Source organism: Prevotella veroralis DSM 19559 = JCM 6290 (assembly GCF_000377625.1).
In the GTDB taxonomy this organism is placed as follows: Bacteria; Bacteroidota; Bacteroidia; order Bacteroidales; family Bacteroidaceae; genus Prevotella; species Prevotella veroralis.
The window spans coordinates 57,672-115,342 of the sequence record NZ_KB898332.1 but is presented as its reverse complement, the minus strand read 5'-3'; the positions used below and the strand labels follow the sequence as shown (position 1 = coordinate 115,342).

The window sequence follows — 57,671 nt, the reverse complement described above, 5'->3', positions numbered from 1 at the left end:
CTAGTCTACCATAGTTTCTTGCGGAATCGGGTACGTTATGTTTGCTCATTAGTTGATATTATGAATACTTGGCAATTTAGTCCAGTGATGGTTTGGAGTGTTTGTTTGTCATTGCCTGAAACCACGGCAAGGGATTTGTGTGCGACAATCATTGAGCGATTAGAGGATTATCTTCACCATGAGTTGGGGTCTAGAAACTCTAAGCTGACTTTCAATCCACATGCAAAGTATTTTTATTTACACATTAGTTTGATAATGTCCACTGGTAATGCAAGGTCTTATCTCCCTAAGGTGCAGGCTTTCATGGAACACATGGTAGATGAATATGAACTATCGAAAGTCAGGCAATTTATCCATGGAGAGAGTCATGGTGTAAACTATTACTTGCGTTATGAGACGGGGAATGTCACAGATTCGTTCTGTATAGATAAGGGTGTCGTTTGTGATTTGGAAGACTATGATTTCCTCTTATTGTACTCTGATAATGAAGAAGATAACAAGCAACAAGAAGCAACAGAAGTACTGATTAGTGAGCAAGAATATGAAGAAAAGAAGCAAACTGGCATATAGTTTTTCGATACCTTTTGCTTATCTAATTAATAAGGTATGTGCATGTCTTCAGCAAGAGAGCCTTAGCACCAGTGGAGCGGAGGCTTTGCTCATAGGGAGGAAAGCCTTTCGTGAAAGTAAAGGGAGGCTTAGCTCTTGTTCAAACGTTTTGAGTTTTGCGGTCACACTGTCATTTTCTTTGTCATTCTAAATGCTCTTCCCTCACAATATAGGCTATATTTTAAGATTTACAGCAACCTTTTCCCAACGTTTATAGTATAGATATACAGCAGAAAATAGTATCTTTGTCGCAGATAATTCATATCGTTTTATGGAAAAAAGTATCGTTGACAAAAACCTTCCTCTATGGCTAAGAGTCCTATCTTGGGCATTCCTTTTGCCCGTTCTGTTGGCTCCGTTAGTATTCTATGGGTCTATCTTCTTATTTGACAATCCGCCAAGTGAATTGGAGGCTCTCGGTATCTTCTTCCTCATTAATTCCTATTCTTTGTGGCTCATAGGCGTTGTTAAGTTGAGTGGTGCTCTGTATCGACGTTATCATAAAGCGTATATCTCGATTCTTCCTCACGTCCTTTTTACATTGATTATCAGTTTATTAATAACCTGGATAAGTCTTCGTCCTGTTGATCCTTCTACATTGGATGAGTATGATTATAGGATATTCCGCAATACACCAGTAGCCGAACTTGCCACTGCGGTGCAGGCTAATGATACGATGGAGATCAATCGTATCTTATCCACTCAACCAACACTTGTGAATTATCAGGACACTATCTATGGTCAAAGTCTGTTGATGTTTGCTTGCATGGATGGTCATTTAGCTACTGTAAGAACCTTATTGCTCCATGGTGCCAACCCTAACCTCTATGAATGGGGTGAAGGAAAAACGGCATTGATAAGCCTTTGCAATAAGGAGAATCCCACAGAAGAGCAACTCAAGATAGCAGAGGAATTACTGCGTCATGGGGCTATGGTGAAGCCAATGCGTGTTCGGTTGAAAGAGTCTCAACGGATATTTTCTTCCAATGCAGGCGACACGATCAGTGTAGAACCATTGAGTGAGGCTGCTTCATGGAGCACACTTCCTATTGTAAAACTATTGTTGCAACATGGTGCAGATGTAAATTATCAAGGTCAATACACGATAGATGACATTGCTTACAACAACCCTCCAGCTGTTGCTCTAGCGATGATAAGCGAGCATTATCCCATCGTTGTCTGTCTTTTGGAACATGGTGCTAACCCGCATTTAACGTTCTATCAAAATAAAGAAACACTGCTATCTCTGGTCGAGAAGAAGCTGAAAGAATCCGATCTTCCCCCTTACGATAAAGCTCAGATAGAGCAGATTAAGCGTGTGATTACAGCATACGACCGGGAACATAAACACCATTATTAATGTTATGTAACCACTTGATTTGTCTTATCTATATAATACGAATGACGTTATTTATCTATAAACTCTTGGCAAATCGACCTTTTCTTCTTACCTTTACACCAAATTTGAACAACGAAGAATATGAGTTACAACTTATTAAAAGGTAAACGAGGTATTATTTTTGGAGCCCTCAATGACAAGTCAATTGCATGGAAAGTAGCTGAGAGAGCAGTAGAAGAAGGTGCAATAATAACCCTTTCTAACACTCCTGTCGCTGTGAGAATGGGTACGGTGAGTGCCCTTTCTGAGAAGTTAAATTGCGAGGTTATTCCTGCAGATGCTACTAATGTAGAAGACTTGGAGAACGTGTTTAAGCGTTCAATGGAGATACTTGGCGGTAAGATTGACTTCGTACTCCATTCAATCGGTATGTCTCCTAACGTTCGTAAGCACCGCACTTATGATGATTTGGATTATAAGCTGCTTGATACAACACTTGACATTTCAGCTGTATCATTCCATAAGATGATTCAAAGTGCTAAGAAGCTCGAGGCTATCAGCGAGTATGGTTCAATCGTTGCATTGAGTTATGTAGCTGCTCAGCGTACGTTCTATGGTTACAACGACATGGCTGATGCAAAGGCTTTACTTGAGAGTATAGCTCGTAGCTTCGGCTATATCTATGGTCGTGAGCACCATGTTCGTATCAATACCATATCGCAGTCACCAACCATGACAACCGCTGGTTCTGGTGTAAAGGGTATGGATAAACTCTTCGACTTTGCCGATCGCATGTCTCCATTGGGCAATGCTAGTGCGGATGAATGTGCCGACTATTGTATTGTAATGTTCTCTGATCTCACCCGTAAGGTTACGATGCAGAACCTCTATCACGATGGTGGTTTCTCTAACGTTGGTATGAGTCTCCGTGCCATGGCAACCTACGAGAAGGGTCTTGATGAGTACAAGGACGAGAACGGCAACATTATCTACGGATAAATAGAAAGCCATAAGATAGGGTTACTTATCACCTTATAATATAGTAAAAGCTCCAGCAAGTTTCGACTTACTGGAGCTTTTGTTGTAACTGATGAGATTGTATTCCCTAATGCAGTCACGTATTATCTAAAACATTGTTGTTAGATATTCCCTTCTCTTGCCGAGGCTGATATTATTACTTCTTCCTACCAAAGTCCGCTGGAATCTCGCCCCATTGCTTTGTTTCCCATTTGATAATAGGAGTGGTGACGTTGTGTGTCATGAGCCATTGTTCTGCCCGTGCAATGATTTGATACAGCTGTTCTGTTGCGGAATTACGGGTTAATGTCGTCTTACACTTCTTCTTCTTAACCCACAGAATGGCGTTATACGAATCACTATAGATGACCTTATCCCTGATTCCCTGTTTCTCCATCAAGGCTAAAGCATGCACAATAGCGAGGAACTCACCAATGTTATTCGTACCTTGTACTGGTCCGAAATGGAAGACTTGAGCCCCTGTTTGTAAGTCAACACACTGATATTCCATTGGTCCTGGATTACCAGAGCAAGCTGCATCAACAGCCCAAGCCGAACCCCGAACGCCCATTGGTAGTGGAAGTACAGTGTCATTGCGATACGAAGGAGGGTTGTGTAAAGTGTTCATCTGCTTATAAACAATTCAATATCACTTTTCTGAAGACTCCTTTTCATCTAAGTTTAGATCCTTGAGAACCTCTTTGATAATATTTTTACTTGCTTCTTGACTTGCTTCGAATAGGTCTTTTGTAAGCAGAGGTGTCGTTGCTGCCACCTTTTTCCCTAATGGAGTTTCAAAGAAGTCAGCGAACGCTTTCAGCTCTTCTAACGTATAATACTTTTTGTAAACAGGCACATATAGCTCATTTATATTATCGAAGAAAACGGTTCTGAACTTCTCTTCTATTTGTTTCATAATCTCATCTGGGACGTAATAACACATCTTCTTTAGGCTTTCCATTAGTAGTGGATAGCTTGTTTCAAGTGCTTTCCGACCGCCAGATACCATTACGAGCCTTTCTACAGCTGCCCGATATTCCTTGTCTGATATTGTTAATGAGTCGTTATTCTGTGCAGAACTATATGTTGGAATCAGTAACAAGCAGAATAACAAGGAAGCGAAAAAATATCTCATATCGTGTATGAATAAAACATTAAAGGTTTTCTAAAGGTAGTGGGAACACTCAGTCCTAACCATTGTTACCTTTTATTATAATATATGTCCAGACTTCGTGTTCCTTTGTTGTGGGGCTTCTACATCCTTTCTGGTACTTCTATGCCGAGCAATGCCATGCCATTCTTAATCACCTTAGCCACGTTCTTAGCCAGTACGAGGCGGGTGATCTTCTCAGCTTCGGTATCTGCATTGAGGATGCTATAGTCGTGATAGAACTGATTGAACTCCTTGGTCAGTTCGTAGCAGTAGTTAGCAATACCACTTGGACTATAGTCTATACCAGCCTGTGCAACAGCTGCACCGAAGTCGTTGAGCTTCTGAATGAGCGCAATCTCTTTCTCGTTCAATGGTGCGTCATCGGTGAGTGATGCTGGAAGAGCAATGCTCTGTGCCTCTGCCTTACGAAGAATACTACGGATACGAGCGTAGGTGTATTGAATGAATGGACCTGTATTACCATTGAAGTCAATAGACTCTTCTGGATTGAAGAGCATATTCTTGCGGGCATCCACCTTTAATATAAAGTACTTCAGCGCACCCATACCAACGATACGTGCTATCTCATTCTTCTCATCCTCGGTAATTCCTTCGAGTTTATTCACCTTATCCTCGCTGAGTGTCTTTGCGTTCTCAATCATCGACGCTACCAAGTCGTCGGCATCAACAACAGTACCCTCACGACTCTTCATCTTACCATTTGGCAATTCAACCATACCATACGAGAAGTGTACGAGATCCTTACCCCACTTGAAGCCCAGACGATCCAAGAGGATTGAAAGCACCTGGAAGTGATAGTTCTGTTCGTTACCAACAACATAAATCATCTTATCAATAGGGAAGTCGTTGAAGCGCATCTCGGCAGTACCAATATCTTGTGTCATGTAAACAGAGGTGCCATCCTTACGCAAAAGGAGCTTCTGGTCTAAGCCTTCATCTGTGAGGTCAGCCCATACAGAATTATCTTCTTTACGAATGAAGAGCCCTTTGGCGAGTCCTTCCTCCACCTTCTTCTTACCGACGAGATAGGTATTTGACTCATAATAGATCTTATCGAATTCAACGCCCAAAGCCTTGTAGGTCTCATCGAATCCAGCGTAAACCCAACTGTTCATCTTCTCCCATAAGGCACGAACCTCTGGGTCGTTATGCTCCCACTTAACGAGCATCTCGTGTGCTTCTTGTATCAATGGAGCCTCTTGTTCGGCTTTTGCTTTCGCATCATCGGGTGTCATTCCCTCCTTCTCATACTGCTCTTGCAGTTGCTTGCACTCCTCTTTGAAGTGCTTATCGAATAGTACATAGAAGTCACCTATCAAATGATCCCCCTTCTTGCCAGCCTTTTCAGGGGTGATACCATTGCCCCACTTCAGCCAAGCAAGCATTGACTTACAAATGTGGATACCGCGGTCATTGACGATATTCGTCTTTACAACCTTATTGCCATTGGCTTCCATGATTTGAGCCAACGACCATCCGAGGAGGTTGTTACGCACGTGTCCAAGGTGGAGAGGCTTGTTTGTGTTAGGTGAAGAGTACTCAATCATAACAAGCGGGCTGTTTTCTGTCACTGACTTCTCGCCAAACTTCTCATTCGCATTAATGTCGTTCAATAAACCAACCCATGCCGCTTGTGCAATAACGAGGTTAAGAAAACCCTTCACAACGTTGAAGTCGGCGATAGCCTTACAATTCTTCTTCAAGTACTCACCTATTTCCTGTGCCGTATCTTCAGGCTTCTTGTGTGAAGTCTTCAGTAGAGGGAAGGTGACAAGTGTAAGGTTTCCTTCAAAGTCACTACGTGTCTTCTGTAGTTGAATCATCTTTTCTGGCACCTCAACACCATATAACTCCTTGACAGCTGCTCGTGCCGCAGCGGTAATTTGTGCTTCTATCTTCATCTTTATATACGTTTTTATTCTGTTTGCAAAGTTACGGAAAATCAGTCGAATAATCGTTCTTTAGTATATAATTCATGGGTTTTATCCACGATTCACAGACTCGAATCCTTTATAAGAATCGGTTTTGTTTCATGGTTCATAACAATTAATACCCAATTTCCCGCCCATTATTCAATATATTGTTGTACTTTTGTGGACGATAATTAACTTCTAAATAATTAACATTATGTCTAAAGATTTAAAGAAATGGGGGTATGTCCTCCTCGCCAGTGTCTTCACATTAGCAATGTGTTTCAGCTTTGTTTCTTGCAGTAGTGATGACGATGACGACAACAAAATCAGTCCAGTACTTTACAGCGAGTTTAATGGTGAAGCCTCTATCAATTGTCCGCTTAGCCTAACGGGAGAGTTTGTTGGGATATCCATTCCATTGAGTCAGCTGGGAAAGCAGGTTGATTTGACCCAATCAGGAGACTGGACAGTAGGTGGATCTGTCGTAAAAGGACTCTATACCTACGATGATCATTTCTTCCAGCAGGGCAGCTATGTCTATCTTCGTCGCATTGATGAGCACCACGTCGAGATGCGTTTTAAGTTCGTATGGAAGAACGGATCGAAGAGTGGAGAGTACAAGGGCAAGGTGACAACACGCAAGGATGCGTTAGACTGGGCTCGTCGTAATCAGAATAATTAATCTGTATTTCAAGTAAAGTTTCGCTAAGATGAGTCCTTATCTCATCTTAGTGAAACCTTACATAACCGTCTTTTTCTTTTATGTAATCAATCAGTTCGGCAAAGAGTTGGTTCTGTCTTAACGTAGACTCATTGCCTGTTAAGATGAGTTGTTTGCGTGCCCTTGTGATAGCAACATTCAACTTTCTGTCTATTGGTTGCCCCTCTTCATAGAACGTGTTAGCCGTTAGGAAATCGAGTTGATAACGACTCTGAATCGTGAAGGAATAGAGAATTACATCACGTTGACTACCTTGATAGCGTTCCACAGTGTCTATGCTAATACCCTCCAGAGCAGGAATCTCCAGCCGCTCTATCTCTTTTCTAATCATAGCAATCTGATTCCTGTATGGAACGATGACTCCCACCGACTTCTGTGGGTCGAAGTTCTTACTCATTTGTCGGAACAATCTGCGCAATAGGTCAGCGATGATTCGTGCCTCGTCAGTGTTTACCTTTTCTGAAATGTTCAGTTGCTTGCAAGGCATAGAAGGAATGAAAATCATGCGATGTGCCTTTAGCGTATTGTCTAAAGCATCTTCGCTCTCCTCGTTATAAGATAGTTCCGTTTCCAACTGATGTGCTAACGGCACACATTCCAGCTGTTCCTTTGCATAGAACTTACGATTAGCAAAGTCGGCAATATCGGGGTGCATGCGTCCTTGCTTGTGTAGTGTCCCTATGAAATCGGTTCTTCCTGCTGCCCTTTCGTTGAGGATGAGGCGTTCAAATAGGGAGTTGGCGCACGATGAAAGATGGATGTTCTCAAGTACAGACGATGTTTCCTCCACATTCGCCTCCCCCTGCTGTTGCACCACGGCTGGCAGTTGTTTATGGTCGCCTACCAGTATAAACCGATCTATCGCACGCCCTTCCTCCTGTCGGGCAGTCAGTATTCCCACGATATTTGGCTCTAGTATTTGGCTCGCTTCATCAATGATGACGAGGTCAAAGTGCTTGATGTTAAAGAGAGCCGAACGACTATTCATCGTCGAGGTTGTGGCTACGATGATTTGCGCCTCTGATAGGGTGGACTTAATACTATTGAGAGTTGTATTCTCATCGAGCACCTCTTGCAAGAGATGGTCACTATATTTCGAATCGCAACTATACTCATTACCAATGCGGATGTAATCTAGCTCGTGCTCAGAAAGCATATTGCATATCTCGTCAACAGCACGATTCGTGTAAGCAAGGAGGAGGATAGAGCTTTGACCATTGACCTTTGACCATTGAACTTTGGGCTTTTCAGCCAGTTGCTCACGCACAAGATATTGCAGAGCCTGCGAAGTCTTACCCGTTCCAGGAGGACCAATCAAGAGGAAGTAGTCCTGTGCCTGCTTTGCTTTCAAGATGATTTCATCGTAATCGGGGTGGTAACTACGCGACAAAACAAGGGATTTGTCAGCACGTGGCGCACGCTGTCCAAGGAGTAATTGCCGCCGTTCCACATCAGAGGTGATGAAGGTATAGAGGCTACGAATAGCCGATGTGCCCCCAATATCGCTCCCTGCATGCTCTAAGGCAAAGCACTCTCCAGCTATAAGATTCGGGTTCTGTTGCCCGTCGTTGAGGTGCACTACGATAGACGAAGTATGTATCTCTTGTAAAGAGCCTTTGAAGAGAATGCTCTTACGCACGTCCGGTTCCTCATTCTTCTTATACGCATAGAGATAAACCATGTCCCCCCTGCGGAAGTTCGGGAGGAAGTCTATGCCCTGTTGCTGTACGTTGAGCGTAATAGTATCATATCCGTTGAACGAGCTACTACAGCTCTTATCCGTTATCGTAAGTCCCGTGTAGATATTTCCCGTATCCTTCTTCTCCGCCAGAGGCATATTCCAAAGGTCGGCATTACTATTCCCCACACCCTCTTGTGCGCCCACCTTCGATACCAGTTGCTCCTTAATAACGAAAGTCATCATACGTGTGAAGTAAGCACGCTCCAGTTCGCTTAGCTGATGAAGGGGTGCGAGCACCTCCGTAAGTTGTGGCAAAAGGTATCGTTGATAGAACGCATCATTCTGCTTCTCAACATTCAGCACCTGCGGAGTCAGTAGTGGCAATAAACGATGAAAGCCATTCTCCGCTATCCAATACTCCGTTGCCACGGCTTGATTACGGAACTTCATCGCCTCACGAATGAGCTTTTGTAGCGGTTCAACCTCAAGTAACCCGTTCGGGAGAGGGTATTTCGAATACATCAATTCTATGTGTGCATCCTTCGGATTCAGCTGGAAGTTGTATTGCAATATACCATAGTAAAGCAAGAGTTGCACGTAATGCTTCTCCACATGGAGCGAGCCATGCGGGTTCTTATACTGCCTTTCAATAAAGATATTCTTACCAGATTTCTGCTCAACTAACAGCTTTAAGTCGGTTGTCATGAGGTCTATTCGTCCCTGCAAACCTAATCGTTCGCATACGAATGACGGCTCCAAGATGGCTTTCTCACGCTCGAACGACTGGAATAACTCGTTGACTATCTCCTGAATATTCGTAACCTGTTGTTCAGCGGCTTGCTTAAACTCTACTGCATTGAAGTCGGGACAGGTGGCAAAGTCCAACGCCTTCTCTCGAAAGTTCGAACGGAAGGTGTCCTTAATGGTATAGTCTGTGGGATGATTGATGATATCGTCGAGTGCAGAACCCGCAAAGTTACCCAGTACGATATGCTTGTTATTAGGTCGCTCGCCCATCCGCTTTACCGTAAAGAGCAGTGGGTGGTGCCCATAACTCTCAAAGCAATTAGCGATGGAGGATATGTCTACGAGATAATCAGGCTCTACGACTATCAGACGTGGAACCACCTTCTTGCGTGTGACAGTGCAATCAAGCAAGTTGAGTTGCATTCCCTCACGCAGAAGAGAGCGCAGATAACTAAAGTCCACATACTCGGCTGTGTTCATATAGTCCACCGTCAATAACTCCTCACTGCTGTCTTGATTGATTACGGCAACCTGTATCGTCTGCTCATCCCATTCCCTAACAATGCAACGGATGTATCGGTAGTTCGCAATCTGTATGTTCTCCGTGATGCGCCCGTGCGTTGGCAGCTTGCCCACAAGCGTATCGGGGATGGCTTCCTGGAATACGGCAGAGACGAAGAGGGCGAGTGCTCGACAATCATAAGCGATGTCGTCGGGCAGAATAGGTGCTGCGGAATTGCTGTGCCGACGCATTTTGTGAATCGCCACAACGTCCTTCGGCGCAATGTGATGCAGTTTGCAAAGAGCTTCCACCTGCGATGAGAGGTTTCCAAAACCATGTTTCGTCTCTTTCAATCCCTCGTAACACGCTATGATAAGCGTCTCATGCATAATGCGTGCTTGGGCTTCTGACGGAGCCGTGAGAATATCAGCAATACGTGTGAAGAGTTCGTGTGCCATCGTTGATAAGCCTTTCTTGTTTCTCTGATTGTTGTTGTTGATGATGTTGCGGAATATGGTTTCCCCTTTTCCTGTGTGTGAGTTGGATTGTTTTACCATACGCTTCGCAATCGTTTCTATTACGTTTCCCAATCGAATATCGTGCTTCCCGTGTTAGTTTCATCGTGATGAAACCAGTGTCTCATCGTGATGAAACTTGTGTCTCTTCACGATGAAACGAGTGTCTCATCATGATGAGACAACAATAATGCACGTTAGAAACGAATGAGAAGTACGTTCCAAACGAACGAGAAGTACGTTCTAAACGAATCGCAAGCATATTAGAAATGAATCGGAAACACGTTGGTAGTGCGCCTAAATCATTGTCCGCCCAATCGTTCAAAGTAAGTGATAACGTCTTCCCACGTCTTAAATTCGTCACTACCAAAGCGGAGTGCCGTACCGAGGAAGTCGTCATGGGCTGTGCTACTAATAAGGTAATCGCCGTATAGGAGCTGCGGTTGGTTGGTGAAAATAGCGTGATTCCATGCCGGCGCACTGAAGGTTTCCGCTATCCAAGCCTGTTGTTCGCTGATAGCAGAGGGCTGATTGGTGGGCGCAGGACAAACGAAATAGACGTTGTAATTGTCGAGTAATAGTTCATAAGCCTTGTGTAAGCTCGACTTCGGTTTGCCGTATGCGTCCGCAAGCGTATCCTTGTCGATGAGAACCGTGCGCCGTTCGCGCCCCTCCTGTCGGTCGTCAATCCATCGGATAACGGGCATGAGATAATGGAAGATAGCCTTCTCAATGAGCCGATGTTCGCCGTGGAAGTGGATAGCCTGTGGGTAATGCTGGCTGAAGAGATTGAATGTGTGTACGATAGGATCAGCGTCGCCGAATAGTCCGAAGACACGTTCTTGCTCCTTGGCGTCAACCTGCTTGAAGCAATTCTCCGTCATATCCTTGTACTCCTTGACGAGAGCTTTGGTCACGATGACCTCTTGTATTCCGTCTTGACGTACGTTCTGGAATACTTGCTTGCCCATCATATTGCTCTCGGTGATGGTTGCGCTCATCTGAAAAGCAGGGTTCACGCAAATGCGGTCGGTGCCATATAGCATCTCGGTGTACATTCCGCCCATGGAAGTACCTATGATTAAGTCGGGTTGCTCGGCTTCAACAAGATTCCTAAGGAGCGCCATTGCCTCTTCTGGATGTATGGGTAAGTCGGGTGCAATGACGGTTGCTTGGGGCATATAGTCCCTTAGTATTTGTGCTGTGTGTGTGGAACCGGCTGACATGAAGCCGTGTACATAGATGATTTTCTTCCCTACCATGAGGTCGGGGAAGGTCTTTTTATATTGATTTTCCATTGTTCTTTATTAGGAGTTAGGGGCGTGATACTTAGGAGTGTCATCCCTCTTTGCCTTGTGGAAAGGCGGGGACGGGGGCTAAACGATGGGCAGACTGATACCATTTATCTTCTGGTAGATGTCTAAGGCATAGATGTCTGTCATGCCACTGATGTAGTCTAAGACAGCCATAATGCGTGTTTCAAGATCCGAGCTTTGGATGTCATACTGACTGGAGAAGCTCCGGATGAGTTGTTGACTGTGGAAGTGGTTAGGCTCCACAGCCGCTCCAATGAGTGCCTCCATCAGTGTTTCCATTATCTTATAGCCTGATAACTCTACGTCAAGGACGGTTTTACTGCGATAGATACGGTCTACTGACACCTGTGAGCAGTGCTTGTAAGCCTGTCGGGGGAGCTCTGATATGTGTTCGATGAGCGAGCCCTTGAAGGTGCCTGATAGTATCTCCGCCTCGTGTTCGACAAATGCTTTGACACATTCAGCCTCTAATAAACCAACGGCACGTGCCCGGAAATAAACCACTTGCTCGTTCCTATCGGTCACACCTTCCTCCTTGATGTTCTTACGAATCGCCGCCCTCGTGGCTTCGTCGAAGAACCCTAATAGCAAGTCGGTGGTCTCCTCAAAGGATAAGAGCTTGAGCTTGTGTGAATCCTCGATGTCCATAATCTCGTAACAGATATCATCCGCAGCCTCCATGAGGTAGACTAATGGGTGGCGCACGTACTTGATACCCTCTGCAGAACATTCCTTCTGCATGATACCGAGTTCCTCCGCTATCTTCTTGTAAGTGTCTTGTTCGGTTTGGAAGAAGCCGAACTTCCCATGTTTGCCTGCGTAAGACGAGCTGAAAGGATACTTCACAATACTTGCCAAGGTGGTGTATGTCATTACAAAGCCGCCCTCCCTTCGCCCGAGGAAACGATGCGTCAATAGGCGGAAAGCATTGGCATTACCCTCAAAGTGGGTGATGTCATTCCAGAAACGAGAGCTCACATGCTCCTGCAACGCCTTGCCTTTGCCCTCAGTGAAGAACGACTGAATAGCTTTCTCACCACTATGTCCGAACGGCGGATTGCCCATGTCATGCGCATAACAAGCCGTTTGGACAATCGTTCCAATCTCTTCAAAGAGCGTACCACGCAACTCTGGATGTAGTTCCGTTAGTCTATGCGCCACGTCATCACCGAGCGATTTGCCTAAGGATGCCACCTCAAGCGAGTGAGTGAGACGATTGTGCACAAAGACACTACCTGGGAGTGGGAACACTTGGGTCTTGTTTTGCAGTCGACGGAAAGGTGCGGAATAAATCAGGCGGTCGCTATCACGCTTAAATTCAGAGCGGTCGTCGTGCCTTAACGCATGTCTTCTTTCTTGTCCAAGACGCTTGTTGGATATGAGTTGTAGCCAGTTCATGAGGCTTGCTTGTGGTTGGTTTGAAGCTAATGACATGTTCCTAAGGGTGTTGAATATTGAATGTTTGCAATAGAGCGATAGATGTTCTACAATGCATCTATCCGCTTGTTATGCCTTGAAAAGGCATTCGCAAAAGTAATTAAAATTGGCTAAAAACCATCTTTTTACGTACTAAAAATGTATGAATGTGGCATTAATTGCTTAATTTTGTACCTTATTATATAGCGATGATAAAGATTAAAGTAATCAATAAAGGGCATCAGCAGCTCCCTGCTTATGCTACTTCTCAGAGCGCGGGGATGGATCTCCGTGCTAATATTGAAGCCCCAATAGTGTTGCATCCAATGGAGCGCAGGCTCATTCCAACAGGCTTGCATATTGCTTTGCCAGTTGGTTATGAAGTGCAGGTACGCCCTCGCAGTGGTTTAGCCTTGAAGCATGGACTGACTGTTTTGAACACTCCTGGTACCATAGATGCTGATTATCGGGGTGAGATAATGGTCTTGTTAGTGAACTTCTCAACTGATGACTTCACCATTAACGATGGTGAGCGGATTGCCCAAATGGTAATTGCTCGTCACGAGCAGGGGGAGTTCGTGGAAGTGGAAGAGCTTGACGAGACAGAGAGAGGAGAAGGCGGCTATGGTCATACGGGGGTAAAGTAAGGTAAAGGAAAGGATAGATCTCATGTTTGATAACTTCAGATATATAACCACTAACATGCGTAATACACTTCTTGCATTGGCTTTGCTGGGTGGCTCGGTGGCTACACAAGCAGCAGAGAAGGATAGTCTTACCATTGCAGACTACTTCTATCTCGAAGGACTTCGACAGCAGGAAATGGGAAATCTAACGGCTGCTTACGATCTTCTTAGGCATGCACACGACTTGAATCCACGCTCGGCAGCGGTTTACTATCAGTTGGCTGGCTACTATGTCAATATGAAGAACGATGCTTTAGCACGTACTTACTTTGAGAAGGCAGCGTCACTGGATCCAGAGAATGCCACTTATCAAGAGAAGCTCGGACAGTTATATATCACGCAGAAAGACTATCCGAATGCCATAAAAGCATACGAGCTTTTGTACTCCTCCAATAAGACTCGCGTTGATGTCTTGCAACTTCTCCTTCAGTTATACGGCTCTCAAAACGACTACAAGAAGATGATTAACGTCCTTGATCGTATAGAAGTTCTTGAGGGGAGTAGCGAGCAGATCTCATTGAGTAAGATGCAGATTTACGAGCAGATGGGCGATAAGAAGAAGGAGTATGAGTCGCTAAAGTCGCTCGTTGATGAGCACCCGCTTGAGCTTGACTATCGTGTGATGTTCGGTAATTGGCTACTGCAGAATGGTAAGAAGAACGATGCTTTAAAGGAGTATAAGAGTGTTTTGAAAGAGGAACCCAATAACGCACTTGCAAAGCTATCCATGCTTGATTACTATCGTTCCATTAAAGATCAAGCAACCGTAGATGAGCTTACCAACGAATTACTTCAGTCTCCGAAGACAGAGAAAGAGACGAAGATGACACTCCTAAGAAACATCATTTCGAGTGACCAACAAGCGAATATCTCTGATAGTGCAAAGGTCATGAATCTATTCTCCCTGGCACTTTCTACGAAACAGGAGGATGCCGACTTGATTATGATGAAGGCTGCTTATATGGCAATGAAGAACATGCCTAAAGCAGAGATCAATCATGTTTACGAACAAGCCATTGATGTGGAACCCGATAACTCACGTGCTCGATTGGCATTGATACAGAATATCTGGGCAACAGAAGACTATGATAAGGTAATAGAGATATGCCGCCCTGCCATTGAATATAACCCTGATGAGATGGCTTTCTATTACTTCAAAGGCATGGCAGAGTTCCAAAAGCACGACATTGATGCGGCACTTGAAACATTTAAGAAAGGCGTAGGACAAATAAAAGAAGATAGTGATCCAGAGATTGTGTCAGACTTCTATGCAATTCTTGGAGATATCCTTCATGAGAAAGGAAAGACGTCTGAAGCCTTCGCAGCATACGACAGTTGTTTAAAGTGGAAAGCGGATAACTATGGTGCTCTGAATAACTATGCTTACTATCTAAGTGTGGCGAATAAAGACCTTCCACGGGCTGAACAGATGAGCTACAAGACGATAAAAGCAGAGCCCAATAACGCTACTTACCTTGATACCTACGCTTGGATTCTTTTCCAGCAGCAACGTTATGAGGAGGCAAAGATATACATTGACCAGGTACTGCGCAATGACAAAGACCCGAGTGGGGTTGTACTTGAGCATGTGGGAGACATCTATATGAAAACTGGCGATACACAGAAAGCATTGGAGTATTGGCAGAAAGCAATAGAGAAAGGCAATGATAGCAAAGTATTGAAGGATAAGTTACAACAAAAGAAATACATAGCAGGATGAAAAGAACTAAGATATTACTTGCAAGCATGGCAACGTTAGTGTTGGCATCGTGCGGTACACATAAAGCCATAGTAAGGCAACAACCAGTCTTAAAGACAACTCCCAGCGAGACTCCTCGTGCGTCAGTTGATTCCACGAAGTATAAGTTAGCCTTTGTGCAGAATATTGCTGACTTGGCTCTCTACCAAAAGAACGTGGTGTCAAACCTCTCTTTTACCATTAATAATGGGCGTAAGGACATCACAGTTCCTGGTATCTTGCACATGAGAAAGGATGAGGTTATACGTTTACAACTGCTTATTCCGCTCCTTCGCAGTGAAGTGGGACGCATTGAGTTTACGAAAGATTACGTTCTTTTCATCGACCGCATCCATAAGCAATACGTAAAGGCAAGCTACGATGAAGTGGGCTTCTTGCGCGATAATGGCATTAACTTCTATACCCTCCAAGCTTTGTTTTGGAACCAGTTATTCATTCCTCGTCAGCAAAGAGTTGCCGAGGCTGATATGTCGAAGTTCTCTGTTGATTCCAAAAGATGGGAAGTTGATGGTAGTGCACACATTCGTTTGAAGGATGGGAAGATGTCTTATGACTGGGTAATACCCGCTGAATACCGTTACATCTACAACACTCTTATAACGTATAAGAGCTCAACTCATGGAACATCAGAACTCTCTTGGCTTTATAGAGACTTCAAACCCTTTGGCTCGAAGATGTTCCCTGCTACACATTCAGTCACTATCAAGACACCAGCTATTGGTTCACGACCAGCCAGGGAACTATCGGCTACATTTGAACTCAACGACTTTAGCGATGCAAGTGATTGGGAGGCTTTTACCCAACCATCAGATAAGTACACTAAAGTAAGCGTGGAAGAGATACTCGGCAAACTAATGAACTTTTAAATGAAACGTCTTTATCTTTTATTCTTATTATCGACAATAGGTATGTTGACAAGCTATGCGCAACATACTAAAAAGCATAAGGTGCAGCAGAAAACGGCTGTAACTCAACCTGTACAAGCCAAGCCTTCTGTTGGTAAAGAGCAGAAGCAAGCATCGACAAAAGGGCATCAACAATCCGTAAAAGTACAACAGGCTCCTATAAAAGGACAACGTCCTATGCCTGTAAAAGGGCATCAACCAACTCCAGCAAAGGGGCAACAGGCTGCTCAAGTACCTGCGAAACAACCTTTACACGGCAAGGTGAATCCTCGTAACGGGCGTAACGTAAAGCACAAAGCGAAGTCTCCTGGATATGTAACCACCGAAGAGATCAAAGGTTTGCAACAGCAGAATCAGAAGTTGCAAAAGGAGATTAAGGAGCATGAAGAGGAGATGAAGGTCAAGCAAAAGGATGTTGATACACGATTGGAGAAGATCGTTCGCCTCGATACAGAGATTGGTCAGCATCAAAGAACGATTGATACTATCGCCACAGACATCAAAGGCTTGGACAGTAACATCGGTATATTGAAAGGTCAGTTGGCGTCTTTAGAGGCGCAACTAGGCGAGCGTCGCACTCGTTTCATCCGTTCCATGCGTTACATGGCACGCCATCGTAGCATTCAAGATAAGCTTATGTTCATCTTCTCTGCCAATAGTTTGACGCAAATGTATCGTCGTTTGCGTTTCGTTCGGGAGTATGCAGCTTATCAGAGGGCGCAAGGTGAGTTGATAAAAGCTAAACAACAGCAAATTGATCAGAAGCATTCTCAGTTAAAGGAGGTACGTGTTGACAAGTCGACCTTACTCTATAAGGATAAGAAGATACATGCTCAAATGGAGCAGAAGCGTGTTGAACAGCAGACGGTTGTAGCCTCTCTTCAACAAGACCAAAAGGTTCTTGAAGGTGTGATAGCACAACGCCGCCAACAACAGCAGGCGTTGAACGCACAGATAGACCGCCTTATTCAGATTGAAATACAGAAGGCTCGAGCTCGTGCCATAGCAGAGGCTAAGGCGCAAGCGGCCGCTCGTGCAGCTGAAGCTAAGAAGCGGGCGGAGGAGATAGCACGCAGGAAAGCGGCGGCAGAAGCGGCTGCGCGTGAGAATGCAAAGCGTATTGCGGAAGCCAAGGCACGTGAAGCTGCAGCGAAGGCAGCGGCTAAGGCTGCTGCAGAAGCGGCTGAGAAAGCACGTCAAGCGGCTGCAGCAAAGGCCGCAGCAGTGCGTGCTGCTGCCGAAAAGGCACGTCAGGAAGCCTTGCAAAAGGAGCGGGCTGCTGCCCGAGAGCGTGCTTTGCGCAAGATTGAAGAGCGTGAGGCTGCCGCTCGTGAAGCACAGGCAAAGGCTGAGGCAAAGGCTGCTGCCGATAAAGCACGTGCTGATCAGGCAGCTCGTGAGGCTGAATCAAATCGTGCAGCTGCCGAACGTAAGGCTGCAGCCGACCATGAGCGAGCAGAGAGAGAGGCTGCAGCAGCAAGGGCGTCAGCTAATAATAACAATGAGATGTTAAGCTCTGCCGACCGTGCCATGACCGGTAACTTCGCCAATAACCGCGGTCGTTTGCCAATGCCGCTATCGGGTCACATTGTTAGTCACTTCGGTCAATACAATGTAGCGGGGATGTCGAATGTGCGCCTGCATAACGATGGTATCAACATTAAAGGTGCTCCCGGAAGTGCCGTCCGCAGTGTCTTTATGGGCGAGGTGAGCGGTGTCTTCATGGCAGGAGGAATGAGTGTCGTGATGATCAGACATGGTATTTACATTTCGGTATATGCCAATTTAGGTTCTGTCAGCGTTAGTCGAGGACAGAAAGTAGGTACTGGTCAGACGATCGGAACGGTTGGCTCAAGTGGTATCCTCCAATTCCAATTGCGCAAAGAGACGGCTAAGTTGAATCCAGAGCAGTGGTTAAGATAATATAAGGTAATGTATTCCTAAGCCCTTTCAAGGGAGGGGATGTGCCTAACGGAACGAGGTTGTGTGCCATGTTAGGTGCGAGTGTCGGGAGTGATGAGGCAGTGCCTTGTTAGCAGGAATACATGGAGTGTATAGAAGGAAACGCCCTCTTCCATTTGACGAGGGCGTTTCCTTGATATGAAGAGAGCCTTTCTTCACATGAAGGAAAGGCTCTCTTTGTTTTTATCTATTGCCTATCTTTATTGAATATAGTGGTACAAAGTAGGGACAGACGCCCTCGTCTGTCCGCTATGAAAGAAGGATATTTCGGACAGACGAGGGCGTCTGTCCCTACTTTGTAGCACCCATTTGGATAGAAAGAATCATCTAAACTAACTTCCGTTAGGCACTCCTCCCCTTGGGGGAGGCTGGGAGGGGTTTCCAGACGAGGGCGTCTGTCCCTACTTTGTAGCATCCATTTGGATAGAAAGAATCATCTAAACTAACTTCCATTAGGCACTCCTCCCCTTGGGGGAGGCTGGGAGGGGTTTCCAGACGAGGGCGTCTGTCCCTACTTTGTGGTACTACGCCAGACAGAATAAATAACTCGTTTAGCTATTAACTTGTTAACTCGTCAACTTTATCTCATCATCCTTTTGATTTAGAGAGAGGCTCTAAGTGTATAAGAGATATGTTCTTGTTCAGAACTTAATTGTTCTATTCTCAACCTTAATCGTTCGAATACTGCGAGCGAAGGAAATATAATTTATTATCCAATTATTTCCTTCTTTGCAGATAAATGTTTATCTTTGCGAATATAAAAAAATACCAATAGCAATGCAAACAAACTGTCATCTCTCCGTTCTTATACATGAGCAAGCCAAGAAATACGGCTCTAAACCAGTATTGACATTCCGTAACTTCGGTAGTCTGGAGTGGAGAACCATTTCATGGAATCAGTTCTCTATGCGTGTAAAGCAGGTTTCTAATGCCTTACTAAACTTAGGAATGAATCCGCAGGAAACCATCGGTGTGTTTGCACAGAACTGTGTTCAGTATCTGTACACGGACTTTGGTGCTTATGGCGTGAGGGTAATTAGTATTCCTTTCTACGCTACCAGCTCTGAGCAACAGATACAATATATGATTCAAGATGCTGCCGTTAAGTATCTTTTCGTTGGTGAACAGGAGCAGTACGACAAGGCACATCGAATCGCAACGCTATGTCCTTCGCTTGAAAAGATAATCATCTTCGACCCAAGTGTACGCATTAGTTCGCATGACCCAAATAGTATCTACTTTGAAGACTTCCTTAGATTAGGGGAAGGGTTACCGCGTCAGTCGGAAGTAGAAGACCGTTGGAAGCAATCTAACTATGAGGATATTTGCAACATACTATACACCAGTGGCACCACAGGAGAGAGCAAGGGCGTTCTCTTGACATATAAGATGTATCATGCAGCTTTGGTCGCTAATAATAAATGTGTACCTGTTACTGAGAAAGACCGAGTAATCAATTTCCTCCCATTGACGCATGTCTTTGAACGAGGATGGGCTTATCTGTGTTTGTCGGAAGGTGCACAACTGATAGTGAATACCTATCCGAAGGAGATACAAGACAGTATGCGAGAGACTCATCCAACGTGTATGTCGGCCGTACCACGCTTCTGGGAGAAGGTATATGTTGCTGTTAAAGCCCGCATGGAAAGCTCAAGTGCAATGCAGCGTAAGCTCTTTTATCATGCACTGAACGTTGGTAAGAAGCGTAATATCACTTATCTGGCTCGTGGAAAGCGTGTTCCTCTTGCATTAGAGATGGAATATAAAGTGCTAAACAGAACTGTTCTCAGTTTGGTGCGTAAGCAGTTAGGATTGGAGAATCCTAATATCTTCCCAACAGCAGGTGCATACGTGTCGCCAGAGGTGGAGGAGTTTGTGCACAGCATTGGTATTGATATGATAGTAGGATATGGACTGACAGAGAGCCTTGCTACGGTAAGTTGCGATCATAAGGGCGAACCTTTCACGGTTGGTTCGGTAGGTCGTCCTATCGAAGGTATACAGATTAAGATTAGTGATGAGGGTGAGGTAATGCTCAAAGGAGACACGATTACACCCGGATACTTCCGTCGTGAGGCTCTAAATGCCGAAGCCTTCGATGCTGATGGGTTCTTCCATACAGGTGACTCGGGCTATCTGAAGGATGGAGAGTTGTTCTTGAAGGAGAGAATAAAGGATCTTTTCAAGACATCTAATGGTAAGTATGTAGCACCACAGATGATAGAGTCAATGCTTTTAGTTGATAAGTTTATCGAACAAGTGGCTGTTATTGCAGACCAACGGAAGTTTGTTTCAGCTCTTATTGTCCCCGAGTTTACGGTCTTAGAGGAGTGGGCTAAGCGACAGAATATCACCTTTGAGAGTCGTGAGGAGTTGTGTGCAAATAAGCAAGTGAATGAGATGATGCACGAGCGTATCGATACTTTGCAACAGAGACTGGCTTCTTATGAACAGATAAAACACTTCACCTTATTGGCACATCACTTCTCTATGGAGAGTGGCGAATTGACCAACACATTGAAACTAAGACGTGCGGTTGTGAATAAAAACTATCAGGCTGTGATAGATAAGATGTATGAAGAGTAAGGCGGATAGCCTATATTTGTGAGTTAGAAGAAGACAGTTGAGGGAATAAAAGTATAACGATGATAACAGCAGATCAGCTTAAAGACATAACAGAACGTACTGACGCACTACATAGATACTTAGGTATTGACGAAAAGCGAATCGAATTCGAAGAGGAGCAACTACGCACACAAGCACCCGACTTTTGGGATGATCCGAAGCGTGCGCAGGAGCAGATGAAGAAAGTAAAGGACATTGAGAAGTGGATAAAAGGCTATGATGAGGCTCGCAGTCTGACTGATGAAGTGCAGTTGGCATTCGATTTCTATAAGGATAGTCTCGTAACTGAAGAGGAAGTTGATACCGCTTATAACAAGGCATTAAAAGCGATCGAAGACCTCGAACTAAAGAATATGCTCCGTCAAGAGGAAGACCCGATGGAGTGCGTAATGAAGATTAACTCCGGTGCAGGAGGTACCGAGAGCCAGGACTGGGCATCAATGCTCATGCGTATGTATATGCGTTGGGGAGAGGCTCACGGGTACAAGGTTACTATCTCAGATATACAAGAAGGAGATGAAGCCGGTATAAAGAGTGTGACCATGAAGTTCGAAGGTGGAGAGTATGCCTATGGGTATTTAAAGAGCGAGAATGGCGTCCATCGCCTCGTTCGCGTTAGTCCATTTAATGCACAGGGAAAGCGTATGACGAGCTTTGCCAGTGTATTTGTTACGCCACTGGTAGACGATACTATAGAGGTATATGTCGATCCCGCACGTGTTAGTTGGGACACTTTTAGATCGAGTGGAGCCGGTGGGCAGAATGTCAATAAAGTTGAGTCTGGTGTCCGCCTACGCTATCAGTACGAGGATCCTGATACAGGAGAACAAGAAGAGATCCTTATCGAGAACACAGAGACAAGAGACCAACCTAAGAACCGCGCAAAGGCTATGCAGCTCTTAAAGTCGCAACTCTATGACCGCGCAATGAAGAAGCGTATGGAGGAGCAAGCCAAGATTGAGGCTGGAAAGAAGAAGATAGAGTGGGGCAGTCAGATACGTAGTTACGTCTTTGATGATCGACGAGTAAAGGACCATCGAACCAACTATCAAACCTCTGATGTGGATGGTGTTATGGATGGAAAGATCGATGATTTCATTAAAGCCTACTTGATGGAGTTTCCCGTTGAAGAGCAATGATGAGTGAAAGAGTTATCCTATATAATATGAACCTTTGACCGCTTGCTGTTCGATAAACCGAATAGGTCATGTCGACAAAAGTAGGTCTTTTAAAATTGAATACCTATGAGTGAAAGAAGTAAAGTGAACCGTAAGGCTCGTGAAGCGAAGCAAGAAAAGCAAGCAAAGCGTGTTGTCTTTTGGATTGGTGCAGTCTTGATTCTTCTTACGTTAGCGTATGTAATTGTCGTAACAGTTAATAGTTGATGAGCGGACTGGAGATAGAAAGAAAGTTCTTAGTGCATAAGCGGATGGATTGGAAGTCCCTTGCAAGCAGTTGTAGTCATATACAACAAGGCTATTTTGCGGCTGTCAATACTGTTCGTGTGCGTATTCGAGACAATAAGGGATACCTTACTATAAAGGGACCATCGCGTGATGGAGGCTTATCTCGTTATGAATTTGAGAAAGAAATAAGCTATCAAGAGGCTCAACAACTTATGGCTCTATGCGAACCAGGCGTTATTGATAAGCATAGATACCTTATTGAATATGCTGGACACACGTTCGAAGTGGACGAGTTCCATGGAGATAACGAAGGACTTGTTATGGCGGAGGTGGAATTGAAGCGTGAGGATGAAGCCTTTGAGAAGCCTGACTTCATAGGAAAAGAGGTTACGGGCGATCGTAGATTCTATAATTCTCACATGCGGAGAGCCCCTTTTATCCTTTGGCGTAATACTTTGCCAGAAGAATACCGATAAGCAATGCGAGGGTAGAACCGATCCCATCAGCGACAAAATCAAGCCATTCTCCACTGCGTCTACCGCCTGTGCAGGTGGCTTGCAACACTTCTATAATGCCTCCCATGGCTATTGGAAAGAGCCAGATCCAGTAAATAAGGCTGCTGAGTTTGGCTTTTTTCATTGCTCGGAGCTGTTCCGTCAATATGAGCAGACCTAATACTAGATACAAGGCAGCGTGTGTCCACTTGTCGATTAACGTCACATGGCTTAATGGACTATCGGGGATTGGTATGAAGCAAAGAATCCAGATAATCACAATAAACGCACAACTGAATCGGTAATGAGTTAGTAAATTCTTCATAAAAAGCATATTTTACTTCTAGATTGATACAAAGATAGAGAATTATTAGTAATTTTGTACAATCTAAAAGGGAATATTTTATGTCACAACAAAATAGAGTTAAGTTTGCAAGTAAGTTAGGAATGATCCTTGCAACAGCAGGAGGTGCAGTTGGGTTAGGCAATGTCTGGCGTTTTCCCTATATGACAGGGCAGAATGGTGGAGCCGCTTTTATCCTTATATATTTGGCTTGTATCCTTCTATTAGGGCTTCCTTGTATGATTAGTGAGTTCATCATTGGGCGTCATGCGGCATCTAATACGGCTCGTGCCTATAGTAAGTTGGCAAATGGAACAGCGTGGAAATGGGTTGGATTCTTAGGTGTTCTTACGGGCTTTCTAATAACAGGTTATTATGCAGTAGTGGCTGGTTGGTGCTTACAATACAGTGCGGCATCAGCAATGAATAGCCTTCATGGAACGCCAGAGTTCTTTAAGTCTTACTTTGCAGACTTCTCCACAAGTGGATGGAAGCCTATCTTGTGGGTCATAGTCATCCTTTTTATAACGCATTATGTGATTATTCACGGTGTAAGAAATGGTATTGAGCGGGCTTCAAAGATTATGATGCCAGTTCTATTTATTCTTTTGTTGGTGATAGTAGTGGCTGCTTGCTTGCTACCAGGAGCCTGGAAAGGTGTTGACTTCCTGTTGCGTCCGGACTTTACAAAGGTTACGAAGGATGTATTTCTTGGTGCGCTTGGGCAGTCGTTCTACTCTTTAAGTATTGCCATGGGCTGTATTTGCACCTATGCTTCCTATTATAGTAGGCAGACAAAGCTGTTAAATTCGGCAGTACAGATAGCTTCTATAGATACATTAGTGGCTATTTTAGCAGGTTTAATCATCTTTCCTGCGGCCTTCTCTGTGGGTGTCAATCCAGGTAGTGGTTCTTCGCTCGTCTTTATCACCTTACCCAATGTTTTTGAACAGGCGTTCACTGGATTGCCAATAATAGGATATTTCGTTTCATTCTCCTTTTATATCCTACTCTCATTAGCAGCTCTTACATCGCTGATATCGCTCCATGAAGTGAGTACCGCATTCTTTCAAGAGGAGTTACACATATCCCGTTCGCGCGCAGCAATGATCGTTACAGGCTGTTGCATATTGATTGGAGTTCTCTGTTCGATGTCTTTAGGACAATGGAAGTTCCTTAATATTGCTGGTCGTGACCTCTTTGATGTGTTCGACTTTGTGACTGGACAAATCTTCTTACCCGTTGGAGGCTTGTTAACTTGCCTGTTCTTGGGTTGGTATGTACCGAAGAAGGTTGTAAAAGATGAGTTCACGAACTGGGGCACAATACGTGGAACTTTCTTTGGAGTGTATTACTTCTTAGTGCGTTATGTATGTCCTTTAGCTATATTGATGATCTTCTTACACCAATTTAATGTGGTGTAAGAAGACATTAATAGACAACCTTTACCTTGATTGAAAACCTATAATAAATACGTTATGAGCCTTAAATCATTCTTTTATTTACAACGGTCTGACCGGAAAGTCATTCTTAGTTTGGTCATATTAATTATGCTCTGCCTTATCACATCCGTCTTTATTGGTGAGCAAGTGACTGAAACTTCAGCTGTAGACGGAGATAGTGTGGTGCGGAAAGGATATTCTGCTCGTTCGCAACAAGGCATTCCTTATGAGGTAGTGACAGAATCGGGAAAGAGACTTTTTGCCTTTGATCCAAATACAGCAACAGCCGAGGAATTGCTGCAACTGGGATTATCTGAGTTTCAGGTACGTAATATCTTGAAATATAGAAGTAAGGGCGGTGTATATCGAGCACCGATGGACTTTGCCCGTCTCTATGGTCTTACACGCAAGCAGTATCGTGAGTTAGAACCTTATATAAGAATAGGTGACGATTATCAACCTGCTTCAACGCTTGCTTCTGTACAATCTTATATTGCGCAAAAGGAGGCAGATAAGCAAGCGGCACATGAGGCTTACGAACAATATAAGGCAACGAATACGTACAAGCCGTATGTCCATTCTACTCGAGATACGGTTCTTTACCCTTTGAAAATAAAGTTGGGCGAGCATATAAACCTAGTCTCTGCAGATACAAATCAGTTGAAGAAAGTGCCAGGGATAGGCTCTGGGTGGGCAAAGGCAATCGTTAATTATGGCAAGCGATTAGGTGGTTATGTTGCTACAGGGCAACTACTTGAGATTGAGGGATTCCCCGAAGAGGCGTTACCCTACTTCTCTGTGGTCAATCCTAAGCCTGAAAAGCTAAACTTGAACACGCTTTCTTTGGGCAAGCTACGCAGTCATCCGTATATAAACTTCTATCAAGCACGGGCAATCTGTGACTATCGTCGATTAAAAGGAAAGCTCACCAGTCTGTCACAACTCCAACTCTTAAAGGACTTCAATGCCGAAGCTATTGATCATCTTCGTCCTTATGTGGAGTTTTAATAATGGATAAATCCATGCGGAGCCAAGCCTTGTAATCCTCCTTCTAACCTCCCGCAACCTCTCCACACTTCCCCATAAACCCCTAGCAAACAGTACATTTCACTCCCCTCTCCATTCGGAGAGGGGTTGGGGGTGAGGCTGTAGAGGGGTCGGGGGTGAGGCTGGTTGGGGCGATTGTTGAGGCTTTTTTTTCTTTCTTTTTCCTTGCTCATTCCATTTTATCTTCTTACCTTTGCCGCCGTGAAAGAATTAGCAATGACATATCAAGTGAACGAAGTACTGCAAAGAATTATCAGATTCTTTGCATCTTTTTGCACTTTATCTTTGGTCAATCCAAATAATTTGCTAACACACACACACACACACACACACACACACATTCGCACCTAGCGTCTAATAACACATTTTTTCTTCTCGCATACGCGCGCGCGAAGCGTGCCGTAACCCCTGTAAACAAAGGACTTTTAGGAGTTTCCTTTGTTCGCTTTTTTATGCCCTTTTGTGAACTCGATTTAGAGCAAAATAAGAACGAAATGACAGCTATTTTAATCAAGAAAGTTATGAGAAAAGAACAAACTAAGAGGGATTATTCTGCACCTCGTTGCATGATAATCCAAGTAAGCGAGACCACTAATTTAATGGACACGTCTTTCCCAAGTCAGCATAGACCAGGACATCATGGAGGCACCATTTCAAGTGCAAAGGCTTCAATGCCATGGGAGGAAGACGAGGACGAAGAGAATCCATCATGGGAAGACTAACAGAGAGTTATTAACAAAACGAACAAAGTAACAATGAAGAAAACAATGAGACAACATTCATTTACAGCACGACTAAAGTCTTTAGCTGTCGTGTTTGGCATAGCGATGGCTTTTGCATCCTGCGCTAATGAAGACGTGGCACAGACCCCCACCAGCCCAAATGATGATAACGACAAGAACCTCACAACTTTCGTGGCAGGTGATGAAACAAAGACCCGCACCTCAATGGATTACAACAGTGGAGACTTCTATTGGGAAGCTGGCGACTATATCTACGTAAAGGACGACGACGGCACATGGCAGAAGAGCACGAATGCCCCAACAAGTAAGGTTGCAGCCTTTAAGTATAAAGTACCAGGTAAGTTTACAGCAAGTACAAGCTATAAGGTTTATTACTTGGGTAAGAATAGTAGCGGTAATGCCGTAACCATCTCTTCTACCCAGCAACAGACATCCCCAGACAATACGGAGCACTTCGGCACATCTGGTGACTATGGCTCTGCAACAGCAAACAAGGTGACAGGCAAACAGCAGTTCAAGTTTACACTTGAGCATCAACCAGCTTATCTTGTCTTTCAGCCTTACACAAGTAACACAGTCCTACAGAACTGCTACTTAAGAAAGATAGAAGTTACTTCCGACAATGATATAGCAGAAACTTACACCATTAACCCCAGTACGGATAATCTAGACGCTTCAGCAGGTGGCAAGCAAATTGTCTTGACTACAGGCGGTTGGAGTAGTAGTAGCAATCCTCACGGTTTCCCACTGACCAACAGCTCTGCCAGTAGAACTACCAACGGAGCTTACATGATAATCAAGCCAGGTTCCCATATATTAAGAGTGCGCTATTGGGTGAAAGATATAGTAACGAATGTAGAGGGCACTATCACAAAGTTGCTACCTTCTACAAACTACGTCTCAAACACTTACTATGACGTGACTGCTAACCTTAATACACGTGCTTACGACGGTAACCATTATTATATGTGGGATGCACAGGAACAATACTGGAAAGGTTATGAATGGACAAAGCACTTACCAGGAAACACAGGTCAGCCGACAGTCAATGGCGGTAGTTCACCAAACTACCCCCAGAGCAACACTGACCCTCGTTACTGGAACGAGGGTCACGGTTCACCATTTAATGCCACCCATTCGTGTGCAACTCTTCCAAACGCCAATGAGATGTCTTGGTATTGCATGTACGGCGACCCACGTTGGGACAAAGACGAGTTATGGACCACTATGGGTCATTTATATAAAGGTGGCATGTGGTTTAAGAAGAAGTCCGTGCTGCAAGCCGAGCATCATTACGACACAGAAAAATCTGCCGATAATACAACCGACATGCGTACAACATACAAGATCTACGACAACAGCAATAGTAGCATCAACAACTCCGGTCTCCTTTCCGCAGCCGATGCAAACAATTACTTCTACCTGCCCGCCTTGGGTTACTACGCCGATGGTCAGCTGCTCAACTTTCCCTATGAAGGCCTCTATTGGTCGTCAAGTTCTGACTGGTTGGGCAGCACCAGCACGTACATCCTGGCCTTCAGCAATGGTGGCGTCCACGTGACCTTGGGCCACCGCAACATCGGTCAATGGGTCGGGACGTTTAAGTAGTCCTTGCGCTTGCCCTTTACCGGTGTCGCCCTCTAAAAGGCGGAGTTTAATGCGAAAAAAAAGGACAAAATAGGGGTAAAAACAGGTCTTGTGTAACTAATTGGTAATCAACGCATTATAGAAGAGGGTATCTCGGTATAGGACTAAGACCCCCTCGGTATAGGACTAAGGGTACCTCAGTATAGGACCGAGGTACCCTCTGTAACGGACCGAGATAGACTATTACTTGAAAATAATTTACATATCGTTTGTTATAAATTTATTTATTAATCTTTAAAAGTTTGAGACTATGGCTTTTTTCAAGAAAGTAAAAAAGAAAATTACAGGTCTGTGGTATCCACAGGTAGTAGTCGTGGGGAAGCCCGTAACGACAGACCAAGTGGCTGACCGATTGGCACTGATTTCAACGGTGAGTCGTGGCGACACGTATGCTGTGCTGAAAGACTTAGGCGAAGTGATGGCATCCTTTATGGCAGAAGGTCGCACGGTGAAGTTGGAGGGCGTTGGTACGTTTTACTACACGATCAACGCCGACAAGGGAATTGCAAAACCAGAAGAAGTGACGGCAAAGCAGATTAAGAACGTCCGTGTCCGCTTTATTCCCGAGACTTCACGCACACAGAGCAATAAAGTTGCTACCCGTTCGCTAGTTTCAGATAATATTTATTGGGAAGAATGGAAAGAAGATAAGGAAAAGAAAAAGGAGGAGAAAGGAAAGACGGAAAAGGAGAATAAAGAAGAAGGAGGACCACAGGTAGGGTAAGACCTCCCCCAGCCCCTCAAAAGGAGGGGATGTGCCTAACGGAAGTTAGTTAGGATATTGAGAGACGGGAATGATGAGCAATGAAGGAATATGTCATTAAGAAATATGTCTTTATTCATTTTGTCTCTAGAACAAAGCCTGATTCCGAAGGCAAGCAAAGAAAAGACCATTTCTTTACTCGAAAGGAGTTCGGAAATGGTCTTTCTTATTGCTTTGTAGTTTATCTCTTGCGAGGTAGAAGAGGCTTAGGCGTTAACGCGTCCCAGGTAGCTACCATCGCGAGTATCGATCTGGATAACCTCACCCTCATTGATGAACAATGGAACACGAACAACTGCGCCAGTCTCAAGTGTTGCTGGCTTAGTTGCATTTGTTGCAGTGTTACCCTTTACACCTGGCTCACTGTGAGTGATAGTAAGCGTTGTCTTAACAGGCATTTCTGCAAGAAGGATTGTGCCATCAGAGGTATCAGTAACAACCTCAACAACGTCACCTTCTTTCATATAGTCAGAACCTGTAATCTGGTGCTTAGGGATAGGAATCTGCTCAAAAGTCTCCTGATTCATGAAGATGTAACCAGTTGCATCCTGATAAAGGTACTGATATGGGCGACGTTCAACGCGTACATCCTCGAGCTTGAAACCTACTTGGAATGTGCGCTCAAGTACTCGACCATCAGCAACATTCTTCAGTTTGGTAATCATGACGGTGTTACCTTTACCTGGCTTACGATGTTGGAAGTCGATACAAGTCCAAATCTTGCCATCAAGACGGATGCAAGTTCCAATCTTAATCTCCTGTGAATTAATCATAATTTACTAATATCTAATTTGTTACTTTTTGTTCTTTTTCATCTACTTAACGCGCTGCAAAGTTACAGAAATTATAGGAAAAACATAAATAAAAGGCGTAAAAAACATGGTTTCTTTGGTTAATTCAAAAAGATTAAGTAATTTTGCAACCCGTAACGACAGGTCTTATCCTGTCGAAAAGAGTTCGCATAATAACAATAAAATAGGATAAGAACAATGAAAAGAACATTTCAGCCTCACAATCGTCGTCGTGTAAACAAGCACGGTTTCCGTGAGAGAATGGCTACAAAGGACGGTCGCCGCGTATTAGCAGCACGTCGTGCCAAGGGTCGTAAGAAGTTAACTGTTTCTGACGAACATCACGGTAAGTAAGAACGAGACGCTGTCCCCTTAGGGAATTAGCGCAGAAGCGGAAAGAAGTAGAGGGTAATCTTTGCTTCTTTCCGTTTTTTTATCTACCTTTGCCGCATCTATTATTAAGGTCAGTTAATTAGATTGATGACATCAAGAGAGTTCTTCCATAAGTTTAATAGCACATATATCTGGGGCAATATCCTTGCTATCGTGATACTTGTTCTATTGTTGGCAATAGGAGTTAGGTTCGGTCTTGACTACTATACCTTACACGGTGAATCCATCGTGGTGCCGAACGTTATTCATAAACAATACGATGATGCGGTTGATATCATGGATAAGGTTGGACTAAAGATAGAGGTTACCGACACTGGATATGTTAAGGATCTTCCTCCTGATTGCATACTTGAGCAATCTCCAGTTGGTGGTAAGCGCGTTAAGTCCACACACGTTATCTATGTTACAATTAACGCTGCTAGTGCACCTTCATTGGTTATTCCTGACATCATAGACAATAACTCTTTGCGTGAGGCGCAAGCCCAGTTATTATCTATGGGATTCAAAGTTGGTGAGCCAGAATATATACCAGGTGAGAAAGACTGGATATATGGTATTCTTGTAAATGGCAAACATGTGCAAGCTGGCGATCGTGTACCTGCTGATGCCGTGATTGTCTTACAGGTAGGAGATGGTACACGAGAAATAACTGATACATCAGGTTTGAACGAGCCAGAATATGAAGATGTAGAAGTGGAGCAGAAGCGTCCGAAGTATGATGAAGTATATGAGTATGTGGAAGTACCCGTTGATGAGAACGGCAATGAAATAAAGGATGAACGAGGGAAGTCAGGCTCTGGTAGTTCTAATTCATCCTCTCATTCAGGTTTACCTGCAGATCCTTCATCAACGAAACCGACAGAATAAAGCATGATGAGAACGGACGAGGAAATGCTATATGACGATGAACTATCTGATGACTTACTGACTTCCACAGAGTCAGAAGAGGGTGATGGCGAGTTGTACGAACACTTCCGTGTAGAAGTTGATAAAGGTCAGGTGCCAGTGAGAATAGATAAGTTTCTATTCGAACGCATGCAACACTCCAGTCGTAATCGTATTCAGAAAGCTGCCGATGCGGGCTTCATTCATGTGAATGGAGCACCTGTAAAGAGCAATTACAAGGTACGCCCAGAGGATACAATCACACTGATGCTTGACAGACCGAAGCATGATAACACCATTGAAGCAGAGGAGATTCCGTTGGATATCGTATATGAGGACAATGCTTTAATGGTGGTTAATAAGCCTGCAGGATTAGTCGTTCATCCAGGTGCAGGGAACTTTCATGGAACATTGATTAATGCTATTGCCTGGCACTTGAAGGACTTACCTTCATTCGACCCAAACGACCCAGAGGTTGGATTAGTGCACCGAATTGACAAAGACACAAGCGGTTTATTGGTGATTGCCAAGACCCCTGATGCGAAGACAATATTAGGTAAACAGTTTTTCAATAAGACCACCCATCGTAGTTACAATGCCCTCGTTTGGGGTAATCTAACAGCTGATGAAGGGCGTATAGAAGGTAATATAGCACGTGATCCAAAGGACAGGCTTCGCATGACAGTATTCCCTCCTGATTCAGAGATAGGCAAGCCTGCCGTCACTCATTACCGTGTCCTTGAGCGTTTCGGCTATACAACTCTCATCGAATGTATACTTGAAACGGGACGTACACATCAGATTCGTGCACACATGAAACATATCGGTCACCCCCTGTTTGGAGATGAACGTTACGGTGGAACTGAGATCCTTCGCGGTCAGAGATCAAGCTCTTATAAAGCCTTCATACGCAACTGCTTGACCCTTTGTAATCGTCAAGCACTCCATGCCCGAACACTTGGTTTCGTCCATCCGGTTACTGGTCAACAAATGGATTTCACGAGTGACTTGCCTCAAGACTTAGCCTCACTGATAACGAAGTGGCGTGAGTTTATCAATGGGCATACAGGTATTGACAATCAGTAATAGTACATGATAAGATAAGTAAAACAGGTTTCTATCTCTCAAGAACATAATGAGAAAGACAGGAACAGTTAGATAGAACTAAATAAACAGGTATAATGAAAGATTTGAAGCGAACGATTGCCATCGTATGTGGTGGTGACTCATCAGAACATGATGTATCAATGCATTCAGCACAAGGATTGTATTCTTTCTTTGACAAGGAACGTTATAATATATATATCGTAGATGTTAAAGGCATTGATTGGCACGTTGAGTTAGAGGATGGAACATCTGCTCCTATTGATAAGAATGACTTTTCTTTTATCGAAAATGGTAAACACGTAGAGTTCGACTATGCGTATATTACCATTCATGGAGCCCCTGGTGAGAATGGAATCATGCAAGGTTACTTCGATTTGATACACCTTCCTTATTCAACATCAAGCGTTTTAGTCGAGGCATTAACCTTCGATAAGTACGTTCTGAACAATTATCTCCGTGGCTTCGGGGTAAATGTTGCAGACAGCATATTGCTTCGTCGCGGTGAAGAATACAATGAGGAGGAAATCGAAAAACGCCTTGGTATGCCTTGTTTCGTTAAGCCTGCCGCTGATGGAAGTAGCTTTGGTGTATCAAAGGTAAAGAACATTGACCAGTTAGCACCAGCCCTTCGCGTTGCATTTATGGAGAGTGATGAGGTCATGATAGAGGGTTTCTTGGATGGAACAGAGATCTCGCAAGGTGTTTATAAGACTAAAGATAAGTCCATAGTGTTCCCTGCTACGGAAGTAGTAACCAGCAATGAGTTCTTTGATTACAATGCGAAATACAACGGACAGGTGCAGGAAATAACCCCAGCACGTATCAATCCCGACACTGCAAAGCGTGTAGCAGCAGAAACCAGTCGCATTTATGACATCCTACATGCCAATGGTATCATCCGCATTGACTATATCATCTCGAAGGATAAAGAGGGCAATGACGTTATCAATATGCTTGAGATTAACACCACACCAGGCATGACTGCCACCAGTTTCATCCCTCAACAGGTGCGTGCAGCAGGCTTAGATATCAAGGAAGTATTGAGTGAAATCGTTGAAAATCAGTTCAAGTAATTCACAAGAACGCATTTTCTATCTATAACGAACAAGGCTGTATCAAATGTTTCCAATTGTTTGTTGGATATTTGATACAGCCTTTTTCGTTTCTAAAAGTCTATTTTCGCCAGTCCAAAATATCTATTTCTTCATCTCTTCAGGTATTGATTCTCTGATGCGATTCACCAACATCTCCAACAATGTATGTCGTATGAAGTTAGGCGAAGTCATCATAACTATCTCACGCGAAGGCACAGGATGGGCAAAAGAACGCACCAGTTTGCGTTGCTCTTCATTGAGTTGTGGCAATGCTAATTGCGGTATAAACGTCACCCCTTTACCATTTTCAACAATGCGCATAAAGGTTTCTATGCTTCCAAGATTGTAACTCTTCTTACTCAATGAAGCCGATTTAAGATGGCAAAACTTAACGAGTTGATCCCGAAAACAGTGCCCTTCGTCCAATAACCATAGGTATTCTCCTGACAAATCGGCTGGTCGTATGAACTTACAAGCGTACAATGGGTCTTCTTTTGCTACATAAGCCAGGAACTGCTCATGGTAGAGTGTGGTACAATTCATCTCTTCCAAACCACTCACCTGCGCCAATATCCCTGCATCAATATTCCCTTTTCTAATCGCACGGCACATTTCATCCGTCTTCATCTCTGTTATTCTCACATCCATTTCAGGGTGTTCTTTCATCAACTGAGGGAAGAATCGTGGGATAAGATAAGGTGCTATCGTTGGCAAAACAGCCACTTCAAAAGTTCCCGTAAGCGTTTTCTGCTCCTCTTCTATTGTCTGTTTTAGTTTCTTTGCACGTGTGAGAACCTTCCACGCATGCTCTATCACCACCCTACCAGCCTTTGTTGGCTGTATGGGTTGCTGTTTTCTATCGAAGATCTTAACGCCCAACTCATTCTCTAACTTTTGTATCATCGAACTTAGAGTGGGCTGTGTTACATTGCACTCATCGGCTGCTTTGGCAAAATGTTTGAGCCGATACAGTGCCATAACATATTCTAATTGCTGTAGTGTCATCGTCTTATTGAGCTATAAAGAATGCAACAAATATAGGAATAAAAAGCTGAATTCAGATTGACTTAGCCTGTAATAAATCTAAAAACAAGTGATAATCATGATTTATAGGTATCAATATTCTCAATTATTATTGACGACTACTAACACGCTGTAAGTACTTCATTATCAATGCTCCTAACGTCCTTTATAGATTTTCTCTATCATCTGATAGAAATAATCAGTTGGTCACGACGAATATAAACTCTACCTTTGCATCACGAAACAAAACATTTTCTCATAATTAAAGTATATTCATATATGGAACCAATTATCAATTCATTAGCACCAGAATTTAGTGTTCAAGCCTTCCAAGACGGACAGTTCAAGAGTGTATCAAGCAAGGATATCGAAGGCAAGTGGGCTTTGTTCTTCTTCTATCCAGCTGACTTTACATTCGTATGTCCTACTGAGTTAGAGGATCTTGCTGATAAGTACGAGCAATTAAAGGCTATGGGTGTTGAGGTATTCTCGGTTAGTTGTGATACACACTTCGTTCACAAGGCATGGCATGACGCATCTGAAAGCATCAAGAAGATTAAGTACACCATGCTTGCTGACCCTACAGGCGTATTGAGCCGTGGCTTTGGTGTTTACAAAGAGGATGAGGGTGTGGCTTATCGTGGCACATTCTTAGTGGATCCAGAAGGTCGTATCAAGGTTGCAGAAATACAAGATAACAGCATAGGACGTAATGCAGAAGAGTTAGTGCGTAAGGTTGAAGCAGCTCAATTTGTCGCTACTCACGATGGAGAAGTTTGTCCAGCAAGATGGACGAGAGGCGCAAAGACATTGAAGCCAAGCATTGATCTCGTTGGTAAAATCTAATTCTCTCATTTGCGATTATAGGTTGACTAAACATTATGAAATATGATTGTGGAGGGGTAAACATCGTGTTTATCCCTCCATTCCTTTATGTTCTCTAATCCAATTCATGCCTCTCCAGATTATTACAAGGCATCTGTAATACTTCTCCAAGTGCTTTGTAATACTTCTCCAAAGCACTTGTAATAATCCTGTAGAAGATTAAGACGGATTCTAAAGGAGTGTTTGTTGCAATAGAAAAAGGCTTGATACGAATTCGTATCAAGCCTTTCTTATGGTTAGAACATTACTTTTCTGTAATGATAAATACTTTTGTTTCGTGGGCTTCTAACTTACCTTCCCATGCTTTCTTAACCGATGTGTTCTTGTGTTCCCAAACATCTCTAAGGTCGTATTTGGCACTCTTGCCAAGGAAAGATAAGGGCAAGCTAATGCGTTGAGCTTTGTCTGAAGGATTCATAATAGCTATTGCCTGTCGGTTATTCGTCAGTTGACGATGATAAACACGGCACTCTCCAATGCGCTGAACAAGCCGAGCTGCTTTGCCAAGAGCATCTTGATTGATGGCAATAATCTCTTTGTTGAGAAGGATTCGACGTGTTGCTGCATTCTCATTGAGTATATCGTGACTCATAGCCAAGGGTGAGGCAAACATGCACCACATAGACATTTGGGTCTGATACTCCGTATATGTACAGCCAATACCACCTAAATCGCTTGACGGACCGCCTTTCCCTTCAAGTCCAACAACCAGCATGTCCATGTCATTCCAGTGCCCCGGACCAGCAAAAGAGTAAAGAGGTTCGGTGATGTCGATGATGTCTAAAATGCCCATACCACCTTGTTTCACTATGTCCTTCCACATATCTCGCACGTCATAGCTTATTCTCCACAACGAACCACCAGCCTGTCTTGCCCATAGTTCGGGGTTGAGTTGTCCCCATTCGCACACTCCGAGAGCTATTTTTCGCCCTGATTTCTCCAGTGCATCACCCATTCGTTTGTATCTCTCGTGGGCAACTGCACTATCAGAAGGAGCGTGACAATAGTCGTATTTCAGGTAGTCCATCCCCCATTCAGCGAAGGTCTTTGCGTCTTGTTCCTCAAAGTTATAACTTGCAGTATAGCCAGCACAGGTCAAAGGAGCCGCATCCGAATAGATACCTAGCTTTAATCCAAGACTATGAACATAGTCAGCTAAAGCCTTCATACCGCTTGGGAACTTCACAGGATCAGGTATAATGTTATTGCGTTTGTCACGTCCTCCCTGCCAAGCATCGTCAATAAAGATGTATTGATAGCCTGCATCTGCATAGCCATCAGCCACCATCTTGTCTGCAATTTGTCGTATTAATTGCTCGTTAATATCCTCTCCATACTTGTTCCAAGTCATGAATCCCATAGGAGGAGTCAGTGCTAACGAGTCACGATTGCCTGCTGATGAGTTCAAACAACAGCCTAATAACATCGTTAAAAACAAAAAAGTCTTGTTGAGTTTACTTGTTAGGTAATTCATAAAAGATAGTAATTTAGGTTGTTAATGTAATCAAAAAAATCCGCAGACTCAAGTAGAATCTGCGGATTTCAATGTTGTCCCAGGCGGATTCGAACCACCACTGACAGAACCAAAAACTGTAGTGCTACCATTACACCATAGGACAATTGCGGTGCAAAGGTAATACTTTTGTATGTTATAATCAAATATTCTTCCTACTTTTTTGCCATGTTCTTGCATTAAGCAAAGAAGAAGTAGCTGAAGAGAACGGCTGCTATCATACCTGCAACGTCCGCCATTACGCCACAAACAACTGAATATCTGTATTTCTTAATACCCACACTTCCAAAGTAAATAGCAAGGATATAGAAGGTTGTGTCTGTGCTTCCTTGTAAGATACTGGCTGTATGTCCGATGAAAGAGTCGACTCCGAATGAGTTAAAACATTCCAACATCATCCCTCGCGCACCTGGTCCACTGAGTGGCTTCATCAATGCTACAGGGAGAGTACTTACCCAATCGCTATTCATTCCGAGCATTTCTACACCTGCTTTGATGGTGTCTTGAAACATATCGAGTGCTCCTGATGCACGGAAAACGCCTACTGCTGCGAGGATGGCTATGCAATAAGGAATCAGAGTAACCGCCACTTTGAATCCGCCTTTGGCTCCTTCTATGAATGAGTTATAGACGTTCAACTTCTTACGCCAGCCTGCATAGATGAAGAGAATGATGGCTCCTAACATAATGCAACTGGTGAGGATTCGACAAAAATGTTGCGTTTGTTCGGTGTCCATACCATGAATTGCAGTGAAGAGTCCTGCTACCAATGCTGCAACAACAGCCACTGCGGTGAGGATAGCCTTATTGAATAGATTGATTTTCTGGTATATAGACGTGACCAAAAGTCCCACGAGTGTGGAACACAAAGTGGCGAGTAACATTGGAATAAACACATCTGTCGGGTCGGCAGCACCTGCTTTTGCCCTGTAAGCCATGATAGATACGGGGATAATCGTTAGACCAGAAGTGTTTAAAACGAGGAACATTATCATCGGATTACTTGCTGTGTCTTTCTTCGGATTAAGGCTTTGTAACTCCTGCATAGCCTTTAGTCCCACTGGAGTTGCTGCATTATCAAGTCCCAGCATATTGGCAGAGAAGTTCATAAATATCGATCCCAACGCAGGGTGCCCCTTAGGTATATCAGGGAAGAGTTTGGTGAGTACGGGACTAAGAAAGTTGGCTAAACGTTGCACCAAGCCACTATCTTCGCCTATCTTCAGCATTCCCATCCATAGAGTAAGTGTGCCTGTCAGTCCTAATGTCATCTCAAAACCAACCTTCGAAGCCTCGAATGTGGAGTCCATCATTGCTGGTAAGGCATCGTAATCACCCATGAATATGAGTTTGATAACGCCCACGAGGACGCCAATTACAAATAATGCAATCCAGATATAGTTAAGAACCATTGTTGTTATTGTTTAATAAGTACGCCTTGCGGAAGCTGACGTTGTGTGTTTGTTGTTGATGTTTTGATTGTTTGTGGATGGAAGTGTCGCAGTCTTGGTTCGCCCAGTTGTTCCATCGCTCGTACCTCATAAGGATAGTCGTCGACATCTTCTGCCTTGATGATTACCTTCATTCCGACAAAAGCATATCGGTTTCTAAGGTCGCGAACATCCTCGTCTTTCAGTCTTATACAGCCTTCGCTGGCTAATCCCGGTACACTCTCTCTGTTATTCGTACTGCCATGTATGCCTATACTTCGGTTTCCCGTCCCTATGTTCAAACGCAGGAAATAAGGTCCATAAGCCAATATGTTGCCTCGACCATCATGGAAGTCGTGCTTCCAAGAGGCTGCATTACATATCTGTGATATGCTGAAGGAAGGAATAGAAGGTGTGCAATGTGGAGTGCGCATGTCGCCTATTCGAGTCTTATTGCCCCTGTTTACTGCAAAACAAGCATCGTATCTTGCAACAAGAACAGTGTCATCTAACCTCTTCTCATAAACATATAGGTAGTAATCCTTCTTTGATATAACGATGAAACAGTTGTTTTTATTCTCTGCGCCGAGCGATATGGAGACATCAGCTGGTGCCCGTGTCGTTTTCAGTCCATGCACAACCACCTGTTTCTCGCGGATGTTGTCGGGTGAATAAGGAAGTGTCTGCGCTTCGATACTAAGGCAGAAAGCAACAGAGAACAACGTGAAAATCTTTCTTAAAAAGCCCATGTTCTTACTTTTTCTCTGGTGCAGTGAGTTTCCCACCACCAATGTGTACACCTTTCTTATTAGGAATCTTCCCCCCACCGATACGCAATTCTTCTTTTGAGACTGGCTTCTTGTCTTCCTTTACTTCTGTCTTATTTGAAGTCTTCACACGTCCAGTCTTTGCCGTGGCAGTTGCTATCTGTTCGTTGGTCAATGTCTTTGTAGCATCGAAGTGACGCTTACGTTCAATCTTCTGACGCTTCATTGCATGGATTTCAAAGGGGTAATCGTCTACGTTTTCAGCCTTGATAACAACCTTCATACCCTCTGTTGCATAGTTTTCGGATAGGTCTTTTATGTCCTCATCCTTTAGTCTTATGCAGCCTTCACTAGCCCTTCCGGGTACACTCTCACGGTTATTTGTACTTCCATGGATACCTATTCCACTGTGCCCAGGCGTTTTCAGACGTAGAAAATAGTCCCCGTAACTCTTGATTTTACCGCGACCATCACCGAAGTCATGCTCCCAGTTAGAGGCAGACACAATCTGTTGGACATGGAAAGGGTTATCAATCGTACAATGAGGAGTGCGCATGTCGCCTTCTTTCTCCTTTTGTCCTTTCTTCAAAGAGAAGGCACAGTCATAGCGAGCAATGAGTGTTGTGTCCTTACCTTGTGGCTCGTAAACATAGAGATAATAGTCTTTCTTCGACATAACAATGAAGAGTTTCTTCTTGTCTTTGACCTTATCTTTAAAGCTAAGGCTTGTGTCTGGCGTTGTACGAATGGTGCGATTGCCATAATCAAGTACTACTTCTTCCTTGATAGCATCGCCTGAATAAGGTAAACCTTCTATTGCAGTCTTGTCGTCTTTAGCAACAGCAAGTCCATTGGCATTGACGCTCATGGATGCACCTTGCCCTTCATTATTGTTCTCTTTGTCCTTTTTTCCACCGCAAGAAACGATAGATACAGCTGTTAGAGCAGCTAAAAGACCCATAAACATTGACTTTCTCATTTTGTATAAAACCTTTTTTGAGTATGTTATTCATGCCTCCTAAGAGTGGAAAGAAGCATGTTTTGATGATCTAATGATAACCTTTATTCCTGATAGATATATACTATTACGGTCGGAAAGAGCATCTTTTGTTCTTGCCGACCGCAGTTATTTGATGGATAGATATCATGTTCTTTATTATCTAAGGTAGGCGAAGTCGGCTGAAACATAGTATTCACCGTCATCGAAGAGTACCTTATACCAGTTGCCGTATGCCCCTAAGAAGGGTAGAGAAGTTCCCTTTGATACTGTGTAAGCCTTGCCATTATAATACTGCAAAAAGCCATATTCCTTTCCAGGTCCTATGCGCATACGCACGCCAACACCATTGATAACGACGCGAGTAGCCTCTGATGGTGGAACAGAAGTTGGTTTCTGTTTTACGTATTGCACCTTTGCTGGCTCCTTACTCTTCTTTTCTATCTGTTTTTTTAGTTGGTCGTATGAAGCCTTCATAGAGTCGTTTGAAGCCTTCATCTCTTTGATTGTCTCTTGTTGTACATTGGTTTCCTGTGACACAGGTTCCTTACTCTTCCCTGCAAAAAGCCATATTCCAAGACCGATACCAGCCATGACAAGGACAATAAGAATACCAATTAAGACTTTGACCATGTCGTTATTGCCAGATGGCTGTGGAGTGTATTGTGGGCGTTGATACGCATCTTGTACAGGTGGATAAGGCTGTGCTGTGTTTTCTGAAGGTATAGCATTTCCACAGCTAGAGCAATGTTTGGCACCAGGAGAAAGAGGTGCTCCGCAATTAGAACAGAATTTTTGTGACATTGTTGTAGGTGTTTAAGGGTTATAAAAATGTGTGACTTAATTATTCAGAGAGCTTATTATTTGTTTCTTTCTTATAGGTGTGAACAGTCTTATATGTGCTTATTTTGATTCAAGAAGATTAAGATGACCATATTACACAATAGTTGAGAGTTCACGAGTTATTACTTTAGGTAATTAATGGATTTAGTTAATTATACTTGAGACAAGGCTCTTTGATAGTACTGATACTCAAAGAACTTTTATCTAAAAGAGTTGTCCCAGGCGGATTCGAACCACCACTGACAGAACCAAAAACTGTAGTGCTACCATTACACCATAGGACAATCACACGTGCAAAGGTAATGTTTTTTTGTATTATCAGCAACTCTTACTGATTCTTTTTATTGGTGTTCTGCCCTTGCATGTGCTTGTTTGTTACACCTATTATATATATAGCGACATTTCCTTTGGATAGATTTGGAGGTAAAGAAGAAAAGGCTTATCTTTGCGAATCACATGCTTTTATGCCTGTTATTCAGTTATTTAATTCCTTCACTTATGAAACCGATCTCTTCCGTAATAGTATTTCTTTTACTGGTGTTGTCAGCTGTTTGCACGAGCATAGACAGTTATCGTTGTGCAGAAACAGCTATTGTGCAGGACATGAATCAGGCTTTGGAGAAGACACTTGCAGCGAAGCGTGAAGCATGGATAACGCCTGATACGATACAAAACTACCGTGAGCATTTGCGAATAAAGGACTTGAAGAGTCGGTCATTTGTATCTTATGCACTCGAAAAGAACGATTATTCCTTGTGTAGTCAGCGTTATCAATGGCAGAAAGGACGGCATTCTCTGATGTTCCAAAGCTATGCTGATTGTTCATTTGGTACTATTTGGGGATTATCTGACCAACGTTTAGCATTGTTCCTCACCTTATCTGCCATGTTATGGATGCTTTTTTCTATTGTTTATTGGTATAGGAACGGGGCAGGGAGAATGGTTTTTGGAAGTATGACCTACGTCCCTTTGGAGCATTCCTTCCGTGATGTGCAGGGGAAAGAGATTCCTTTTACACCTATGCAGCATCAGTTGATGGAGTTGTTTATGGCTTCTGGTGATATGAAATTATCAAAGATTACTATTTGTGAAAGCCTTTGGCCGAAGAAACCCGATGCCAGTGAGACTCTTTACACACTGATTCGTCGCTTGAAGCCTGTTGTTAGTGAGCATTGTGGATTGACCATTACGGCAGAGAAGGGAGGCGGCTATCGACTCAAACACTTATAAGGTGAATAATCCTTAGAAGCGTTAGGGGCAATAGAGAAAAGCTATTGTCAGACAGATGTCGGTCTTATTTTTTGCACTTGAACAGCGTTGGGATTACCTTTGCTTTAAAATATTCAAGCTATGAAGAAAGTATTATGTACATTGTTGTTAGGCTTCTTGGTGCTGCCAGTTGGAGCCCAAGAAGAGGCGAAGAATGCAAAGGAACCGAAGGAGGTGCAGCTGAACGAGGTTACTGTTGAGGCTGCTCGGGTGGTAACAAAGGTGGATGGTCTGTTGATTATTCCGTCTGATACACAGCGTAAAGTATCCACGAATGGATATAGTTTGCTAAGTAAACTATCGTTACCACACGTTCGGGTAGATCCTGTGAGCCATGCTGTTACTGCTTTAATGAATAATGGTGCGGTGCAGTTAAGGCTGAATGGAGCTGTAATAGATAAGGAGGAAATGCTCTCCTTAGACCCTAAACTTGTGAAAAACATTGATTTCATCGATAATCCGGGTGTGAGATATGGGGAAAATATAGCTTATGTTATTGATATAAAAACGAAAAGGAACACAGGTGGATATGTCGTTGGCGTAGACTTAACACACACGCTAACAGCGTGGAATACGGATAATACCATCTATACAAAGCTAAATCATAAAAATTCGGAGCTGTCCTTTTCTTATAACTTCTCCTATCGGGACTTCCGCAAAGAGCGTACTTCAGAGACGGCAGATTACCTATTAAATAATGGTAGTCATTATCTTGTTACACGTAAGCAAACGGCTGGTAGGGATAGAGCTTTGGGCAATCGACTTCAGATGAAGTATAGTCTTGCCGATTCAGCCTCCTATGTTTTCCAAGCCACGTTATCGACCTTTGGAATGAATACTCCTAGTTGTTTTTCTGATTATCAATTGATGGATGGGACGCTAACACAGGCTTATCAAGATGTGAATAGGTCGAGTCGTTTTACGCCAGTTATCGATCTTTACTTCTTTCATAAGATAGGGAATCATCAGAGTGTAACGACAAATGTCGTTGGAACTGCTATCTACACGGATAAGTATGTGAGGCAGGGTGAGGGAACACCTTATACTTATAATGTAGATGGAGATACTTGGTCGGTTCAGAGTGAGGCTATTTATGAAAACAAATTGAAGCCTTTCACACTCTCTGCTGGCTTGCAACACATGCAGAAATACACGCGTAATCATTATACAGGGGATGTTGATGCACTGAATAAGATGCACCTTGGTGAACTCTATCTTTTCTCTGAGTTAAAAGGAAAGTGGCAGCAGTTGAGTTATTCTTTGGGCGTTGGAGTGGCAAACAAAACCTATTCTCAAGCCAGTTATGATTATAATTACTGGACGTTCCGACCGAAGGTTACATTAAAGTATATGCTTCTGAAAGGACTAAATGTGGGTTACGCTTTTCAGACTTATCGCCGAGTTTCGCCTTACGCAATGGTTTCTGATATGCGAATAAGGAATAATAGTCGTGAATGGACTGTGGGTAATCCTGCCTTGAAGCCCTCACGTGTCATTCAACATACGATGAGTTTGGATTATTATGGTGATCGGGTGTCGAATAGTATGTACATGGATTATCGGCGAAACTTGCATTGTAACATGGCAAGATATGAGCGAACAGCATCGGATGAGTTCCTTTATTCGCAACAGAACATGGGGAGTATTAGCTTGTTTTATGTGCAAGATAATTTGAAGTATGAGTTTATTCCCGAACACTTATCAGTGACATTGAGGGGTGGAATTAACCGTTATTTTAATGTTTGTAGTCTTTATCGTCATTATCTCACCAGCTACACTTATGGTGGAAGTGTGCAGGCTTACCTTGGTAAATGGACTTTGCAAGGATATGCTGATAATGGTTGGAGGTTCTTAGAAGGAGAGAGATTAGGGCATAATGGAGCGTTTAGTTATTTGGCAATAAGCTATAGTTGGGGGAATTGCAGCCTTTCACTCGATGTGCAACACGTCTTCCAACAGCATCCACGAATGTATAAGTCACAGCTCCTTAACGAATATCTACATAAGAGTGAAATAGACCGTAATAGAGACTTGGGTAATATGATAGGGCTTAACTTTACGTGGCGATTATCGAAGGGTAAGGCTTATAAGCAGATTGAAAAGCGTATAGAACGTCAAGAAGATAAGCAGACTGGAATCATGTAAAGTGCTGTTATTGGTTAGGAAATATAGCTTCTCTAATCTTTTTCAGCTCGCATAGGATTCATAGAAAATTCAAGTTCTCATAGAAGAAACTATTTCCTATAACAGAAAGAGGCGAACCTTGCAAGGTTCGCCTCTTATACTTTGCAAATAGTTTACAATTTATTTGTTTACAGCGTCTGACAATTCAGCACCAGCCTTGAACTTTGCGACCTTCTTTGCTGGGATCTGAATCTTCTGCTTTGTTGCTGGATTCATACCCTCGTGAGCTGGACGCTCATTGGTAGAGAATGTGCCGAAGCCTACGAGCTGAACCTTATCTCCTGCAACAAGTGCATCCTTGATTGCTTCAGTTGTTGCATCTAATGCCTTCTTTGCGTCAGCCTTGCTTAGATTAGCAGAAGCCGCAATCTTCTCGATTAACTCTGTCTTGTTCATAATTCCGATTTATTTGTTGATTAATTTATAAATGATACTTTCGATTGTGCTGCAAATATAGTTGATTCCTTTTATATAACAAGTAAAATCAAAGGAAAAGTGTAGAAAATTACAAAAATAAGCCCTTATCCTCTCCCTTTCCTGCTTTATAACGGGATTATTTCGTATTTTTGCAACGTTTTAAAGGTAAATGGTTTACAATAAGAAAATTAGTAAATTCGTAATATGCTGAATATCCCTGTAGTTACAAGAAACCTCCTTATCATTAATATCTTGGTGTTCGTTGCCACTTATGTGTTTGGAGTTATTGGTCTTGACTTAGATAATCTCTTTGGTTTATTCTATATTGGTTCTTCTAGCTTCGGCGTCTGGCAGTTCCTCACCAGCATGTTTATGCATGGCAACATTATGCATATTGCCACGAACATGTTTATGTTGTGGATGTTTGGATCAGTCATAGAGCATGTATGGGGACCGAGGAAGTTCCTTTTTTATTACATTATCTGTGGCATTGGAGGCGGTTTGCTTCAGGAATTGGTATGGTATTGTATGCCTTTCGTAATGGATACGATTACTGTGACGAGGAATGGGATGAGCATTGACATACCATCTGTAATATATCTCCAACAGACAATGGCGATTGGAGCATCCGGTGCTGTGGTTGGTTTGTTACTGGCTTTTGGAATGTTATTCCCTAATGAGCGAATGTTCATTATACCGATACCTGTTCCCATAAAAGCCAAATGGTTGGTAACAGGAATGATTGCTATTGAGATTTTCTCATCGTTCAGTCCTGGTTCTGATATTGCCCATGTAGTGCATGTGGGAGGTGCTTTGACGGGTTTCTTACTTATTATGTATTGGAAGAGACACCCGTATTCTGGATATGGAAATATGGGTATGCACAAAGGACATCAGTTCTTTGATCGTATGAAAGACAGTTGGGAAAAGCATACAGGGAAAGTTGGGACAGGTGGAAGTAATAGCTCCTGGGAAAACTCCTCACAGCATAACTCGACAACACAGAATAGTGATTGGGATTATAATGCGCAGAAGCATAGAGAGCAAGAAGAGATAGACCGCATTTTAGACAAGATTCGCAAGAGCGGTTATGATAGCCTTTCTAAATCAGAGAAGCAAAAGCTCTTCGATAGTAGCAAGAATTAAGTGTAATTGTAATTAGCATGGGCAGATGTCCTGAACGAGACTTATGGGCGTATATTTATGATGCTTAAGAATTTCAAGAAGTTCACATTCAGAGCACTCTTTGTAGGTAATATCCTTGTTATATTGTTGATGTTGCTAGTTGGCAATATTGACTGGTTGAATCCTGTTGATTATCCTCTGCTTGCTAATTTAGGATTGGGATATCCTATACTCCTTGCGTTTAACTTCGCTTTCCTTGTCTTTTGGGCATTTGTGAGATTGCGTACAATATGGCTTCCCGTATTGGGCTTTATCCTTTGTTTTGCCTCCATCCGAATCTATTGCCCGTTTAATCTTCCAAAGGACAAGCCCCATGGTGCTATTAAAGTCCTGTCTTACAATGTTTATATGTTTGATTCTTGGGAAGAGACCAATCCTAAGACCAACCCCATTGTCAACTATATCATTGACAGCAAAGCTGATTTGGTTTGCTTGCAAGAAGCCCAAGGTGATGGTGATAAGAGTGGAGGAATCTATGAAAGACTAAAGGCACACTATCCATACTTCAAGTTGATGGTGAAGAAGAAGCCCGGTGCTGATTACATGGTATTACTGAGTCGTTATCCAATTCTTTGGCAAGATACTATCCCGTATGGCTCTAGCTCTAACCAAAGTGTGGCTTATATGGTAGACATAAAAGGCACAAAGACGCTTGTCGTGAATAACCATTTTGAGAGTAACGGCTTGTCCAATGATGATAAAGCGGGTTTTAAGTCACTCGTGAAAGGGAGCATACAAACGGATAAAGCCAAGTCAGAGTCCGTGCACCTATTGCGCAAGTTGGGAAAGGTTTCAATGCGTCGTGCTCCACAAGCAGATATGGTGGCGCGTTATGTTAAGCAATATCTCGATAAGAAAGTGCCTGTAATACTCTGTGGTGACTTTAATGATAACCCACTAAGTTACACCCATCGTGCAATTGATAAAGAGTTGATAGATTGCTTCGTAGCGAGTGGTAATGGTCCAGGAATCAGCTATCATCGTAGTGGGATGTACTTCCGAATAGACCATATATTCTGTTCTGACGACTTTGAGCCATACGATGCGCACGTCGACAATAGTGTGACCGCATCCGACCATTATCCCATTTATTGTTGGCTCAAATACCGCCCCAAACCTTAAAAAGCACACATTTATAAGGTGTAAATTTCCCAAAGTGTGAGAAAATGCTTATCTTTGCACGTCTATTAAGCGTAGCGAAACTATAATTAAATACAATCAAATAAAATGCAAAACAAAGGATTAGTAATTTGCGTATCTGTCTTGTTGACGCTCGCAAGTATCTTCTACCTGTCTTTCTCAGTGGCGACAAGCTACTACGATAGCAAGGCAGCGGAGATTAAAGACCCTATTGCGCGACAGGATTATAAAGATTCTGTTAAGTATTTGGGTATCTACTCTTACCAGAAGTGCCTTGAAACACAGATCGGTCTAGGTCTTGACTTGAAAGGTGGTATGAACGTTGTACTTGAGATTTCAGTACCTGACGTTGTTGATGTATTGGCTGACCACAAGCAGGATGTTGCTTATCAGAAGGCTATGGCGGAAGCAAAAGAGGAAGAGATGACAAGTCAGAAGGACTTTATCAGCCTCTTCATTGATGCTTATCATAAGGTAGCTCCAGGCCATAAGCTGGCAGAAGTCTTTGCAACACAACAGTTGAAAGGCAAGGTTACAACACAGAGTTCTGATGCAGATGTTGAGAAGGCTCTCCGTGAGGAAGTTGCTTCAGCCATCGATAACTCTTACAACGTTGTTACCAATCGTATTGACCAGTACGGCGTAGTTCAGCCTAACATCCAGAAGTTGGAAGGTCAGGAAGGTCGCTTGATGGTTGAAATGCCTGGTATTCGTGAGCCTGAGCGTATGCGTAAACTGCTTCAGGGTTCAGCTAATCTAGAGTTCTGGGAGACTTATAACAGCCAGGAGGTTGCACCTTACCTAGCCCAGCTCGACCAGCGTTTAGCCAATGGTGATTCAAAGAGCGATGCTACAGCAAAGGATTCTACAAAGGCTGTAAAGGCTAACAAAGACGCTAAACTAACATTGAATGCAGGTAAGAATGCAGCTACATCAACAGAGTCAGCAGCTTTGGTAGCTGCTAAGAAGCAACACCCATTACTCTCAATGTTACAGACAGTGCCAGGCGAAGGCTTGAGCCTCGTAGGTTATGCAAATGTGCGTGATACAGCTGCTATCAATAAGCTCATCCATAGTCAGCTCGCAAAGCAAGTATTGCCTAGCAACTTGAAACTCCTTTGGAGTGCTAAGCCAGCTGAAGGCTTACAGCAGAAGAATGTATATGCACTTCACGCCTTAAAGGTCACAACCTCTGACGGTCGTGCACCATTGGAAGGTGATGTTGTTACAGATGCTAAAGACCAGTTCGACCAATTCGGTCGTCCTCAGGTTAGCATGACAATGAACTCAGAAGGTGCTCGTGAGTGGGCTGCTTTGACAAAGGCAAATGTAGGTAAGGCAATCGCAATCGTACTCGATGGCGTTGTTTACTCAGCTCCACGTGTTGACGGTGAGATTACAGGTGGTCAGTCATCTATCTCTGGTAACTTCACGATTGAGGATACAAAAGACTTAGCAAACACATTGAAGTCAGGTCGTATGCCTGCACCTGCTAAGATTGTACAGGAGGAAGTCGTAGGTCCTACATTGGGTGCGCAGTCCATCCATCAAGGTCTTGTATCATTCGCAATCGCCTTTGTATTGCTAATGCTCTACATGATTCTGATGTATAATTTCATCCCAGGTATGATGGCTAACTTGGCATTGCTTGCCAACCTCTTCTTCACCTTGGGTGTCCTCGCATCTTTCCAGTCGGCATTGACCATGCCAGGTATTGCCGGTATCGTATTGACTTTGGGTACAGCCGTGGACGCTAACGTGCTTATCTATGAGCGTATCAAGGAAGAGCTGAAACTTGGCAAGGGTATGAAGCAAGCCTTGAAGGAAGGTTACAGTAACGCATTCTCTGCTATCTTCGACTCTAACCTCACCTCACTCATCACAGGTGTTATCCTCCTTGTCACAGGTACAGGTCCTATCCGTGGTTTCGCAACAACATGGATCATCGGTCTTGTAATCTCTTTCTTCACCGCCGTATTCCTCACACGTATCATATTCGAGAACCGCGTTGGTAAGGATAAGTGGTTGAATCTGACCTTTACAACAGGTCTCTCTAAGAACTTCATGCAGAATAAGAGCCACCACTTCCTTAGTATGTATAAGACGACCTTTGCGATCTGGGGCATTGCAGTATTGGTATGTATCGGTAGTTTCGTAGTACGTGGTTTGAGCCGTAGTATCGACTTCACAGGTGGTCGTAACTATGTTGTCACACTGAACAAGCCTACACAAGTTGAGGATGTTCGTAAGGTGATGACCGGTGCTTTCATCAATACTGTAGGCGAAAACGCAGGTAAGCCAGCTACAACCAGCGTCATTGCGCTTGGTACAGACGGGAAGACTGTTCGTATCTCAACCAACTACAATATCGATTCTAACGACCCAATGGAAGACGACAAAGCAGAGACTATTCTCTACAATGCGTTGAAGAAGGGCGGATTCGTTAGTCAGACAAATGTAGCGAACTTCAAGAACCCAGACATCCGTGAGGGTGGTTCAATCATCCAGAGCGCAAAGGTGGGTCCTTCTATCGCAAAGAACATTACTTACAATGCGTTCATGAGCGTCTTGCTGGCTATCTTCTTCATCTTCCTCTACATCCTCTTACGATTCCGCAATATCGGTTTCTCTGTTGGTTCAATAGTAGGACTTGTCCTCGATACCACTATCGTTATCGGTTGCTTCTCGTTATGTTATGGATGGATAGGCTTCTCTCTTGAGATCGACCAGACATTTATTGGTGCCATCTTGACCGTTATCGGTTACGATATCAACGATACGGTGGTTGTATATGACCGTATCCGTGAGAACCTGCGCAAACATAAGCATAATCTTGCCAAGGCAGATATTCAGAAGATATTTAACGACTCTATCAATCAGACCCTCTCACGTACTATCAATACGTCAGTCTCTACATTGATTGTGCTCGTATCTATCTTCATCCTCGGTGGTGATAGCATCCGTAGCTTCTCATTCGCAATGATTATTGGTATCATCATCGGTACTTTGAGTTCAATCTTCATCGCATCTCCAGTTGCTTACCTCGTATTAGGTAAGAAGATTGAAAAGCGTTCACGCGAACTTGCAGAAGCTCCTGTAGAGGCCTAAGCAATAGGTCAAAAACGGATAAAGTTTACACCTTATATATATAAGCAGCCCGTTACCCTTTGGTAGCGGGCTGTTTCATTTCCCCCGTTTAGTATGTTTCAACACTATTACAAACCTGTTCTATCGCAGTTAGATCCCTGTTTGCGCTCTTCGTCCAATAGGTTTCCGCATTCTTTCTCACCTGTTTCTTGTTCCTTTCCCATGTGTCTTGCGTCTTTTTTATCCGTATCTTTTCTTATTATCACCATGGTGAAAATATTTTCTCACCATGGTGATAATATTGTGTCACCATGGTGAAACTAGTGTCTCATCATGATGAAACTTGTGTCTCATCACGATGAGACTAACTTTATATGCGTGTATAAATGATGCGCAACACGTTAGAAAGAAATGGAGAACCGGTGATAAAGAATGCTGGAACAGGTGATAAAGGATGCAGGAACAGGTGGGAAACGATTCGCAAACAGGTGAGAAAAGCTGGGCGAACCTGTTACGGAAACGGAACTAACTACTTGTGCACTTGTCAACTCATTCACTCGTCAACTCGTACCAACACGTGTTTTATCACTTTTTATTTTGCTGTTCATGCGGTTTACACTACCTTTGTAGTCCATTAAACCAACATAATTAATGAGTAAGAAACATATACTTCTTATCAATGATATGGCAGGATATGGCAAAGTGGCTACAGCCGCAATGCTGCCTATCTTGTCTTATTTGGGGCATCCCGTGTATAACCTCCCTACGGCATTGGTCTCAAATACGCTCGACTATGGTAAGTTTAAGATCTTAGAGACAACTGATTATATCAAGGATGTATTCCCTGTTTGGAAAGAATTAGGTTTCAGTTTCGATGCGATAGCGACGGGCTTTATAGCATCAGAGCGTCAGGCACAATTAGTTTCAGCCTATTGTCGTGAGCAAGCTGCACGAGGCACAACCATCTTTGTTGACCCGATAATGGGCGATGAAGGGAAGCTCTATAATGGTGTGACGGCTGCTACTATCAACTCAATGCGTGAGATGATAAGCGTTGCTGACCTCACTTTCCCTAATTACACGGAGGCTTGTTACCTCACATCGAGCAAGTTTAATACAGATGGAGTAGACTTCGATGAGGCGAAGCGTTTGCTCGATGGCTTGCGTTTGATTGGTACGAAGTCGGCATTAATCACTTCCATTCTTATTGATGGTACGCCTTCCGTTGCGGGGTATAATCATGTAACAGATAAGTATTTCAGTCTCCCTTATACCGAAATCCCCGTCCATTTCCCAGGGACAGGCGATATCTTCTCAGCTATTCTTATTGGTCACTTGCTGGATGGCGAACTGCTCATCCCGAGTACACAAAAGGCGATGGACGGCGTTTACGCACTGATAGATCGTAATAAGGATAACGAGGATAAGAACAGGGGAATCCCTTTGGAGCAATACTTAGGATTATTATAAAGGATAACAACTAAACAACGATAATATGGATTGGATCAATGGACTCTTCTCCATTCCTTCAGCGCTTCAAGGCGTAGTAGTTATATCGCTCATTTGTGCTGTTGGTCTCGGCTTGGGTAAGATAAAGTTTGCTGGTATCTCGTTAGGCGTTGCCTTTGTATTCTTCGTTGGTATCGCTGCGGGAAGTCTCGGCTTGAAGGTAGACGACCAAATGCTCAACTATTGTGAGACGTTCGGCTTGGTTATCTTCGTTTATACCTTAGGCTTGCACGTGGGACCTAACTTCTTTGGTTCCTTCAGGCATGAGGGAACCTCGTTTAATATCTGGTCTCTGGCAGTTATCATTCTTGGTACGGCAATGGCAATAGCTCTTACGTATATCATGAAGGTGCCCATGTCGGATATGATAGGTATTCTTTGCGGTGCAACCACGAATACGCCGGCTCTCGGTGCGGGTCAGCAAGCGTTGCAGCATGTGGGTGTGAGCGGTGCTAGAGCAGCTTTGGCAACGGCTGTTACCTATCCACTCGGTGTTGTAGGTGTTATCTTTGCAATGATATTCATCCGTAAGTTCTTTGTCAAGCCCAGCGATTTGGAGGTGAAGAGTAGTAGCAGCGATGACCATACCTTTATTGGTCAATTCGTTGTAGTCAACCCTGCTATCAATGGTAAGTACATTGCAGACATAGCGCAGGGCACGCATCGCAAGTTTATTATCTCGCGCATTTGGCGTGGTGATGAAGTGATTGTACCGAAGGGCACAACCGAACTCAAGACGAATGATAACCTCCTTGTGGCAACGAAGAAAGAGGAAGTGCCAGCGATGGAATTGCTCTTTGGTAAGCGTGTGGAGCGTGACTTGAATAAGGAACAAGTAGACTGGAACCACCTCGATTCTAAGGTGGAGAGCCGCGTGATAGTATTGTCAAAGAGCGTTCTTAATGGTAAGCGACTTGGTCAGTTGCACCTTCGTGATGCTTATAACGTCAATGTTAGTCGTGTTCTCCGTAGTGATATCAAGCTCTTGGCGACGGAAGATCTTGTCTTGCGCTATGGTGATCGCCTCACATTAGTGGGTCAGCCAGAAGCAATCGACCATGCAGAGAAGTTCTTGGGTAACTCTGTTAAGACGCTCAATGAGCCTAACTTGGCTATAATCTTCCTTGGTATGCTGCTCGGTTTGGCGTTAGGAACAATCCCATTCACGCTCCCTGGTATGGATTCGCCCATCCATTTAGGAATTGCAGGAGGTCCTATTATCATGGGAATCCTCATCGGCGCATTCGGTCCTCGTTTCCACTTCATCGCTTACGCCACCCGAAGTGCATCGTTGATGTTGCGTAAGTTAGGACTAGCCCTTTATCTTGCATGCCTCGGTTTGGATGCAGGTAAGGACTTCTTAGCAACGGTTGTGCGTCCAGAAGGCTTACTTTGGATAGGCTTAGGATTTGTCCTTACGGTACTGCCAGTGATTATTGTGGGTGTTGTTGCGCTCCGTATGAAGAAGTTCGACTTTGGTACTATCTGTGGAATCCTATGTGGCTCGATGGCAAACCCAATGGCATTGGGTTATGCCAACGATACCGTTAATGGCGAAACAAGCAACATCAGTTATGCAACCGTTTATCCTTTGGGTATGTTTATTCGTGTGATCATAGCCCAAGTGCTGGTGATGTTCTTTGTCTGACAGCGTTATGAAGATCTCCCTGTCACATCTCTCAGTAGGCTATACGGCTTCGCAAGCACTTGTTTCTGATGTGAATGTAGAGTTGCAAAGTGGTCAATTACATTGCTTAATAGGTCGGAATGGTATCGGTAAGTCTACGCTCCTAAAGACGTTGACAGGCTTTCTTCCAAAGCTATCGGGCGACCTGCTATTAGATGGGCAAGGCATAGAGACCTTTACACAGCAAGCATTGGCACGAAAGATAAGCATTGTCCTGACACAGAAACCTGATGTGCAGAATCTGACAGTGGCAGAAGTTATCGGGTTGGGGCGTTCCCCTTACACAGGTTTCTTTGGTAAGTTGCGTGCTAGAGATTGTGCAGTTGTCAATGATGCTATCCGCTCTGTGGGGATAGAGCCACTTCGACATAGGATGATTCAGACGCTTTCTGATGGCGAGCGACAAAAGGTGATGATTGCAAAGGCACTTGCACAAGGGACGCCCATCATACTCCTTGATGAGCCAACTGCCTTTCTTGATTTCCCTTCTAAGGCAGAGACCTTTCAGTTGTTACGCTCCATGGCGCATGAGAAAGATAAACTCATCGTGCTTTCTACACATGATTTGGAATTGGCTGTGCGCTTTGCTGATTGCCTGTTGGAGGTGGAAGAAGGCTCATTGCATACTGTTACGGCTGCCGAGGTGAGGCAAGAAATGCAGGAGATAATCGGGAAATAGAATAGTGTTTATCGTCAGTTAAACATGAAAGAATCAATACGATAAAATAAGGAATGATTATGAAGAAGAATGTATGGATAGCAATTGCCCTTGTTGTGGCAGTCTTTAGTTTTAGTAGTTGTGGTACGCAGCAAAATGCAACGCAGCCCACTTCGAAGCCCGTAACTACTGATACGGTTGTAAGTGTTGAACCCATAAAGGACGTAATCAGTATAGCTGAGGCACTGGAGATGTTCCAGAATCCAGATAAGACGGCTGCTATTACCAAGAAGTATGGCTATAAGCTGAAAACGAATTATGAGGTTTATCGACTCGATAAGTTCACTAAGATGTATTATAAGAATTGTGCTTTAGCAAAGCTCCTCACTGCTGATAAGTATGAGGACTATCCAAAGTCAATGCGTAAGGGTGTGTCTAGTTACATTGCTTTCAAGGATGGCGCAATGATTATCGCAGTATTCAATCAGCCTGCATACGATAACCTTGTAGCTCAAGTCAAGGCTGCTGGCTTTACGTTGGATATGCCCGGCAATGAGGATATATATAAGAAAGGTAACCGCACCATCGCTTGTTATAAGGATGGAAAGAGTGTGAGGATTGAGTAGCCTCAGGCTTAGCCACTCCTCTTCTGTGAGGGAAATACTGGATAAAGAATGCCCTCTTTTGCTTCATAACCTTATGGTATAGGAAACAAAAGAGGGCATTTGCTCGTTTTACCCTTTATGAGAAAGGGTAGGGAGGAGGCTTTCTCCTATCCTATCTGGCTACCTGGTTTCACCTCGCCCATGGTTGTAGTAACCGTGAGTGAGCCGTCGAAGTTAACGGCAGAGAGGATCATTCCTTGACTCTCGATGCCCATCATTTTACGAGGAGCAAAGTTAGCAACGAAGAGAACGTCCTTACCTGTGAGTTGCTCTGGCTCATAATAGGCTGCGATACCGCTAAGGATGGTGCGCTCAACACCTGAACCATCGTCGATAGTGAACTTTAGGAGCTTCTTACTCTTCTTCACTTTCTCGCACTTGATGATATGTCCTACACGGATATCGAGCTTCTCGAAGTCTTCGAAAGGTATCTCCTTCTTAATTGGTTCAGCCTTATATGATGCGGCTTCATTGGCTTTCTTGGTCTCTTCTAGCTTGTGGAGCTGTGCCTCGATAGCCTCGTCATCAATCTTCTCGAAGAGGAGTTCTGGTTCTGCCAGCTGTTTACCTGCAGGGAGGAGATCGGTTGAACCGAGTTCTCTCCAGTCGTACTCCGTCATATTAATGAGTTCGCGTAGCTTCTTACTAGAGAATGGCAAGAATGGTTCGAAGGCGATACTGAGGTTTGCAACGAGCTGAAGTGAGATATAGAGAATTGTCTCTACACGCTTAGGATCAGTCTTCCAAACCTTCCATGGCTCACATTCTGTGATGTATTTATTACCGATACGCCCAAGGTTCATCGCTTCCTTCTGTGCCTCACGGAACTTGAATACTTCGAGATAAGCCTCTACTTTTGCCTTGACATCCTTAAACTCTTGTATAGTTAGGCGATCCACTTCCTGTAATTCACCGCAAGCTGGTACGATACCATTCCAATACTTCTTCGTTAACTGCAATGCTCGGTTCACAAAGTTACCATAGACAGCGACGAGCTCAGAGTTGTTGCGCTCTTGAAAGTCTTTCCATGTGAAGTTGTTATCCTTAGTTTCTGGAGCATTGGCAGTCAATACGTAACGCAGAACATCCTGCTTCCCTTCAAAGTCGCGAAGGTATTCATGAAGCCAAACAGCCCAGTTCTTGCTTGTAGAAATCTTATTGTCCTCAAGGTTCAAGAACTCATTTGCAGGTACATTGTCGGGTAGTATGTAATCGCCGTGGGCTTTCAACATCGTTGGGAAGATGAGGCAATGGAAGACAATGTTGTCCTTTCCGATGAAGTGAACCAATCTTGTCTCTGGATCTTGCCACCATTTCTGCCAGTTGCCAAAGTGTTCTGGATCGCTATCGCATAATTCTTTCGTATTTGAGATGTATCCGATAGGTGCATCAAACCAAACATATAAGACCTTGCCTTCAGCTCCTTTTACAGGAACAGGGATTCCCCAGTCGAGGTCACGGGTCATAGCACGAGGTTGCAAGTCCATATCCAGCCAGCTCTTACACTGTCCGTAAACGTTTGGACGCCACTCTTTATGATCCTCGAGAATCCACTGCTTCAACCATTCTTGGTAATTGTTCAGGGGCAAGTACCAGTTCTTTGTCTTCTTGATAACAGGTTGTGAGCCAGAGATAGTAGAGTGAGGATTCTTCAATTCCATAGGACTAAGGTCGCTACCACACTTCTCGCATTGGTCACCATACGCGTTGGGGTTACCACAATGAGGGCATTCTCCCATGATATAGCGATCTGCCAAGAACTGATGAGCCTCTTCGTCGTAATATTGCTCACTCTCTTGCTCGATGAGTTTACCATCATCATATAACTTACGGAAGAAGTCTGAAGCGAACTTGTTGTGCGTTTTACTTGTTGTGCGACTATATATATCGAATGATATTCCGAACTCTTCAAAGGAGTCTTTGATCAGTTTATGATAGCGATCACATACATCTTGAGGAGTGATACCTTCCTTCTTTGCACGAATAGTAATAGGTACTCCATGCTCGTCACTACCACCGATAAAGATCACATCACGCTTCTTTAGACGAAGATAACGCACGTAGATGTCGGCTGGAACATATACACCTGCAAGGTGTCCTATATGTACACCACCATTGGCATAAGGCAATGCAGCCGTAACAGTAGTGCGCTTGAATTTCTTTTCTTCCATATATGTTTGATTGTTATTTATATGTTGCAAAGTTACTGTAAATAAGGTAAACGGCAAAAGAAATATAGATAAAAGCCAATGGTTGATGGTGTCGTTATCCTGATTTTATTTACCTTTGTACTCGTTTTAAAGTTTAGTTATAATGACTCAGGATAACAATTGTAACAATTCAACACGTCATAAACTTAGTTTGATAGGCGTGATTGTGACATTAGGAATTGTCTTTGGAGATATAGGAACATCTCCTTTGTATGTGATGAAGGCAATAGTAAGAGCAGGGAATCCAGTTAATGCGGAGTATATCATAGGCGCTGTCTCCTGTATTATATGGACGTTAACACTCCAAACAACGGTTAAGTATGTCTTAATTGCACTTTGTGCTGATAATAAAGGAGAGGGTGGAATACTGGCTCTGTATGCCTTGATACGTCGACATAGTCGTAAGTGGTTCTATCTCTTGGCGATTGTCGGAGCCAGTACACTGATAGCTGATGGTGTCATAACACCTTCTATCACTGTTCTCTCGGCTATTGAAGGTTTGAAAGTCTATGAGCCAGAGACCCCAGTAGTACCTATTGCCCTTTGTATTGTCACCGTATTGTTCTTTATTCAGCAGTTCGGTACAAATGCTATAGGTAAACTTTTTGGTCCATTGATGTTACTATGGTTCACAATGTTAGGTGTGTTCGGAGCTGCAAATATAGGTGCTTACATCCCCATTTTACAGGCTTTTAACCCTTTACATGCCGTTCATTTGTTGGCAAGTAATCCTGAATGGTTCTTAATCTTAGGTGCGGTTTTCCTTTGTACGACTGGTGCTGAGGCTTTATACTCCGACTTAGGACATTGTGGAATCAATAATATCCGAACCAGTTGGGCGTTTGTTAAAGTCATGCTCATCCTCAACTATCTAGGTCAAGGAGCCTGGATAATTGCGCATACAGATAGTTTAAATCCTGGGATGAACCCTTTTTATGCCATCATGCCCCACGGCATGCTCTTCTTTGGCATTATCATGGCAACGATAGCAGCAATCATTGCAAGTCAAGCATTGATTAGTGGGTCGTTTACTATCTTCAGTGAAGCGATGAACTTGAAGTTCTGGCCACGTCAGAAGATTAAGTATCCTACTGATGTGAAAGGGCAGCTTTATATTCCATTTGTCAATATGTCACTCTACATTCTATGTGTGATTGTCA

48 protein-coding genes and 2 tRNA genes (2 of these 50 cut by a window edge) are annotated in these 57,671 nt (G+C 43.6%); 32 read left to right on the top strand and 18 right to left on the bottom strand.

Translation table 11 applies throughout. The features are described 5' to 3' along the window. The 3 genes from D464_RS0108470 to D464_RS0108460 all read left to right on the top strand — a co-directional run. Window positions 1-570 carry the 3' portion of a hypothetical protein gene (locus D464_RS0108470; protein WP_018911020.1) on the top strand. Its footprint begins 225 nt before the window's first position, so only the last 570 of its 795 coding nucleotides appear in the window; the start codon falls outside the window, past its left edge; it ends in the stop codon at window positions 568-570. A gap of 310 nt (window positions 571-880) precedes the next feature. Beyond that, window positions 881-1,969, top strand: coding sequence for an ankyrin repeat domain-containing protein (locus tag D464_RS0108465; RefSeq protein WP_018911019.1), 1,089 nt, complete (start codon window positions 881-883; stop codon window positions 1,967-1,969). Between the two features lie 120 nt (window positions 1,970-2,089). Beyond that, window positions 2,090-2,947: an enoyl-ACP reductase FabI gene (locus D464_RS0108460; protein ID WP_018911018.1), complete on the top strand. Its 858-nt coding sequence runs from the start codon at window positions 2,090-2,092 to the stop codon at window positions 2,945-2,947. 175 nt (window positions 2,948-3,122) lie between these two features. On the opposite strand, the gene D464_RS0108455 is transcribed toward D464_RS0108460, so the two are convergent. The 3 genes from D464_RS0108455 to argS all read right to left on the bottom strand — a co-directional run bounded on the left by D464_RS0108455 (window position 3,123) and on the right by argS (window position 6,040). Continuing rightward, window positions 3,123-3,593: an RNase H family protein gene (locus D464_RS0108455; RefSeq protein WP_018911017.1), complete on the bottom strand. Its 471-nt coding sequence runs from the start codon at window positions 3,591-3,593 to the stop codon at window positions 3,123-3,125. 21 nt (window positions 3,594-3,614) lie between these two features. Next, a complete protein-coding gene (locus D464_RS0108450; RefSeq protein ID WP_018911016.1) occupies window positions 3,615-4,100 on the bottom strand; it encodes a DUF2059 domain-containing protein in 486 nt (161 codons plus the stop codon). A 119-nt stretch (window positions 4,101-4,219) separates the two neighbouring features. Then, on the bottom strand, window positions 4,220-6,040 hold the full coding sequence (argS, locus tag D464_RS0108445) for an arginine--tRNA ligase (protein WP_018911015.1): 1,821 nt from the start codon (window positions 6,038-6,040) through the stop codon (window positions 4,220-4,222). Between the two features lie 226 nt (window positions 6,041-6,266). Between argS and D464_RS0108440 the strand changes: the two genes are divergently transcribed. Continuing rightward, window positions 6,267-6,734, top strand: a complete 468-nt coding sequence (locus tag D464_RS0108440; protein WP_018911014.1) for a hypothetical protein — start codon at window positions 6,267-6,269, stop codon at window positions 6,732-6,734. Between the two features lie 46 nt (window positions 6,735-6,780). On the opposite strand, the gene D464_RS0108435 is transcribed toward D464_RS0108440, so the two are convergent. From D464_RS0108435 to dgt, 3 genes are all read right to left on the bottom strand, one after another. Beyond that, on the bottom strand, window positions 6,781-10,161 hold the full coding sequence (locus D464_RS0108435) for an AAA domain-containing protein (RefSeq protein ID WP_026284670.1): 3,381 nt from the start codon (window positions 10,159-10,161) through the stop codon (window positions 6,781-6,783). Between the two features lie 359 nt (window positions 10,162-10,520). Beyond that, the gene (locus D464_RS0108430) at window positions 10,521-11,516 is read right to left on the bottom strand and encodes a YqiA/YcfP family alpha/beta fold hydrolase (protein ID WP_018911012.1); all 996 of its coding nucleotides are present in this window, start codon (window positions 11,514-11,516) and stop codon (window positions 10,521-10,523) included. Between the two features lie 78 nt (window positions 11,517-11,594). Beyond that, a complete protein-coding gene (gene dgt / locus D464_RS0108425) occupies window positions 11,595-12,932 on the bottom strand; it encodes a dGTP triphosphohydrolase (RefSeq protein WP_024985952.1) in 1,338 nt (445 codons plus the stop codon). Between the two features lie 227 nt (window positions 12,933-13,159). Here dgt and dut point away from each other — a divergent pair, with 227 nt between their 5' ends. The 8 genes from dut to D464_RS0108385 all read left to right on the top strand — a co-directional run bounded on the left by dut (window position 13,160) and on the right by D464_RS0108385 (window position 22,769). Further along, complete coding sequence (gene dut, locus D464_RS0108420; protein WP_018911010.1) at window positions 13,160-13,597, top strand: dUTP diphosphatase; 438 nt, start codon at window positions 13,160-13,162, stop codon at window positions 13,595-13,597. A 22-nt stretch (window positions 13,598-13,619) separates the two neighbouring features. Continuing rightward, window positions 13,620-15,356: a tetratricopeptide repeat protein gene (locus D464_RS0108415; protein WP_018911009.1), complete on the top strand. Its 1,737-nt coding sequence runs from the start codon at window positions 13,620-13,622 to the stop codon at window positions 15,354-15,356. Continuing rightward, window positions 15,353-16,261: a DUF4292 domain-containing protein gene (locus tag D464_RS0108410; RefSeq protein ID WP_018911008.1), complete on the top strand. Its 909-nt coding sequence runs from the start codon at window positions 15,353-15,355 to the stop codon at window positions 16,259-16,261. Before D464_RS0108415 ends, D464_RS0108410 begins: the two co-directional genes overlap by 4 nt. Then, complete coding sequence (locus D464_RS0108405) at window positions 16,262-18,223, top strand: murein hydrolase activator EnvC family protein (protein WP_018911007.1); 1,962 nt, start codon at window positions 16,262-16,264, stop codon at window positions 18,221-18,223. It begins immediately after the preceding gene. A gap of 816 nt (window positions 18,224-19,039) precedes the next feature. Beyond that, window positions 19,040-20,848, top strand: a complete 1,809-nt coding sequence (locus D464_RS0108400; RefSeq protein WP_018911006.1) for an AMP-dependent synthetase/ligase — start codon at window positions 19,040-19,042, stop codon at window positions 20,846-20,848. 59 nt (window positions 20,849-20,907) lie between these two features. After that, window positions 20,908-22,026: a peptide chain release factor 2 gene (prfB, locus tag D464_RS0108395; protein WP_018911005.1), complete on the top strand. Its 1,119-nt coding sequence runs from the start codon at window positions 20,908-20,910 to the stop codon at window positions 22,024-22,026. Between the two features lie 105 nt (window positions 22,027-22,131). After that, complete coding sequence (locus D464_RS13735) at window positions 22,132-22,272, top strand: hypothetical protein (RefSeq protein WP_004384556.1); 141 nt, start codon at window positions 22,132-22,134, stop codon at window positions 22,270-22,272. Further along, entirely contained in the window at window positions 22,272-22,769 is a 498-nt protein-coding gene (locus D464_RS0108385) for a CYTH domain-containing protein (RefSeq protein ID WP_004384557.1), read from the top strand. Before D464_RS13735 ends, D464_RS0108385 begins: the two co-directional genes overlap by 1 nt. On the opposite strand, the gene D464_RS0108380 is transcribed toward D464_RS0108385, so the two are convergent. Then, window positions 22,729-23,121, bottom strand: a complete 393-nt coding sequence (locus D464_RS0108380; protein WP_018911004.1) for a VanZ family protein — start codon at window positions 23,119-23,121, stop codon at window positions 22,729-22,731. The genes D464_RS0108385 and D464_RS0108380 overlap by 41 nt on opposite strands. Before the next feature lie 71 nt (window positions 23,122-23,192). Here D464_RS0108380 and D464_RS0108375 point away from each other — a divergent pair, with 71 nt between their 5' ends. The 5 genes from D464_RS0108375 (at window position 23,193) to D464_RS0108350 (ending at window position 28,733) form a co-directional block, all read left to right on the top strand. Continuing rightward, window positions 23,193-24,554 carry a sodium-dependent transporter gene (locus D464_RS0108375; RefSeq protein ID WP_018911003.1) on the top strand — a complete coding sequence of 454 codons (1,362 nt, stop codon included), beginning with the start codon at window positions 23,193-23,195 and terminating at the stop codon, window positions 24,552-24,554. A 54-nt stretch (window positions 24,555-24,608) separates the two neighbouring features. Continuing rightward, on the top strand, window positions 24,609-25,580 hold the full coding sequence (locus D464_RS0108370) for a helix-hairpin-helix domain-containing protein (protein WP_018911002.1): 972 nt from the start codon (window positions 24,609-24,611) through the stop codon (window positions 25,578-25,580). A gap of 560 nt (window positions 25,581-26,140) precedes the next feature. Next, complete coding sequence (locus D464_RS12595; protein ID WP_036908826.1) at window positions 26,141-26,341, top strand: hypothetical protein; 201 nt, start codon at window positions 26,141-26,143, stop codon at window positions 26,339-26,341. A 33-nt stretch (window positions 26,342-26,374) separates the two neighbouring features. Then, the gene (locus D464_RS0108355) at window positions 26,375-27,970 is read left to right on the top strand and encodes a hypothetical protein (protein WP_018911000.1); all 1,596 of its coding nucleotides are present in this window, start codon (window positions 26,375-26,377) and stop codon (window positions 27,968-27,970) included. Between the two features lie 289 nt (window positions 27,971-28,259). Beyond that, the gene (locus D464_RS0108350; protein ID WP_018910999.1) at window positions 28,260-28,733 is read left to right on the top strand and encodes an HU family DNA-binding protein; all 474 of its coding nucleotides are present in this window, start codon (window positions 28,260-28,262) and stop codon (window positions 28,731-28,733) included. Window positions 28,734-28,978: 245 nt separating this feature from the next. On the opposite strand, the gene efp is transcribed toward D464_RS0108350, so the two are convergent. After that, window positions 28,979-29,545 carry an elongation factor P gene (efp, locus tag D464_RS0108345; protein ID WP_004384562.1) on the bottom strand — a complete coding sequence of 189 codons (567 nt, stop codon included), beginning with the start codon at window positions 29,543-29,545 and terminating at the stop codon, window positions 28,979-28,981. 216 nt (window positions 29,546-29,761) lie between these two features. On the opposite strand from efp, the gene rpmH reads away from it, so the two are divergent. From rpmH to D464_RS0108325, 4 genes are all read left to right on the top strand, one after another. Then, window positions 29,762-29,917, top strand: a complete 156-nt coding sequence (rpmH, locus tag D464_RS0108340; protein ID WP_004354441.1) for a 50S ribosomal protein L34 — start codon at window positions 29,762-29,764, stop codon at window positions 29,915-29,917. Window positions 29,918-30,043: 126 nt separating this feature from the next. After that, window positions 30,044-30,823 (top strand): PASTA domain-containing protein, encoded by a 780-nt coding sequence (locus D464_RS0108335; protein WP_018910998.1) that lies wholly within the window; start codon window positions 30,044-30,046, stop codon window positions 30,821-30,823. Between the two features lie 6 nt (window positions 30,824-30,829). Further along, complete coding sequence (locus D464_RS0108330; protein ID WP_026284668.1) at window positions 30,830-31,927, top strand: RluA family pseudouridine synthase; 1,098 nt, start codon at window positions 30,830-30,832, stop codon at window positions 31,925-31,927. Between the two features lie 95 nt (window positions 31,928-32,022). After that, window positions 32,023-33,021 carry a D-alanine--D-alanine ligase gene (locus D464_RS0108325; protein WP_018910996.1) on the top strand — a complete coding sequence of 333 codons (999 nt, stop codon included), beginning with the start codon at window positions 32,023-32,025 and terminating at the stop codon, window positions 33,019-33,021. 123 nt (window positions 33,022-33,144) lie between these two features. Here the strand turns inward: D464_RS0108325 and D464_RS0108320 are convergent, their stop codons facing one another. Continuing rightward, a complete protein-coding gene (locus D464_RS0108320; protein ID WP_004384566.1) occupies window positions 33,145-34,047 on the bottom strand; it encodes a hydrogen peroxide-inducible genes activator in 903 nt (300 codons plus the stop codon). A 297-nt stretch (window positions 34,048-34,344) separates the two neighbouring features. On the opposite strand from D464_RS0108320, the gene ahpC reads away from it, so the two are divergent. Then, window positions 34,345-34,911, top strand: a complete 567-nt coding sequence (ahpC, locus tag D464_RS0108315; protein WP_018910995.1) for an alkyl hydroperoxide reductase subunit C — start codon at window positions 34,345-34,347, stop codon at window positions 34,909-34,911. 283 nt (window positions 34,912-35,194) lie between these two features. On the opposite strand, the gene D464_RS0108310 is transcribed toward ahpC, so the two are convergent. From D464_RS0108310 to D464_RS0108280, 7 genes are all read right to left on the bottom strand, one after another. Then, on the bottom strand, window positions 35,195-36,424 hold the full coding sequence (locus tag D464_RS0108310; RefSeq protein ID WP_024985893.1) for a glycoside hydrolase family 27 protein: 1,230 nt from the start codon (window positions 36,422-36,424) through the stop codon (window positions 35,195-35,197). A gap of 74 nt (window positions 36,425-36,498) precedes the next feature. After that, window positions 36,499-36,569 (bottom strand) — tRNA-Gln (locus D464_RS0108305). Window positions 36,570-36,642: 73 nt separating this feature from the next. Continuing rightward, window positions 36,643-37,875, bottom strand: a complete 1,233-nt coding sequence (locus tag D464_RS0108300; protein WP_018910993.1) for a nucleoside recognition domain-containing protein — start codon at window positions 37,873-37,875, stop codon at window positions 36,643-36,645. Window positions 37,876-37,880: 5 nt separating this feature from the next. Further along, window positions 37,881-38,642 carry a L,D-transpeptidase gene (locus D464_RS0108295; RefSeq protein ID WP_024985892.1) on the bottom strand — a complete coding sequence of 254 codons (762 nt, stop codon included), beginning with the start codon at window positions 38,640-38,642 and terminating at the stop codon, window positions 37,881-37,883. 4 nt (window positions 38,643-38,646) lie between these two features. Beyond that, a complete protein-coding gene (locus D464_RS0108290) occupies window positions 38,647-39,639 on the bottom strand; it encodes a L,D-transpeptidase (protein ID WP_026284667.1) in 993 nt (330 codons plus the stop codon). Between the two features lie 177 nt (window positions 39,640-39,816). Then, entirely contained in the window at window positions 39,817-40,461 is a 645-nt protein-coding gene (locus D464_RS0108285) for a zinc-ribbon domain-containing protein (RefSeq protein ID WP_018910990.1), read from the bottom strand. A 252-nt stretch (window positions 40,462-40,713) separates the two neighbouring features. After that, a tRNA-Gln gene (locus D464_RS0108280) sits at window positions 40,714-40,784 on the bottom strand. A 214-nt stretch (window positions 40,785-40,998) separates the two neighbouring features. On the opposite strand from D464_RS0108280, the gene D464_RS0108275 reads away from it, so the two are divergent. Both D464_RS0108275 and D464_RS0108270 read left to right on the top strand, forming a co-directional pair. Beyond that, on the top strand, window positions 40,999-41,730 hold the full coding sequence (locus D464_RS0108275; protein WP_018910989.1) for a helix-turn-helix domain-containing protein: 732 nt from the start codon (window positions 40,999-41,001) through the stop codon (window positions 41,728-41,730). A 120-nt stretch (window positions 41,731-41,850) separates the two neighbouring features. Beyond that, the gene (locus tag D464_RS0108270; RefSeq protein WP_018910988.1) at window positions 41,851-43,914 is read left to right on the top strand and encodes a porin family protein; all 2,064 of its coding nucleotides are present in this window, start codon (window positions 41,851-41,853) and stop codon (window positions 43,912-43,914) included. 159 nt (window positions 43,915-44,073) lie between these two features. On the opposite strand, the gene D464_RS0108265 is transcribed toward D464_RS0108270, so the two are convergent. Then, a complete protein-coding gene (locus D464_RS0108265; protein ID WP_004384576.1) occupies window positions 44,074-44,349 on the bottom strand; it encodes an HU family DNA-binding protein in 276 nt (91 codons plus the stop codon). Between the two features lie 225 nt (window positions 44,350-44,574). Between D464_RS0108265 and D464_RS0108260 the strand changes: the two genes are divergently transcribed. From D464_RS0108260 to D464_RS0108225, 7 genes are all read left to right on the top strand, one after another. Next, window positions 44,575-45,516: a rhomboid family intramembrane serine protease gene (locus D464_RS0108260; protein WP_018910987.1), complete on the top strand. Its 942-nt coding sequence runs from the start codon at window positions 44,575-44,577 to the stop codon at window positions 45,514-45,516. 57 nt (window positions 45,517-45,573) lie between these two features. After that, window positions 45,574-46,677: an endonuclease/exonuclease/phosphatase family protein gene (locus D464_RS0108255; protein ID WP_409371860.1), complete on the top strand. Its 1,104-nt coding sequence runs from the start codon at window positions 45,574-45,576 to the stop codon at window positions 46,675-46,677. 105 nt (window positions 46,678-46,782) lie between these two features. Next, a complete protein-coding gene (gene secDF, locus D464_RS0108250) occupies window positions 46,783-49,803 on the top strand; it encodes a protein translocase subunit SecDF (protein WP_018910985.1) in 3,021 nt (1,006 codons plus the stop codon). Between the two features lie 630 nt (window positions 49,804-50,433). Then, a complete protein-coding gene (locus tag D464_RS0108240) occupies window positions 50,434-51,252 on the top strand; it encodes a bifunctional hydroxymethylpyrimidine kinase/phosphomethylpyrimidine kinase (RefSeq protein WP_018910983.1) in 819 nt (272 codons plus the stop codon). Between the two features lie 25 nt (window positions 51,253-51,277). Beyond that, the gene (locus D464_RS0108235; protein WP_018910982.1) at window positions 51,278-52,939 is read left to right on the top strand and encodes a putative transporter; all 1,662 of its coding nucleotides are present in this window, start codon (window positions 51,278-51,280) and stop codon (window positions 52,937-52,939) included. A 7-nt stretch (window positions 52,940-52,946) separates the two neighbouring features. Next, window positions 52,947-53,657 (top strand): ABC transporter ATP-binding protein, encoded by a 711-nt coding sequence (locus D464_RS0108230; RefSeq protein WP_018910981.1) that lies wholly within the window; start codon window positions 52,947-52,949, stop codon window positions 53,655-53,657. A 59-nt stretch (window positions 53,658-53,716) separates the two neighbouring features. Continuing rightward, window positions 53,717-54,262 carry a hypothetical protein gene (locus D464_RS0108225; protein ID WP_024985891.1) on the top strand — a complete coding sequence of 182 codons (546 nt, stop codon included), beginning with the start codon at window positions 53,717-53,719 and terminating at the stop codon, window positions 54,260-54,262. A gap of 146 nt (window positions 54,263-54,408) precedes the next feature. Here the strand turns inward: D464_RS0108225 and metG are convergent, their stop codons facing one another. After that, window positions 54,409-56,472: a methionine--tRNA ligase gene (gene metG / locus D464_RS0108220; RefSeq protein WP_018910979.1), complete on the bottom strand. Its 2,064-nt coding sequence runs from the start codon at window positions 56,470-56,472 to the stop codon at window positions 54,409-54,411. A gap of 142 nt (window positions 56,473-56,614) precedes the next feature. Here metG and D464_RS0108215 point away from each other — a divergent pair, with 142 nt between their 5' ends. Beyond that, window positions 56,615-57,671: the 5' portion of a KUP/HAK/KT family potassium transporter gene (locus tag D464_RS0108215; protein ID WP_018910978.1), read on the top strand. 932 nt of this gene lie beyond the right edge of the window; only the first 1,057 of its 1,989 coding nucleotides appear in the window; the start codon lies at window positions 56,615-56,617; the stop codon falls past the right edge of the window.

Excerpts from the sequence above, each read along its gene's own strand:
- D464_RS0108335 (WP_018910998.1), top strand. The coding sequence starts at position 30,044 with ATGACATCAAGAGAGTTCTTCCATAAGTTTAATAGCACATATATCTGG.
- D464_RS0108375 (WP_018911003.1), top strand. The coding sequence starts at position 23,193 with ATGTCACAACAAAATAGAGTTAAGTTTGCAAGTAAGTTAGGAATGATC.
- D464_RS0108405 (WP_018911007.1), top strand. The coding sequence starts at position 16,262 with ATGAAACGTCTTTATCTTTTATTCTTATTATCGACAATAGGTATGTTG.
- D464_RS0108460 (WP_018911018.1), top strand. The coding sequence starts at position 2,090 with ATGAGTTACAACTTATTAAAAGGTAAACGAGGTATTATTTTTGGAGCC.
- secDF (WP_018910985.1), top strand. The coding sequence starts at position 46,783 with ATGCAAAACAAAGGATTAGTAATTTGCGTATCTGTCTTGTTGACGCTC.
- D464_RS0108465 (WP_018911019.1), top strand. The coding sequence starts at position 881 with ATGGAAAAAAGTATCGTTGACAAAAACCTTCCTCTATGGCTAAGAGTC.
- prfB (WP_018911005.1), top strand. The coding sequence starts at position 20,908 with ATGATAACAGCAGATCAGCTTAAAGACATAACAGAACGTACTGACGCA.
- D464_RS0108435 (WP_026284670.1), bottom strand. The coding sequence starts at position 10,161 with ATGGCACACGAACTCTTCACACGTATTGCTGATATTCTCACGGCTCCG.
- D464_RS0108355 (WP_018911000.1), top strand. The coding sequence starts at position 26,375 with ATGAAGAAAACAATGAGACAACATTCATTTACAGCACGACTAAAGTCT.
- D464_RS0108370 (WP_018911002.1), top strand. The coding sequence starts at position 24,609 with ATGAGCCTTAAATCATTCTTTTATTTACAACGGTCTGACCGGAAAGTC.
- D464_RS0108440 (WP_018911014.1), top strand. The coding sequence starts at position 6,267 with ATGTCTAAAGATTTAAAGAAATGGGGGTATGTCCTCCTCGCCAGTGTC.
- D464_RS0108455 (WP_018911017.1), bottom strand. The coding sequence starts at position 3,593 with ATGAACACTTTACACAACCCTCCTTCGTATCGCAATGACACTGTACTT.
- D464_RS0108260 (WP_018910987.1), top strand. The coding sequence starts at position 44,575 with ATGCTGAATATCCCTGTAGTTACAAGAAACCTCCTTATCATTAATATC.
- metG (WP_018910979.1), bottom strand. The coding sequence starts at position 56,472 with ATGGAAGAAAAGAAATTCAAGCGCACTACTGTTACGGCTGCATTGCCT.
- D464_RS0108385 (WP_004384557.1), top strand. The coding sequence starts at position 22,272 with ATGAGCGGACTGGAGATAGAAAGAAAGTTCTTAGTGCATAAGCGGATG.
- D464_RS0108275 (WP_018910989.1), top strand. The coding sequence starts at position 40,999 with ATGAAACCGATCTCTTCCGTAATAGTATTTCTTTTACTGGTGTTGTCA.
- ahpC (WP_018910995.1), top strand. The coding sequence starts at position 34,345 with ATGGAACCAATTATCAATTCATTAGCACCAGAATTTAGTGTTCAAGCC.
- D464_RS0108350 (WP_018910999.1), top strand. The coding sequence starts at position 28,260 with ATGGCTTTTTTCAAGAAAGTAAAAAAGAAAATTACAGGTCTGTGGTAT.
- D464_RS0108225 (WP_024985891.1), top strand. The coding sequence starts at position 53,717 with ATGAAGAAGAATGTATGGATAGCAATTGCCCTTGTTGTGGCAGTCTTT.
- D464_RS0108290 (WP_026284667.1), bottom strand. The coding sequence starts at position 39,639 with ATGAGAAAGTCAATGTTTATGGGTCTTTTAGCTGCTCTAACAGCTGTA.
- rpmH (WP_004354441.1), top strand. The coding sequence starts at position 29,762 with ATGAAAAGAACATTTCAGCCTCACAATCGTCGTCGTGTAAACAAGCAC.
- D464_RS0108255 (WP_409371860.1), top strand. The coding sequence starts at position 45,574 with ATGATGCTTAAGAATTTCAAGAAGTTCACATTCAGAGCACTCTTTGTA.
- D464_RS0108400 (WP_018911006.1), top strand. The coding sequence starts at position 19,040 with ATGCAAACAAACTGTCATCTCTCCGTTCTTATACATGAGCAAGCCAAG.
- D464_RS0108265 (WP_004384576.1), bottom strand. The coding sequence starts at position 44,349 with ATGAACAAGACAGAGTTAATCGAGAAGATTGCGGCTTCTGCTAATCTA.
- D464_RS12595 (WP_036908826.1), top strand. The coding sequence starts at position 26,141 with ATGAGAAAAGAACAAACTAAGAGGGATTATTCTGCACCTCGTTGCATG.
- dut (WP_018911010.1), top strand. The coding sequence starts at position 13,160 with ATGATAAAGATTAAAGTAATCAATAAAGGGCATCAGCAGCTCCCTGCT.
- D464_RS0108295 (WP_024985892.1), bottom strand. The coding sequence starts at position 38,642 with ATGGGCTTTTTAAGAAAGATTTTCACGTTGTTCTCTGTTGCTTTCTGC.
- D464_RS0108410 (WP_018911008.1), top strand. The coding sequence starts at position 15,353 with ATGAAAAGAACTAAGATATTACTTGCAAGCATGGCAACGTTAGTGTTG.
- D464_RS0108430 (WP_018911012.1), bottom strand. The coding sequence starts at position 11,516 with ATGGAAAATCAATATAAAAAGACCTTCCCCGACCTCATGGTAGGGAAG.
- efp (WP_004384562.1), bottom strand. The coding sequence starts at position 29,545 with ATGATTAATTCACAGGAGATTAAGATTGGAACTTGCATCCGTCTTGAT.
- D464_RS0108300 (WP_018910993.1), bottom strand. The coding sequence starts at position 37,875 with ATGGTTCTTAACTATATCTGGATTGCATTATTTGTAATTGGCGTCCTC.
- D464_RS0108450 (WP_018911016.1), bottom strand. The coding sequence starts at position 4,100 with ATGAGATATTTTTTCGCTTCCTTGTTATTCTGCTTGTTACTGATTCCA.
- D464_RS0108310 (WP_024985893.1), bottom strand. The coding sequence starts at position 36,424 with ATGAATTACCTAACAAGTAAACTCAACAAGACTTTTTTGTTTTTAACG.
- D464_RS0108325 (WP_018910996.1), top strand. The coding sequence starts at position 32,023 with ATGAAAGATTTGAAGCGAACGATTGCCATCGTATGTGGTGGTGACTCA.
- argS (WP_018911015.1), bottom strand. The coding sequence starts at position 6,040 with ATGAAGATAGAAGCACAAATTACCGCTGCGGCACGAGCAGCTGTCAAG.
- D464_RS0108330 (WP_026284668.1), top strand. The coding sequence starts at position 30,830 with ATGAGAACGGACGAGGAAATGCTATATGACGATGAACTATCTGATGAC.
- D464_RS0108235 (WP_018910982.1), top strand. The coding sequence starts at position 51,278 with ATGGATTGGATCAATGGACTCTTCTCCATTCCTTCAGCGCTTCAAGGC.
- D464_RS0108320 (WP_004384566.1), bottom strand. The coding sequence starts at position 34,047 with ATGACACTACAGCAATTAGAATATGTTATGGCACTGTATCGGCTCAAA.
- D464_RS0108230 (WP_018910981.1), top strand. The coding sequence starts at position 52,947 with ATGAAGATCTCCCTGTCACATCTCTCAGTAGGCTATACGGCTTCGCAA.
- D464_RS0108380 (WP_018911004.1), bottom strand. The coding sequence starts at position 23,121 with ATGCTTTTTATGAAGAATTTACTAACTCATTACCGATTCAGTTGTGCG.
- D464_RS0108285 (WP_018910990.1), bottom strand. The coding sequence starts at position 40,461 with ATGTCACAAAAATTCTGTTCTAATTGCGGAGCACCTCTTTCTCCTGGT.
- D464_RS13735 (WP_004384556.1), top strand. The coding sequence starts at position 22,132 with ATGAGTGAAAGAAGTAAAGTGAACCGTAAGGCTCGTGAAGCGAAGCAA.
- D464_RS0108415 (WP_018911009.1), top strand. The coding sequence starts at position 13,620 with ATGTTTGATAACTTCAGATATATAACCACTAACATGCGTAATACACTT.
- dgt (WP_024985952.1), bottom strand. The coding sequence starts at position 12,932 with ATGAACTGGCTACAACTCATATCCAACAAGCGTCTTGGACAAGAAAGA.
- D464_RS0108270 (WP_018910988.1), top strand. The coding sequence starts at position 41,851 with ATGAAGAAAGTATTATGTACATTGTTGTTAGGCTTCTTGGTGCTGCCA.
- D464_RS0108240 (WP_018910983.1), top strand. The coding sequence starts at position 50,434 with ATGAGTAAGAAACATATACTTCTTATCAATGATATGGCAGGATATGGC.